At 49.9% G+C, this 55,530-nt stretch carries 61 protein-coding genes (1 of these 61 only partly in view); 35 read left to right on the top strand and 26 right to left on the bottom strand.

The window, feature by feature from the left end; all coding sequences use genetic code 11:
* Window positions 1-140 carry the end of a GGDEF domain-containing protein gene (locus H8L47_RS16970; protein WP_186954782.1) on the top strand. It extends 829 nt beyond the left edge of the window, so only the last 140 of its 969 coding nucleotides appear in the window; the start codon falls outside the window, past its left edge; it ends in the stop codon at window positions 138-140.
* Between the two features lie 7 nt (window positions 141-147).
* Here the strand turns inward: H8L47_RS16970 and H8L47_RS16965 are convergent, their stop codons facing one another.
* The 6 genes from H8L47_RS16965 to H8L47_RS16940 all read right to left on the bottom strand — a co-directional run bounded on the left by H8L47_RS16965 (window position 148) and on the right by H8L47_RS16940 (window position 5,378).
* Complete coding sequence (locus H8L47_RS16965; RefSeq protein WP_222616576.1) at window positions 148-768, bottom strand: hypothetical protein; 621 nt, start codon at window positions 766-768, stop codon at window positions 148-150.
* Between the two features lie 63 nt (window positions 769-831).
* Window positions 832-2,085 (bottom strand): hypothetical protein, encoded by a 1,254-nt coding sequence (locus H8L47_RS16960; RefSeq protein ID WP_186954781.1) that lies wholly within the window; start codon window positions 2,083-2,085, stop codon window positions 832-834.
* Window positions 2,086-2,087: 2 nt separating this feature from the next.
* On the bottom strand, window positions 2,088-2,828 hold the full coding sequence (locus H8L47_RS16955; protein WP_186954780.1) for an outer membrane lipoprotein-sorting protein: 741 nt from the start codon (window positions 2,826-2,828) through the stop codon (window positions 2,088-2,090).
* Between the two features lie 14 nt (window positions 2,829-2,842).
* On the bottom strand, window positions 2,843-4,060 hold the full coding sequence (locus tag H8L47_RS16950; RefSeq protein ID WP_186954779.1) for an ABC transporter permease: 1,218 nt from the start codon (window positions 4,058-4,060) through the stop codon (window positions 2,843-2,845).
* A complete protein-coding gene (locus H8L47_RS16945; protein WP_186954778.1) occupies window positions 4,057-4,734 on the bottom strand; it encodes an ABC transporter ATP-binding protein in 678 nt (225 codons plus the stop codon). Before H8L47_RS16945 ends, H8L47_RS16950 begins: the two co-directional genes overlap by 4 nt.
* Complete coding sequence (locus H8L47_RS16940; RefSeq protein WP_186954777.1) at window positions 4,731-5,378, bottom strand: hypothetical protein; 648 nt, start codon at window positions 5,376-5,378, stop codon at window positions 4,731-4,733. The genes H8L47_RS16945 and H8L47_RS16940 overlap by 4 nt, the downstream gene beginning before the upstream one ends.
* A gap of 256 nt (window positions 5,379-5,634) precedes the next feature.
* Between H8L47_RS16940 and H8L47_RS16935 the strand changes: the two genes are divergently transcribed.
* Entirely contained in the window at window positions 5,635-6,759 is a 1,125-nt protein-coding gene (locus tag H8L47_RS16935; protein ID WP_186954776.1) for a DUF2855 family protein, read from the top strand.
* Here H8L47_RS16935 and H8L47_RS16930 read toward each other — a convergent pair.
* Window positions 6,756-7,553, bottom strand: coding sequence for a substrate-binding periplasmic protein (locus H8L47_RS16930; RefSeq protein ID WP_186954775.1), 798 nt, complete (start codon window positions 7,551-7,553; stop codon window positions 6,756-6,758). The two genes, H8L47_RS16935 and H8L47_RS16930, sit on opposite strands and share 4 nt — an antisense overlap.
* 226 nt (window positions 7,554-7,779) lie before the next feature.
* Here H8L47_RS16930 and H8L47_RS16925 point away from each other — a divergent pair, with 226 nt between their 5' ends.
* The 5 genes from H8L47_RS16925 (at window position 7,780) to H8L47_RS16905 (ending at window position 10,957) form a co-directional block, all read left to right on the top strand.
* The gene (locus H8L47_RS16925; protein ID WP_186954774.1) at window positions 7,780-8,160 is read left to right on the top strand and encodes a tautomerase family protein; all 381 of its coding nucleotides are present in this window, start codon (window positions 7,780-7,782) and stop codon (window positions 8,158-8,160) included.
* A 9-nt stretch (window positions 8,161-8,169) separates the two neighbouring features.
* On the top strand, window positions 8,170-8,460 hold the full coding sequence (locus tag H8L47_RS16920; protein ID WP_186954773.1) for a TfoX/Sxy family protein: 291 nt from the start codon (window positions 8,170-8,172) through the stop codon (window positions 8,458-8,460).
* Between the two features lie 16 nt (window positions 8,461-8,476).
* A complete protein-coding gene (locus H8L47_RS16915; protein WP_186954888.1) occupies window positions 8,477-9,061 on the top strand; it encodes a TMEM175 family protein in 585 nt (194 codons plus the stop codon).
* Window positions 9,062-9,065: 4 nt separating this feature from the next.
* Window positions 9,066-10,043 (top strand): alpha/beta hydrolase family protein, encoded by a 978-nt coding sequence (locus H8L47_RS16910; RefSeq protein ID WP_222616575.1) that lies wholly within the window; start codon window positions 9,066-9,068, stop codon window positions 10,041-10,043.
* Between the two features lie 92 nt (window positions 10,044-10,135).
* Complete coding sequence (locus tag H8L47_RS16905) at window positions 10,136-10,957, top strand: DUF2189 domain-containing protein (RefSeq protein WP_186954772.1); 822 nt, start codon at window positions 10,136-10,138, stop codon at window positions 10,955-10,957.
* Between the two features lie 59 nt (window positions 10,958-11,016).
* Here H8L47_RS16905 and H8L47_RS16900 read toward each other — a convergent pair whose 3' ends face one another.
* On the bottom strand, window positions 11,017-11,445 hold the full coding sequence (locus H8L47_RS16900; protein ID WP_186954771.1) for an NINE protein: 429 nt from the start codon (window positions 11,443-11,445) through the stop codon (window positions 11,017-11,019).
* A 184-nt stretch (window positions 11,446-11,629) separates the two neighbouring features.
* Between H8L47_RS16900 and rpsP the strand changes: the two genes are divergently transcribed.
* The 11 genes from rpsP to H8L47_RS16845 all read left to right on the top strand — a co-directional run bounded on the left by rpsP (window position 11,630) and on the right by H8L47_RS16845 (window position 20,216).
* Complete coding sequence (gene rpsP / locus H8L47_RS16895; protein WP_110255824.1) at window positions 11,630-11,881, top strand: 30S ribosomal protein S16; 252 nt, start codon at window positions 11,630-11,632, stop codon at window positions 11,879-11,881.
* Window positions 11,882-11,898: 17 nt separating this feature from the next.
* Window positions 11,899-12,441, top strand: coding sequence for a ribosome maturation factor RimM (gene rimM, locus H8L47_RS16890; RefSeq protein WP_186954770.1), 543 nt, complete (start codon window positions 11,899-11,901; stop codon window positions 12,439-12,441).
* 169 nt (window positions 12,442-12,610) lie between these two features.
* Window positions 12,611-13,357 (top strand): tRNA (guanosine(37)-N1)-methyltransferase TrmD, encoded by a 747-nt coding sequence (gene trmD, locus H8L47_RS16885; RefSeq protein ID WP_186954769.1) that lies wholly within the window; start codon window positions 12,611-12,613, stop codon window positions 13,355-13,357.
* A gap of 132 nt (window positions 13,358-13,489) precedes the next feature.
* Window positions 13,490-13,873 (top strand): 50S ribosomal protein L19, encoded by a 384-nt coding sequence (gene rplS, locus H8L47_RS16880; RefSeq protein WP_186954768.1) that lies wholly within the window; start codon window positions 13,490-13,492, stop codon window positions 13,871-13,873.
* Between the two features lie 101 nt (window positions 13,874-13,974).
* The gene (locus H8L47_RS16875) at window positions 13,975-14,643 is read left to right on the top strand and encodes a CoA pyrophosphatase (RefSeq protein ID WP_186954767.1); all 669 of its coding nucleotides are present in this window, start codon (window positions 13,975-13,977) and stop codon (window positions 14,641-14,643) included.
* Between the two features lie 277 nt (window positions 14,644-14,920).
* The gene (locus H8L47_RS16870) at window positions 14,921-15,871 is read left to right on the top strand and encodes a CobD/CbiB family protein (RefSeq protein WP_186954766.1); all 951 of its coding nucleotides are present in this window, start codon (window positions 14,921-14,923) and stop codon (window positions 15,869-15,871) included.
* 92 nt (window positions 15,872-15,963) lie between these two features.
* A complete protein-coding gene (locus H8L47_RS16865; protein WP_186954765.1) occupies window positions 15,964-16,422 on the top strand; it encodes a GFA family protein in 459 nt (152 codons plus the stop codon).
* Between the two features lie 12 nt (window positions 16,423-16,434).
* Entirely contained in the window at window positions 16,435-17,004 is a 570-nt protein-coding gene (locus H8L47_RS16860) for a GNAT family N-acetyltransferase (protein ID WP_186954764.1), read from the top strand.
* 58 nt (window positions 17,005-17,062) lie between these two features.
* Window positions 17,063-18,136, top strand: a complete 1,074-nt coding sequence (locus tag H8L47_RS16855) for an acyltransferase family protein (RefSeq protein WP_186954763.1) — start codon at window positions 17,063-17,065, stop codon at window positions 18,134-18,136.
* A gap of 358 nt (window positions 18,137-18,494) precedes the next feature.
* Window positions 18,495-19,454 (top strand): hypothetical protein, encoded by a 960-nt coding sequence (locus tag H8L47_RS16850; RefSeq protein ID WP_186954762.1) that lies wholly within the window; start codon window positions 18,495-18,497, stop codon window positions 19,452-19,454.
* A 426-nt stretch (window positions 19,455-19,880) separates the two neighbouring features.
* Window positions 19,881-20,216: a DUF3579 domain-containing protein gene (locus H8L47_RS16845; RefSeq protein WP_186954761.1), complete on the top strand. Its 336-nt coding sequence runs from the start codon at window positions 19,881-19,883 to the stop codon at window positions 20,214-20,216.
* Window positions 20,217-20,266: 50 nt separating this feature from the next.
* On the opposite strand, the gene H8L47_RS16840 is transcribed toward H8L47_RS16845, so the two are convergent.
* Window positions 20,267-21,178 carry a LysR family transcriptional regulator gene (locus H8L47_RS16840; protein WP_186954760.1) on the bottom strand — a complete coding sequence of 304 codons (912 nt, stop codon included), beginning with the start codon at window positions 21,176-21,178 and terminating at the stop codon, window positions 20,267-20,269.
* A gap of 100 nt (window positions 21,179-21,278) precedes the next feature.
* Here H8L47_RS16840 and H8L47_RS16835 point away from each other — a divergent pair, with 100 nt between their 5' ends.
* The 5 genes from H8L47_RS16835 to H8L47_RS16815 all read left to right on the top strand — a co-directional run bounded on the left by H8L47_RS16835 (window position 21,279) and on the right by H8L47_RS16815 (window position 26,391).
* Window positions 21,279-22,010: a histidine phosphatase family protein gene (locus tag H8L47_RS16835; protein ID WP_186954759.1), complete on the top strand. Its 732-nt coding sequence runs from the start codon at window positions 21,279-21,281 to the stop codon at window positions 22,008-22,010.
* A gap of 28 nt (window positions 22,011-22,038) precedes the next feature.
* Entirely contained in the window at window positions 22,039-22,803 is a 765-nt protein-coding gene (locus H8L47_RS16830; RefSeq protein WP_186954758.1) for an SDR family oxidoreductase, read from the top strand.
* Between the two features lie 24 nt (window positions 22,804-22,827).
* The gene (locus tag H8L47_RS16825; RefSeq protein ID WP_186954757.1) at window positions 22,828-23,277 is read left to right on the top strand and encodes a PaaI family thioesterase; all 450 of its coding nucleotides are present in this window, start codon (window positions 22,828-22,830) and stop codon (window positions 23,275-23,277) included.
* A gap of 49 nt (window positions 23,278-23,326) precedes the next feature.
* Entirely contained in the window at window positions 23,327-24,553 is a 1,227-nt protein-coding gene (locus H8L47_RS16820; protein ID WP_186954756.1) for an acyl-CoA dehydrogenase, read from the top strand.
* 134 nt (window positions 24,554-24,687) lie between these two features.
* Window positions 24,688-26,391, top strand: a complete 1,704-nt coding sequence (locus H8L47_RS16815; protein ID WP_186954755.1) for a long-chain-fatty-acid--CoA ligase — start codon at window positions 24,688-24,690, stop codon at window positions 26,389-26,391.
* Between the two features lie 94 nt (window positions 26,392-26,485).
* On the opposite strand, the gene H8L47_RS16810 is transcribed toward H8L47_RS16815, so the two are convergent.
* The 5 genes from H8L47_RS16810 to H8L47_RS16790 form a co-directional block, all read right to left on the bottom strand.
* Window positions 26,486-26,653, bottom strand: coding sequence for a hypothetical protein (locus H8L47_RS16810; protein WP_186954754.1), 168 nt, complete (start codon window positions 26,651-26,653; stop codon window positions 26,486-26,488).
* A 74-nt stretch (window positions 26,654-26,727) separates the two neighbouring features.
* Window positions 26,728-27,180, bottom strand: a complete 453-nt coding sequence (locus H8L47_RS16805) for a hypothetical protein (protein WP_186954753.1) — start codon at window positions 27,178-27,180, stop codon at window positions 26,728-26,730.
* A gap of 28 nt (window positions 27,181-27,208) precedes the next feature.
* Window positions 27,209-28,669 (bottom strand): TIGR01777 family oxidoreductase, encoded by a 1,461-nt coding sequence (locus tag H8L47_RS16800; protein WP_186954752.1) that lies wholly within the window; start codon window positions 28,667-28,669, stop codon window positions 27,209-27,211.
* Window positions 28,666-29,313, bottom strand: coding sequence for a DUF4166 domain-containing protein (locus H8L47_RS16795; RefSeq protein WP_186954751.1), 648 nt, complete (start codon window positions 29,311-29,313; stop codon window positions 28,666-28,668). The genes H8L47_RS16800 and H8L47_RS16795 overlap by 4 nt, the downstream gene beginning before the upstream one ends.
* Window positions 29,310-29,780 carry a cell division protein gene (locus H8L47_RS16790; protein WP_186954750.1) on the bottom strand — a complete coding sequence of 157 codons (471 nt, stop codon included), beginning with the start codon at window positions 29,778-29,780 and terminating at the stop codon, window positions 29,310-29,312. Before H8L47_RS16790 ends, H8L47_RS16795 begins: the two co-directional genes overlap by 4 nt.
* A gap of 153 nt (window positions 29,781-29,933) precedes the next feature.
* Between H8L47_RS16790 and H8L47_RS16785 the strand changes: the two genes are divergently transcribed.
* The 5 genes from H8L47_RS16785 (at window position 29,934) to H8L47_RS16765 (ending at window position 34,103) form a co-directional block, all read left to right on the top strand.
* The gene (locus H8L47_RS16785) at window positions 29,934-30,611 is read left to right on the top strand and encodes a response regulator (RefSeq protein WP_186954749.1); all 678 of its coding nucleotides are present in this window, start codon (window positions 29,934-29,936) and stop codon (window positions 30,609-30,611) included.
* A complete protein-coding gene (locus H8L47_RS16780; RefSeq protein ID WP_186954748.1) occupies window positions 30,608-31,933 on the top strand; it encodes an ATP-binding protein in 1,326 nt (441 codons plus the stop codon). The genes H8L47_RS16785 and H8L47_RS16780 overlap by 4 nt, the downstream gene beginning before the upstream one ends.
* 179 nt (window positions 31,934-32,112) lie before the next feature.
* Window positions 32,113-32,649, top strand: coding sequence for a peptidoglycan-associated lipoprotein Pal (pal, locus tag H8L47_RS16775; protein WP_186954747.1), 537 nt, complete (start codon window positions 32,113-32,115; stop codon window positions 32,647-32,649).
* 176 nt (window positions 32,650-32,825) lie between these two features.
* Window positions 32,826-33,662, top strand: coding sequence for a serine hydrolase (locus tag H8L47_RS16770; protein ID WP_186954746.1), 837 nt, complete (start codon window positions 32,826-32,828; stop codon window positions 33,660-33,662).
* 99 nt (window positions 33,663-33,761) lie between these two features.
* Window positions 33,762-34,103, top strand: a complete 342-nt coding sequence (locus H8L47_RS16765) for an NIPSNAP family protein (RefSeq protein ID WP_186954745.1) — start codon at window positions 33,762-33,764, stop codon at window positions 34,101-34,103.
* 114 nt (window positions 34,104-34,217) lie between these two features.
* On the opposite strand, the gene H8L47_RS16760 is transcribed toward H8L47_RS16765, so the two are convergent.
* From H8L47_RS16760 to H8L47_RS16720, 9 genes are all read right to left on the bottom strand, one after another.
* Window positions 34,218-34,697, bottom strand: a complete 480-nt coding sequence (locus tag H8L47_RS16760) for a NuoB/complex I 20 kDa subunit family protein (RefSeq protein WP_186954744.1) — start codon at window positions 34,695-34,697, stop codon at window positions 34,218-34,220.
* Window positions 34,698-34,735: 38 nt separating this feature from the next.
* Window positions 34,736-35,617 carry a helix-turn-helix domain-containing protein gene (locus H8L47_RS16755; protein WP_186954743.1) on the bottom strand — a complete coding sequence of 294 codons (882 nt, stop codon included), beginning with the start codon at window positions 35,615-35,617 and terminating at the stop codon, window positions 34,736-34,738.
* A gap of 78 nt (window positions 35,618-35,695) precedes the next feature.
* Window positions 35,696-36,202 (bottom strand): hypothetical protein, encoded by a 507-nt coding sequence (locus tag H8L47_RS16750; RefSeq protein ID WP_186954742.1) that lies wholly within the window; start codon window positions 36,200-36,202, stop codon window positions 35,696-35,698.
* A 151-nt stretch (window positions 36,203-36,353) separates the two neighbouring features.
* Window positions 36,354-36,959: a response regulator transcription factor gene (locus H8L47_RS16745; RefSeq protein ID WP_186954741.1), complete on the bottom strand. Its 606-nt coding sequence runs from the start codon at window positions 36,957-36,959 to the stop codon at window positions 36,354-36,356.
* A complete protein-coding gene (locus H8L47_RS30290) occupies window positions 36,956-38,071 on the bottom strand; it encodes a sensor histidine kinase (protein ID WP_329605460.1) in 1,116 nt (371 codons plus the stop codon). Before H8L47_RS30290 ends, H8L47_RS16745 begins: the two co-directional genes overlap by 4 nt.
* Before the next feature lie 37 nt (window positions 38,072-38,108).
* Window positions 38,109-39,929 carry a CIA30 family protein gene (locus H8L47_RS16735; protein ID WP_186954740.1) on the bottom strand — a complete coding sequence of 607 codons (1,821 nt, stop codon included), beginning with the start codon at window positions 39,927-39,929 and terminating at the stop codon, window positions 38,109-38,111.
* Between the two features lie 171 nt (window positions 39,930-40,100).
* Window positions 40,101-41,957, bottom strand: coding sequence for a signal peptide peptidase SppA (sppA, locus tag H8L47_RS16730; protein ID WP_186954739.1), 1,857 nt, complete (start codon window positions 41,955-41,957; stop codon window positions 40,101-40,103).
* 33 nt (window positions 41,958-41,990) lie between these two features.
* Window positions 41,991-43,004, bottom strand: a complete 1,014-nt coding sequence (locus H8L47_RS16725) for a S1/P1 nuclease (RefSeq protein ID WP_186954738.1) — start codon at window positions 43,002-43,004, stop codon at window positions 41,991-41,993.
* A 90-nt stretch (window positions 43,005-43,094) separates the two neighbouring features.
* Complete coding sequence (locus H8L47_RS16720; protein WP_186954737.1) at window positions 43,095-43,841, bottom strand: hypothetical protein; 747 nt, start codon at window positions 43,839-43,841, stop codon at window positions 43,095-43,097.
* Window positions 43,842-44,063: 222 nt separating this feature from the next.
* On the opposite strand from H8L47_RS16720, the gene H8L47_RS16715 reads away from it, so the two are divergent.
* The 4 genes from H8L47_RS16715 (at window position 44,064) to H8L47_RS16700 (ending at window position 48,181) form a co-directional block, all read left to right on the top strand.
* A complete protein-coding gene (locus tag H8L47_RS16715; RefSeq protein WP_186954736.1) occupies window positions 44,064-45,740 on the top strand; it encodes a peptide chain release factor 3 in 1,677 nt (558 codons plus the stop codon).
* 307 nt (window positions 45,741-46,047) lie between these two features.
* A complete protein-coding gene (locus H8L47_RS16710; protein WP_186954735.1) occupies window positions 46,048-46,362 on the top strand; it encodes a hypothetical protein in 315 nt (104 codons plus the stop codon).
* A 229-nt stretch (window positions 46,363-46,591) separates the two neighbouring features.
* Window positions 46,592-47,398, top strand: coding sequence for a cystine ABC transporter substrate-binding protein (locus tag H8L47_RS16705; protein WP_186954734.1), 807 nt, complete (start codon window positions 46,592-46,594; stop codon window positions 47,396-47,398).
* 123 nt (window positions 47,399-47,521) lie between these two features.
* A complete protein-coding gene (locus H8L47_RS16700; protein WP_186954733.1) occupies window positions 47,522-48,181 on the top strand; it encodes an amino acid ABC transporter permease in 660 nt (219 codons plus the stop codon).
* A 55-nt stretch (window positions 48,182-48,236) separates the two neighbouring features.
* On the opposite strand, the gene H8L47_RS16695 is transcribed toward H8L47_RS16700, so the two are convergent.
* On the bottom strand, window positions 48,237-48,974 hold the full coding sequence (locus H8L47_RS16695; protein WP_186954732.1) for a YoaK family protein: 738 nt from the start codon (window positions 48,972-48,974) through the stop codon (window positions 48,237-48,239).
* A gap of 645 nt (window positions 48,975-49,619) precedes the next feature.
* On the opposite strand from H8L47_RS16695, the gene H8L47_RS30090 reads away from it, so the two are divergent.
* The 3 genes from H8L47_RS30090 (at window position 49,620) to H8L47_RS16685 (ending at window position 52,777) form a co-directional block, all read left to right on the top strand.
* Window positions 49,620-49,748, top strand: a complete 129-nt coding sequence (locus H8L47_RS30090; protein WP_268978070.1) for a hypothetical protein — start codon at window positions 49,620-49,622, stop codon at window positions 49,746-49,748.
* A 78-nt stretch (window positions 49,749-49,826) separates the two neighbouring features.
* The gene (locus tag H8L47_RS16690; RefSeq protein WP_186954731.1) at window positions 49,827-52,439 is read left to right on the top strand and encodes a TonB-dependent receptor; all 2,613 of its coding nucleotides are present in this window, start codon (window positions 49,827-49,829) and stop codon (window positions 52,437-52,439) included.
* Window positions 52,440-52,582: 143 nt separating this feature from the next.
* Entirely contained in the window at window positions 52,583-52,777 is a 195-nt protein-coding gene (locus tag H8L47_RS16685) for a hypothetical protein (RefSeq protein ID WP_186954730.1), read from the top strand.
* A 155-nt stretch (window positions 52,778-52,932) separates the two neighbouring features.
* On the opposite strand, the gene H8L47_RS16680 is transcribed toward H8L47_RS16685, so the two are convergent.
* Together H8L47_RS16680 and H8L47_RS16675 are read right to left on the bottom strand one after the other, a co-directional pair.
* On the bottom strand, window positions 52,933-53,652 hold the full coding sequence (locus tag H8L47_RS16680) for a DUF6445 family protein (RefSeq protein ID WP_222616574.1): 720 nt from the start codon (window positions 53,650-53,652) through the stop codon (window positions 52,933-52,935).
* A 1-nt stretch (window position 53,653) separates the two neighbouring features.
* Window positions 53,654-55,186 carry a tryptophan halogenase family protein gene (locus tag H8L47_RS16675; protein ID WP_186954729.1) on the bottom strand — a complete coding sequence of 511 codons (1,533 nt, stop codon included), beginning with the start codon at window positions 55,184-55,186 and terminating at the stop codon, window positions 53,654-53,656.
* Between the last annotated feature and the right edge of the window lie 344 nt (window positions 55,187-55,530).

The following is a 55,530-nucleotide window of genomic DNA, read 5'->3' as shown; positions in this document are numbered from 1 at the left end:
ATTATCCTGTCACGGTATCAATCGGCGTGGCAAAGAAAATTGCTGACGAAGAAGGTGAAGCATGGTTCCAGCGCGCTGATGCCAAGCTCTATGAAGCCAAACTATCCGGGCGCAACGCTGTGCGCGTGGCCATGGAATAGAGGGGAACTAGTTTTTTTGGTCTGGACTATTGTTAACGTCCTTCGCGTCTTCCTCCACAATTATTTGCTTTTCCAGCTCACGGTCAGGGCGATAACTCCAGGCTGGCATGACAAGCAAAACAAATAAAGATGCCAGTGCTGTGATGGCGCTGATCCAGAGGACAAACTGGTTGGCGGCGATACGCTCAGGGTAGATATGGGTAACTGCACCCAGACCAATGGCGTTGGCAGCGGCTACCAGTACTGCGCAGGCGTAATCCTGAAAGCGCCTGGCCTTGTTGGCACTCTTGGCCCAGCGTGGGTCAGTGTTATAGCTGGGCAGGTGCAAGTGGGCATCTTCCAGCCTTTCCAGCGTGGCCAGAAAATGGCGCAAATTTGTGATCGAGCGTTCTGCCTTGTAATTCAAAAATGTCAGGCAGATGGATGCCACGGGAAAACCCATGACCAGCCACTCGATGGGCAGTTTGCTGCTAGGCTCGCCGGGCTTCAAGGCCACCAGTGCGGCCAGCAGGCTGACCACCAGGGTCACATACAAGGCCAGCGCCTGATGTCTTTGCGCGATGCGGGTATTGACTTCCTGGCTGGCAGCGATGAAACGGTAATTCGCATCAACATGGGATTTCGACATAGGGCAGCTTTCGGTGAACTTGGAACAAGCCGCTATTATCGCTGAATCCAGGCACCCCAACACTCAAAATGCCCAGGTGGCAGAAATGTAAGCTGTTCTGCTGTCCGGCAATTGCGCCAGTATTGCCTTGCTGGGACCGCCATAAAAACGCACACCGCCATTGATGCTGATGCGGTCACCCTGCCAGCCCAGGGCCGCTGTGACGATGCGGCCATTGTCTTCTGGGGTCCACAGTAAATCCAGCGAAGGTTGCCAGCCATTTTCTTGCCAGCTCCAGCGTGCAAACACATTCTTGCGGCGAATATTGCCAGAGGCTGACAATGCCTGGTTTTGCCAGGCCAGGTTATGGCCAATCACTTGCTGCATTTGCGGCAAATAATTGACGCTACCCTGCAAAGCCAGATTGCGCTTGTTCCAGTTTTGCCATTCACGGTCAGACAAGGCCGTGCCATCCCACCAGGCTTCGATGAAAAAGCTGTGCTGTGACTCTGTCGTATAGTTGGCACCCAGCATGGCCTGTACGACATTATTTTGGGTATTATTTTGCCATGGGCTGTTGCGCTGTAACAGCGCGGTATCTGCATTCATGCGCAAGCCTGTGTTTCTTTGCATGAAGCGCAAAGAGCCGTGTACCTCCATTTCATCTGTCGCGACCCAGGATGCAGCAGCACCCAGGCTGCCACCGCTCTTTTGGCCATAACGGCCAAAGCCATGTAGGTCCACACCGCCAGTATGATGATAAACCCGTGCTGCCAGGGCTTGCTCGTCCGCCACATCGGTGGTTGTTGCATGGCCGGGATTGACCCAGACCATGGACACAGATGTATTTGAATTGAAATACTCCAGACTAGCCAAAGGCTTGCCTATCACCGTGGTGCTGATCAGCGAACGACGTTTTTCCTGTGCCACCACATCATTCGGGCGAAAACCATAACCAACATCCCAGGCGATGGTTTTTTTACCAGCACTGAACTGCCATGCACCATCACCCAGGCTGCCATAGAGTTCATTTAGCCAGGCTGTGGCCTGGGTGCGTCCGCCATCATTCATTTGCCCCTGCAAGGTGGCGACAGCAGTAATGCCTTTGCCACTGGCGCGCAACTCGGTTTCCACTACACCCAGTAGTGTATTCTTGTTGCTCAAGCCAGGGGCGAGTTGATTGGCAATTGCCAACGGACTGGCGCTATTGCTTGTATAGTTATTGAGCAGAGCACGTACCTGACCACTGAAGTCTGCATCCTCAGCCAAGGCAAAAACAGGCGTGCAGAGTAGGGCAGCCAGCAGGGCGCCTATGGCAGAGGTTTTCAAATCAGGCATGTCTACTCCAGGCTAGGGTTCTTGGCCAAAAACATGGGGTTCAGCCATTGTTCAGGCACGGTCTTTTGCTTGCGGCTGAGATAGCGCACGCGCGTTTCTTTGTGGCTGCTCAATTGATCCAGCAAGATCATTTCAGACACCGCAGTTGGTGCTTGCGGTTTGTCGAGGACAAAGCTGGCCTGCTTGGCGAGTTTTTCTGATTGCACATATAAGTCTGCCTTGATCGGCTCATGGCGGGTCTTGCCCAGCCACAGTTCTATGCGCTGGTAGGCGACGGACTTACGGACGGCATTCAGGCTCAGGTGTATGCAGGGCTTGTCATTGCATTTTTCTTCACCAACTATCTTGCCTGTGTAATCTTGCGACCAGCTCATGGTGGCGATATCGCCGATAGAGGCATCCCCCAGCAATTTTTGCATAGGTGTGATGCGCAAAGGCCGCTGGCTGCCGGGCAAAAGCATCCAGAAATCATCACCCAGCATCAAGACTTTTTGTCCTTTTTCTGCCGGGCTTTTCATCAAGACCAGAGATTGATGATTGGCTTGCGAAAACACCAGGTAGTTTCTTTCCTTTTCCTTGCTGCCATCTTTGGCAAAGGTTGTGATCTCTGTTTCTACCTGCATGTTTTCTGTACCGACTCTGAATTGATCTGCCGTTTTCAGGTAGTCACTGACTTCATCTGCCCTGGCAAGGCCTGTGGTAGCTGCCAGCAGCAAGGTGGCGATGTGTATAGCTGTTTTCATTTTTTGTTCCTGTCTTAGTTATGTGCCAGTGCATCGACGATAGGTTGGCGCAGGGTTTTGCGGGCGATTAAGGCTGACGACAGCATGGACAAAGCAATCATCATGAATACCGTGATGGCATACATGGCGGCATCAATCGTGATCAGTAATGGGTAGCCGCTGGATCGTCCCGGTGGTGGTGGCATCTGTACCGGGAATATGGTCAGCAGCAGGGCAACCGTGATCGCCAGGGCCGCGCCCACTAAGGCACCTGTGCCACCCAGTATCATTCCTTCAAATGAAAAACTGCGTATCAGTTGACCTGGTAGAGTGCCCATGGCGCGCAGTGTACCGACTTCACGGGTACGTTCTATGATGGCCATGGCCATGGCATTGGCAACCACGAACACCACGATGACACTGATGATGGCACCCAGTGCACCAAATATACGGTTATACAAATCGCGTACAGATTTATAGAAGAAAGCTTGTTCCAGCCAGTTTTGTACTGTCAGCTCAGGAAAGGTTTTTTCCAGCCTGGCTTGCGCTGGCAGGGTCGCATCCATGGAGTTCAGGAACACTCCCAGGCTGGAAATGCGCTGGGTATTCAACAGTTTTTGTGCGGTCTTGATATTTGAATACACCAGACGTTTATCCAGGTCTGGTACACCGGTGGATACCAGGCCCTTGACGGTGACATCAACTGCATTCAAGGCGCCATCTGTGGTGCTGGCCATCAGTGTCAGGCTGCTGCCGGGTTTGGCTTTCAGGCTGCGTGCCAGTGCTTCACCCAATACGATTTCAGCTTCTGCAGACTCGGTTTGCAGGAGTTCACCTTCTTTCAATGTCAGAGTAGGACCTTTGACCGAAAACTCAGCATCTGGGTCTATTCCTACTGCCATCATGATGGTGGACTTGTCGCCGTTGCTGATCAGGCCGCTATATTCTATACGCGGCAAGACGTAACGCACGGCCGGGTCTGCCAGCAGCTTGCTTTGCAGCGCTGCCGCATTTTCCAGGCCATATTGCAGGGGAACATCCTGGTCACTGGTGAAGTGCTGGGGTTTGCCTATGATGAGGTGACCAGTGCTGCGTGCTGATATTTGCGCCAGACCTTCATAAGTCGAATAGGCAAAACCACCGGCCAGCAAGATCGCGGCCGTGCCCAGCGCAGCGATGACCACGGTGATGCCAGAACGACGGCGGTTGCGCAGGGTGTTGTAAAAGGCAAATTTGAGCCAGCTGAGTTTCATTGCAATCTCCCATCCAGCAATGACACAATGCGGTCACTGCGACTAGTAAGGCGGTTATCATGGCTGGCGATGATGAAGGCCACGCCTTCGGCATGACCGCGTTCACGCATCAGGTCCAGCACTTGGTCGGCGGTGTGTGAATCCAGGCTGGCTGTGGGTTCATCGGCAATCACCAGACTGGGGCGTTTGATCAGGGCGCGCGCAATTGCCACCCTTTGACGCTGGCCACCAGACAAGGCATCTGGCAAATGCTGGGCATGTTCATGCAGACCAACAGCCTTCAATTGGGCGGCCACCCGTTCGCGACGTTCTGCTGCTGGCACGCCCGTCAGGAAGAGCGGATAATCCACATTTTCTGCCACCGTCATGACGGGAACCAGATTAAAGCTTTGAAAAATAAAACCTATGGTGTCGCGTCTTTGTAGTGTCTTTTGCGTTTCATTGTATAGCTTGATGTTGACGCCATTCAGCAAGATATCGCCAGCATCAGCATGGTCTATCAAGCCGCACAGATTCAGTATCGTGCTCTTGCCGCTGCCGGAGGGGCCGGTCAGGGCCAGCAATTCACCGCGCTGCAGTGTCAGGTCTACACCTTGCAATGCCTTGACGACGTGAGCACCCAATTTGTAGGTTTTATGAACCGCATGCAGTTCTATGGCCGGTGCCGGGCTCATGATGGGATGCCTTTCAGCATGGCTTTGGCGGCTTCTGCCTGAGGTGCATTTTGTTTGACCACTTCATTCAGGTAACGCTTTGCATCCTCCGGGCGTTTTTGTTCATTCGCTAGGCTGGCTGCACGCATCAGCACAGAACCACGAAAGCCAGTTTCTGCCATGTCGAATTGTTTGTGTTCCAGCACTTCATTCAAGAGCTTGGCACCACGCGGACCACGGTTCATAAAGGCGGGTACTGCCAGGAAAGTGCTGGCGGCGACAAATTTGACTTCCAGTATCACTGGCGTGCTGCCATGACCCTGGGCATTTTCATTGGCTGCCGCCAGTTGCAGGGCTTTTTCCAGCATGGCCATGCCATCTTCTGCATACGACATTTTCTTCCAGGGGAACATGGTGGTGACTGCCAGTTTGCCTGTGCTGGCACCTGCATAGGCCATGATCAAGGGGCTGGTGGGATCTTGCTTGAGCAATTCATTGAAGGCATTGGCAGTGGCTTCTTCACCACCTTTGCCAGACTGCGTGAATTGCTGGAAGGCAGTCTTAAACTCTGGCTCAGAAAATGCCATGGCCTGACTGCTGACCAGCAATGCCAGGCTAGTTGTCAAAAGAAATTTTTTTCCAATTGTAAAGTGGCGGGTGCGCATATGAATCTCCTGTAAGTATCAAACGTGTTTGGTGTTGCGACAGGAAGGAGATTAAAGAGCGCACGCTTTACTCTCAACGCAGATGCGACGAGGCTAGGAAGTTTGCCGTGAACGGTAGGGAAAGTGGCGCGAATGGCTGGATCCGTGCGCGAGGAGTTTTGTTTTTATGGAAATATTGGCAAGGCAGGAAAAATTTCCTGAATCATGTAATACTAGATTTTGAGTATAAATTCCTTAACAAAAAAACGACGAGACCATGAAAAACCCAGCCAAAGAATTTATTGTTAATAAAAGCAATTTACTGGAATCCAGATTCAAACCCCTGCATGTGCCTGCAGAGGCGGAGTTGCAAGAAGGACAAGTGGTGTTGCAAGTGGAGCGTTTTGCTTTTACATCAAATAACGTGACTTATGCGGCCTTTGGCACAGCTATGCATTACTGGAATTTTTTTCCTACAGACGAAGGCTGGGGCAATATCCCGGTCTGGGGTTTTGGCGACGTGCTGGCATCGAAAGCCGAAGGCGTTGAGGTCGGTGAACGCTTCTATGGTTACTATCCCATGGCTACCCACCTGACAGTGCAGGCAACGCGGGTTTCGCCTGGCGGTTTTGTTGATGGAGCAGAGCACAGGCAAGCCATGCATGGTTTATACAATCACTATGTCAGAACCAGTACTGACCCTGGCTACACCAAGGAATCTGAAGATGTACAAGTCTTGCTGCGACCCTTGTTTATCACTTCTTTCATGATTGACGATTTTCTCGATGACAATCAGTTCTTTGGCGCGCAGACAGTGCTGATCTCCAGTGCATCCAGCAAAACCGCTTATGGTCTGGCGTTCATGCTCTCGTTGCGCAAGGATAAAGCTTGCAAGATCATCGGCCTGACTTCCGCAGGCAATCTGGAATTTGTGCGGAATATGGCGATCTATGATGAAGTCATCAGCTACGGGCAAGTGACTGAATTAAGTGCTGATCAAGCCGTGGTATATGTTGATATGGCAGGTAACGGCCAATTGCGCAGCCAGTTGCATCATCATTTTAAAGACAACATGAAGTATAGCTGTGCTGTTGGTGGCACACACTGGGAAGAGTTGAGCGGTGCATCCAACCTGCCCGGTGCCAAACCCACGCTGTTCTTTGCGCCGGCACAAATCAAAAAGCGCATGACAGACTGGGGGGCGAATGGCGTGCAGTCCCGTCTGGCGCTGGCCTGGCAATCCTTCATGCAGCCGGTGATGAGCGCAGAAAAGCCATGGATGCAAGTTATCCATGGACAGGGTGAGGCGGCAGTGCGGCAAGTCTATGATGATATGCTGAGTGGAGCCGCCCGGCCGGATCAGGGCAATGTGCTGACTTTGCTCAGCGGTGATCCTGCTTAATTTTTCCAGAGAGCGGGCAAATCACCAGATTTCCTGCCTCTGATGATGGCTGCGTTGATCTTGTTGATGACTTCTGCCCTGGTATTGATGCCGGCAGTGAAATGGATGGGGTCAACCAGCAAAGGCTTGGCAAACACCTTGACGCCAAAATTCATCTGGGTGTCGCTACGCAAGTTTTTCTCATCCAGATAAAGATTGAGTTCTGCCTCCAGATCCCTGGCATTGGGCAGGCGTGAATTCACCAGCATGACATCCATGCGCCCGGACAAGAGCTTCTTCAGGCGCGAACTGGTTTGTGGCTGATCTTCTTCTACCTTGAAGATGACATTGCGCATTTTATCTATTTCGTCGCCAAAGCGTATGCCTCTGACGATGCCCACGGATTTCCCTTGCAAGTCTTGTATGCCTGAATATTGCATTGTGGCGTCGTCCCTGACGACGACCCAGACAAAGTCTGAGAAAACCGGCTCTGAATAACGCATGGTTTTCAGTCGTTCACTGCTTTTTGATAAGCCAAAACCCAGGCCCTCACCCTTGCCTATGTTTTCTATGACACGCGGCAGGGGATAGCGGCGCACATCAAACTGCACATCCATGCTGCGCTCAAAATAGGCGATGATTTTTTGATTTTCTGGCCGTATGGGGGCAATTTCACCATTTTCAGTGCGAGTTTCTGCCAGCAATAAAGGCAGCACGGTCTTGGCATGAACTGCTGATGGCAGAGAGCAAAAACAAAGCGCGATTGCTGTAACGCGAGCATAAGCATGGAAAATGGCGGGATACTTAACTGGCATGCAATCTTTTTGTCCGGGAACGATTTGTCGATGATACCTTTGCCATGGCAGGCTTGTATAGTTGCTTAAAGTAAGGATTTGTTAAGCAAGACGAAACTTTGGCAATCGATGCAGAAAGATCGAAAATAACAGGCTGGAAGCTTGGCAGATTTTAAAAAGAGCTAATTAATTTGCTAAGATAGCGCCAGGATTTTCAATGTTACTTTTTGCGTAAAAAGGAGACATCATGCCCCTGGTTACTATCACTGTTTGCAAGCCCAAGTCCCTGCTTTTTAAAGAGACTGTCTTGAATGCAGTGCATGCCGCCTTGGTAGAGGCGGGAGTTCCTGAGAAAGACAAATTTCAGCGCATACTGGAACTGGATGCGGAAAATTTCCGTTTTGATACGCATTATCCTGATCTGCACAAAGGCAGAAATCAGGATTTCGTCTTGATAGAAATCCTCTGGTCGGTTGGGCGCAGTGTACAGGTCAAGAAACAATTATTGGACAGCCTGATGAAGCGACTTATTGACAAGAGCATGAACCCAGAGAACATCATGGTCTGTTTCAAGGAAACGTCATGGGAAAACTGGTCATTCGCGGGCGGTCGACTGATCCACGTATGAGCTTACTGCATGTTTGAGAATGGTGCTATCGCAGCACAGAAGGGCTTAGGGCCCAAGTCGGCAATGATGCTTGCCAAAGTCGGTATTACGACGGTGGAACAATTGCAGGAACTTGGATCGGTAGGTGCTTTTTTACTTGTGCGCCAAAACGATAGTCGCGCCAGCCTGAATTTGCTGTGGGGACTGGAGTCGGCGCTGACGGGGATACCCTGGCAAGAGATATCGCGCTTTCATCGCAGTAGTTTGCTGTTGGCACTAGACAGTCAGGCCAATCAGAATAAATCATCGGACATTAAATAAAGAGAGGTAAATAATGATGGGAAAAACCAGGCTGGAAGCCTTTAGCGACGGTGTTATTGCGATATTGATCACCATCATGGTGCTGGAGATGAAAGTACCGCATGGCGGGACGCTGGACGCGCTGCTGCCTGTATGGCCGGTATTTCTGAGCTACATCCTGAGCTTTGTCTACGTTGGCATCTACTGGAATAATCATCATCACATGCTGCATACCTGCCGCAAGGTGACGGGCGGCATTTTGTGGGCCAATCTGCATTTATTGTTCTGGCTTTCGCTCATCCCGTTTGCTTCTGGTTGGGTAGGTGAAAATCATTTTGCTTCTGCACCAGCAGCCTTGTATGGTGTGGTTTTGCTGATGGCAGCGATTGCTTATTTCATTTTGCAGCAACAGATCATCGCCACCCAGGGTGAAGATTCTTTATTGAAAAAAGCCGTAGGTACAGACTGGAAGGGCAAGCTCTCGCCTATCACGTACGCAACCGCCATCCCTCTGGCTTTCTGGTATCCCTTGCTATCGATGGCCCTGTATGTAGCGATGGCCTTGATATGGCTGATACCTGACCGTCGTATAGAAAAAGCTTTGAAGAATCACGAGGAATAAGCGCATGCGTCTTATCGTATTTGCCAACATCGTGTTGGCTGGCCTGTTTACTTGCATGCCCTGCCTGGCGACCGATCAGTCAGGCAATGATCAGAATATCGTACTTGTCAGCGCTACCGGGAAAATCGACGGTAGCCTGCAATTGCCAGCCAGTAAAGGCAAATTGCCCGTGGTCTTGATCATCGCCGGGTCAGGCCCCACAGACAGGGATGGCAATTCAGCTGGCTTGAAAGGCAAGAATAACTCTCTGAAAATGCTGGCAGAAAGCATGGCACAAGCAGGGATTGCCTCAGTACGCTTTGACAAGCGTGGCGTTGCCGCCAGCAAAGCCGCTGCAACATCTGAAGCCGAACTGCGTTTTGAAACCTATGTGCAGGATGCAGTGGCCTGGCTAAAACTGTTGAAGGCAGATGCACGTTTTTCTGATGTCGCGATTCTGGGGCATAGCGAGGGTTCCTTGATTGCCATGCTGGCTGCGCAGCAAGAGCCTGTCAAAGCACTTATCTCAATTGCTGGCCCGGCAAAAAATGCAGCTGATGTATTGCGTCAGCAATTGCAGGGTAAATTGCCACCGGCATTAGCGGCAAAAAATGACGAGATTCTTACGTCTTTGCAAGCGGGAAAAATCTACAAAGAAGTTCCGCCAGAGTTAAATTCTTTATACCGCGAAAGTGTGCAGCCCTATCTTGTTTCCTGGTTTCATTACACGCCTGAAAAAGAAATAGGCAAGCTGACTTGCCCCATTCTCTTGATTCAGGGCGCAAAGGATATACAGGTGGATACCCAGCAACTGTCAGCCTTGAAACTAGCCAGTCCAGATGCCAGCATTTTGCTGGTGCAGGATATGAATCATGTATTAAAAACTATCAACGGGGACATGGCACAGCAAATGGCGTCTTATAGTGACCCAGCCTTGCCTCTGGCATCTGAGTTGGTGGTCAAGCTTAATGATTTTTTGCGTGAAAAGCTAATGAAGAAGTAATAATCATGAGATAGATTGCCATTCATGCCAGACTGACTTAGGATGGATATTGATCCGCATCAAAGAAGCGGACATAGACAAATGGGGACAGAATGGCAAATCAATCGCAAGGCAGGGGCGGGGATAGTGCGCCGCCCGATATCAAGACCGTTATCGACAATGAAGCGGCATTTCCACCGCTGCGAAGGGTGGGCATGTTCCGGCCTTTTGTTTGGTTAAAACTGGGTTGGCAAGACTTTCGTGCATCTGGTGGCTCCAGCATCTTTTATGGCGTCTGTTTTGCTGCCATGGGTCTGTTGTTGCAACTGGTGTTGAACAATGCGCCTGAATATTTGTCTGCCCTGACTTGCGGCTTTCTGCTGGTCGGCCCCTTGCTGGCTCTTGGGCTGTACGACATCAGCCGCCGGCTTGAAAATGTACGTTCCGGCTTGTTGGGCAGTGTCTTTTCCATGCGTGGGCGCTGGAGTAATATCGGCGTGCTGGCGCTGGTGCTGGCAGTTATCATGATGGTCTGGGCACGTGCTTCGCTGGTGATTTTTGCCCTGTTCTATAACAAGGGCATGCCAACCATGCAGCATTTCCTGTCGCAGCTATTCTCTCTGAATAATCTTGAATTCCTGGCTGTCTATCTCTGCATAGGTTTTGTCTTTGCCAGCCTGGTATTTGCCATTAGCTGGGTATCCATACCTTTAATGCTGGATCGCGATACCGATGCGATCACCGCCATGATCATCAGTTGTGTAGCCTTGTTCATCAATGTGCCTGTCACTCTGGTCTGGTCTTCCATCATTATCGCCAGTGTCGTTGTGGGATTTATGAGCTGGAATATTGGTTTTCTTGTCATCATGCCCATCATCGGTCACGCCACCTGGCATGCCTATAAAGATGTGGTGGGGACGGAGGCAGACCGTTAATCTGTTTGAGAATAAAAAAGCCACGAAGTATCGTGGCTTGTTAACTTGAGATGATCTTTTCAACCGTAAGCGCCACCAGTATACAAAAGGTCAAAAGTACGGGCGATGGCTGCAATCAGTGAAAAAGCACCCACACCCAATGTCAATACCAGCAAAACTGCCAGCGGCCAGTTGGATTCGCTGGTTTTGCCGGATTTGCCATTATGACGGGCATCCCATTTCTCATCCGGTGTTAAACCGATCACCAGCGCTTCCAGAATGGCGATCAGGAAAGACAGCAACAAGAAACCATATTGCAGAATTTCTGGTTTGCCAAAATAGAAATAATGGATAGTCATGCTGAGCGGCAATGTGATGAAATGCAGCCAGCCCCATTTGTCTTTTTTACCGCACAGGTAAAATCGGTGCAAACCTATTGCGCCGAATACGGCCGCCAGAAGAGTTGCCAGGGTTTTATTTTTATGCGGTGTTTTATCGGTGAGTGTCATTGCTAAAACCATCAAAGTCGAAGCTGTGATTGTATGCTATGCCTGTGAAGTGTGTCGCATTTGTCACGCAGATAGATAAAAACAGGGCGCAGGATGGGAAAAGTGGGATAGTTCTTGCGACTTACTCAAGAAGCGGGCTATAATCTACAGCTTTTTCCGCGTTCAGACATTTTTTGGAAATATTATGGTCGTTATTCGTTTAGCTCGTGGTGGCGCAAAAAAGCGCCCTTTTTACAACATCGTTGCAACTGATTCCCGTAATCGTCGCGATGGTCGCTTTATCGAGCGCATCGGTTTCTACAATCCAGTAGCTACTGGCAATGCAGAAACAGTACGCGTTGCAGCTGATCGCCTGGCTTACTGGCAAGGTGTTGGTGCTCAATTGTCTCCAGCAGTTGCTCGCCTGGTAGCTCAGTCCGGTAAAGCAGCAGCTTAATCGCTGCAAGCTGTATCATGACTGCTGCAGTCCATGCTCCTGATGATCTGGTCCTGGTTGGCTATATCTCGGGAGCATTTGGTATTCACGGCTGGGTAAGGATACGTCCTTATTCTGCTGACGCTGACGCATTGATGTCAGTAAAAACCTGGTGGTTGGATAAGCCTGAGTTGCGTGATGTTGACCGTCTGGAAGTTAAAATCCAGGGGGAAGATGTAGTTGCGCGGCTGGTGGGTGTGCCTGATAGAAATGCCGCAGAAGCACTGAAAGGTGCGACTGTACAAATTTCTCGCAAGCATTTTCCTGCTTTGGCGTCCGGTGAATTCTATTGGCTCGATCTGATAGGTTTGCAGGTAGATAATCTTCAGGGTGAGAATTTAGGTGTGGTCAGGGATTTGATGGACAATGGTGCGCATCCGATTTTACGGGTGGCGGCAGCGGATGTGCCTGAAAATGAACTGGCGAAACACGAACGCCTGATCCCTTTTGTAGAAGCTTTCGTCAAGGAAGTCGATCAAAAAGCAGGCAAAATCCAGGTCGACTGGGGTAGTGATTATTAAGGTGATGAATTCAGAACCTGTTTACGATCTGTAGCGAGCGTGCGTCAGCGGGGTGAAGAGCAGCGCAAAAAGCGGAGTGTACTTTAGTACATGAGCATTTTGAGCAGCACATGAGCCCCGATCACGCACGCGCAGTAAGATCGTAAACAGGTTCTCAGAAGGCATAATCATGCAGTTCGATGTCATTACGCTGTTCCCCGAAATGTTCGCTGCCATTACACAATCAGGTGTAACGAGGCGGGCTTTCGAGCAACAAAAATGCGAATTAAAGCTGTGGAATCCGCGTGATTTTACGACTGACAGGCATCGTACCGTGGATGACCGGCCTTATGGCGGTGGCCCGGGTATGGTGATGCTGGCAAAACCCTTGCAGGCCGCAATCGAGTCTGCCAAGGCGCGCCAGACTGCTTTGTCTGCAGCGACACCCAAAGTGATTTATATGTCACCGCAGGGCAAGCCACTGACGCATGAAAAGGTCATGCAACTGGCGGCAACGCCAGGTCTGGTCTTATTGTGTGGCAGGTATGAGGCAGTTGATCAGCGTCTGCTGGACAATTACGTCGATGAAGAAATCAGCCTCGGCGATTTTGTCTTGTCTGGCGGTGAATTGCCAGCCATGGCCCTGATGGATGCTGTCATACGGCAAATTCCTGGCGTCTTGCATGATGACGCCTCGGCAGTGCAGGACAGTTTTGTCAATGGTTTGCTGGATTGTCCGCATTACACCAGGCCAGAAGTCTTTGAAGATCAGGCTGTACCGCCCGTCTTAATGGGTGGCAATCATGCTGAAATCGAAAAGTGGCGACGTCAGCGTGCACTGGAAGCCAGTCAGGTAAAGCGCCCGGATTTAATCATCGCAGCGCGTGCGGCAGGCTTGTTAAGTCGTGCCGACGAAAAGTTTTTAAGTAGTTTGTAGTAATTTTCGGCTCTTGAGCTGAAATATTTAAGCGTGAATCTTCAATGATTCACATGTTAAACCCCATCCTCTACCGGGCATCAGTCAGAACCAGATTCTGCAGCGTCGGCAAGATGGTCATAGGAGTAAAAAATGGATCTGATCCAAAAATTAGAGCAAGAAGAAATTGCTCGCCTCGGCAAGAGCATCCCTGACTTTGCGCCAGGTGATACAGTAGTTGTGAGCGTCAACGTTGTTGAAGGTACTCGCAAACGTGCACAGGCTTACGAAGGTGTAGTTATCTCCCGTCGTAACCGTGGTTTGAATTCCAACTTCATCGTCCGCAAGATTTCTTCCGGCGAAGGCGTTGAGCGTACATTCCAGTTGTACTCCCCACTGATCGCTTCTATCGAAGTGAAACGTCGCGGTGATGTACGTCGTGCAAAACTGTACTATCTGCGTGAACGCTCTGGTAAATCTGCTCGTATCAAAGAGAAATTGCCAGCACGTAAAGTTGTTGCAGCAAAAGCAGAGTAATATCTGGTCTTGCCGTATTGAAAAAGGATGCTTAGGCATCCTTTTTTTATTGCCCGGCAAAAGGCAAAATATGTCCAACAACAAGAAAATTACACTGTATCGTGAGCAAACCAGTTTTTGATCCTCAGGCTTTCCCTATACACTCAGTTGGTGATGAGCTTGCCGTGCCTGTCGAAAATTTGTCGCCAGCGTGGCTGCGCCAGCGCTTCCTGCAGCAATATGAATGGTCGCCAGAAGTTGTTGATGAGAGTTTTTTCTCCAAAAACCTGCCGTTCCGGCCAGCCTCGGTACTGATACCCATCGTCATGCGTGATGAAGGCCTGACAGTGCTCCTGACCGAAAGAGCGGCGCATCTGCATCACCATCCTGGGCAAATCAGCTTTCCAGGCGGGCGTTTTGAGGAAGAAGACATTGAACCGGTGACCACGGCACTGCGCGAGGCAGAAGAAGAAATAGGCCTGCAACGCGAGTATGTTGAAATACTGGGGAGCCTGCCAGAATATAAAACTGGTACAGGTTACCAGGTAAGCCCCATAGTCTCATTGGTCATGCCCGGTTTTCCCATACGTACCGATCCCTCGGAAGTGGCCTCGATTTTTGAAGTGCCTCTGAGTTTCCTGATGGATGGTAAAAATCACCAGCGCCGCAGCTTTGATTTGCCCGACAACGCAGGCAAACGACATTTTTACGCCATGCCTTACGAGCAGCATTTTATCTGGGGTGCAACGGCGGGCATGCTGCGCAATCTGTTTCATTTCCTGCGTGCATGACCCCCTAAACTCTTGCCTATAGTGCCCTGAGTTACTAATTCATACAACAAATTCGGCGAAAATCGCCACGATACTGCGTCTCAAATGCGCGCAAGGCACCAGCCTTGCTGTGCTTTGCTCCTTGCCTCGTAACGATTTCTCCAGATTTGTTATTGAATGAATTAATAACTCAGAGCACTAGAACAAAGCTTCATAATCTGGGCAAATCGGTTTACACTTGCCGCATTTGCAAATTGATTGTTTGCAGCATTGCGCTGCAACATAAGCCCAGTCTACCATGACCTTTATTTCTATCCTGTTGGCGCTGTTAATTGAGCAGCTTAAGCCCTTGCGGGCAGATAACCCTATCTATACGCAAATCCAGACGCTGGCTAACAAAATCGAAGCGTCCTTTAATGCAGGCAAGGTCAAGCATGGTCGCCTGGGCTGGTGGATAGTCATTGTCTCGCTGACACTACCAACGGCCCTGATTTATTGGCTATGCCTGCGCCTGAACCCGATTGCAGCCTTGCTGTGGAATGTGCTCATCGTTTACCTGACACTGGGTTTTCGCCGCTATAGCCATTATTTCACCTCGATACAACTGGCATTAAGCTCTGGCGACGAAGATGCTGCCAGGCGCTATCTGGCTGAGTGGACGCATTTGGACACCACCGGCATGGAAGTGTCAGAGATATCCCGTCTTGCCGTAGAACGTTCATTGATCGCTACCCACCGCAATGTGTTTGGTGTGTTCTTCTGGTTTCTCATGCCAGTTGGTCCGGCTTGTGCCGTCATGTATCGCGCAGCAGAATACCTGTCGCGCGCCTGGAACGAGCCTGAGCATATGAAAAATGAAGAATTTGGTATCTATGCAGCCAAAGTCTTTTACTGGATAGACTGGTTACCTGCCCGCCTGACTGCTGTCGCTTTTGCTGTGGTCGGCAATTTTGAAGATGCGGTTTACTCCTGGCGCAACTATGCCGATCGCTGGTCGGATGAGCTGGTAGGCATCATCCTCTCTGCTGGTGGTGGTGCCCTTGGTGTGCGCCTGGGTGAGCCAGAAGAAAAAGCCATGGTCTTGCAAGCGGATGCAACAGCGGTTGACGTTGACAGCCTGGATCTGGAAAGCCAGCCGGGGGCAGAAGCCTCACCGCGTGCATTACAAAGCGCCGTTGGCCTGGTATGGCGTGCCTTGCTGTTATGGATGCTACTGCTCCTGCTCTTGTCTTTCGCAGTCTGGATATAATTTAGAGGCTGGCCCTGTCAATACAGTGCCAGCCTTTTTGTTGTGATGAATCTGAAAGTTATGGCAATATCCAGCATGCAAGGAACATCATCATGTCTGAAATCTTTGAAGGCCAGTGCCAATGTGGTGAGGTGCAGTACCGCGTTAGTGGCGAGTCTCTGACCTTATTTGCTTGCCACTGCCATGATTGCCAGCGCCAATCTTCAAGTGCTTTTGGCATGGCACTCTGGATACGCCTGCAGCAGATGCAGCTAAAGACCGGTCAGCCCAAATTATGGGTGCGAAAAATGCCTTCGGGACGTGAGATGGAATGCAGCTTTTGCCCAACTTGTGGCACACGCCTGTTTCATCGCTTGCTAGGCCAGACAGAAATCATCAGTATTAAACCGGGTACACTGAACGATACCAGCAGTTTGCAACCTGTCGCCCATATCTGGACTAGCAGCGTCCAGCCCTGGTTGCATCTGGATGAAGATTGCTTGCACTATACGGGCAACCCGGACGATTTCCAGACTCTGTTTGAAGCTTGGAAAAAAAATTTTGCTGAATAAAACGAAAGAACAATGAAGAAAATCATTGCCCCCGGCATGTGCCTGCGCGCCTATGAACTTGATGATGCGGATCTGTTTGCTGCAGTAGTTCGTGAATCGGTAGAAACCGTTGGACGCTGGATGGGCTGGTGTCATGCAGACTTCAATAGCGACCATGCGCGCGACTGGTTTGCAGCTTGTGACAAGGCACGTGAAGAAGGTAGCGCCTACGAGTTTGGCATCTTCAGCGAAGATGGCAAAGACTTGCTGGGTGGCGCAGGCTTGAATATGATCAGCAAATTGCATAATTATTGCAATCTCGGTTATTGGGTCAGGCAGTCATGCCAGGGACAGGGAATTGCCAGCAAGTCAGCAGGGTTGCTGGTGGATGCCGGGTTCAGGGAACTGGGTTTTAATCGCATGGAAATCGTGGTGGCTGAAGGCAATCTGGCTAGTATTGCGGTGGCGAAGAAACTCAATGCACAACTGGAATGCATGGCCCGCAATCGCCTCATGGTCGGTGGCGTGCCAGTGGCGGCGGCGGTACATTCTTTGTTGCCGCAAGACTGGCAGGCCAGTCTGACTTATGATGTACAAAAATAGCATTAATAGAATGTGTAGCACCAGATTGAATTCAGCAGCATTGCCTTAATGGAGGTTTATGTCTGAGCGAAATACCAGTATTGATATTGCTAAAGGCCTGGGTATCATCCTGGTGGTCTTTGGGCATAACTGGATCATCGCTCACAATCATGGTGAGTTGTTTCGTATCATCTTTTCCTTCCACATGCCCCTGTTCTTCTTTTTGTCAGGGGCCGTCCTGCATCAGGATACTGCCTTCAGAGATTTTCTGGTCTTTAAGGCCGATGCCTTACTGAAGCCGTTCTTTGTTGTATTGTCAGCCTGGGGGCTGGCGCGTATAGTCTTGTCTGGAGTGGATGCCCATACTTATGTGCTGGGCATGCTGTATGCGACGGGCAATACCATAGAGTGGGTGCCGCTCTGGTATTTGCCACACTTGTTCCTGGCCATGCTATTGGCCTGGTCAGTCTTGCACCTGGCAAATCGCGTGCATGCAGGCTTATTGCTGCCGGTAGTTTGTATAAGTATTCTGCTTGCCGCCGGGATCGTTGTGACGCGCATTTGCAGTCAATTGGATGTTCAACAATTCGCCAGCTTGCATCTCTGGCTGGGCAACCGTCAACATGATTTCCCTGGCTTGCCATGGAGCCTGGACCTGATTGGCATCAGCACAGCTTTCATCTTGCTCGGTTATGTGATGCATGACTATGTCATGCGCTTTCGCTTCCAGTCATGGGTGTTTATCGTGGCACTCCTTTTGTTTGCGGCCCTGCACTTCTTTTTTGATGAAACCATAGATTTGAATATGCGCCAGTATGGCACCTGGTGGATAGCGACTGCCCAGGCCATGCTCGGCATCTACCTGCTCTTGTCAGTCTCGACTTGCCTGCAATACGCTGGCAAGCTGGGCATGCTACTGGCTTATCTGGGCAACAGCAGTCTATTCATCATGATTTTTCATTCATGGATAGAGTGGAAGGTATTTGCTCTTCTGGCACGCTGGAGCTCATATGACTACCTGAATGCCAGTCTGGCATTGCTGGCTGGATTGCTAATACCCTTGCTCTTATTAAGCCTGGTCAAAAAACACAAGTTCTTGTACATCTTGCTTTTGCCGAAAGCCCATACGCCCAGATTGCGTGCCGAGACATAGCAGCAAAACCGAGAGCATGATTGCGCTTGCTGACGTCGTCCATGATAGTACGCAAGGCACTGCACTTGATTGAGTCTGTGTTTCACTTTTCAGGATTCGATGTAATAAAATGGGTGAGGCGTCAAATTTATACCAAGCTTTTTAAATGCGACATAAGGACATAAGCATTGTGAATTTTCATGGAACAGGATTGCCACTACCAGGCATATCCCAGCCGGAATGCTCGCATCTTATTTGAACTACACTCTTGCTACTGGTTATTATGCAGGCATGGCTATTGGGATTGCGCACATATGTGCGTTATTACCTGGATCTACTTCGCGGCTCAGAATTGGTCATCACTCGATTTTCAGGCAGCTTGATTCATACAGATCAAGCGTTGAATGTGATTTTCTATGGCTCCAGCAATTTACTGGCAGACGCTTTTTTGAATCCAGGTTACCAGCAAGAAGTACTAGGAAGTTTCCAGCCTCTACGCTTGCGTGCAGCAATCCAGCGGTATGGTTCAGCCGATGTCGTTTTGTATCCGCATTTGCCCTGGCAAGCCCGGCCAGAAATAGTAATACCCGATTACCTTGAGGCCATCTTGCCGCTGCCTGCCGCTATGGAAGGATTCATGAAGCAATTGCGGGGCAATGTGCGGCGCAGTGTGCAACAGGCATTGAAAGGCAATGTCAGCTTTGAAGAAGGCCATAGCCTGGACGACTATCGTGAATTTCATGAGCAGATGTTGATACCTTATCTGCGCACACGACATGGCGAACATGCGTATCTGGATACTGCCGAAAACATGTATGCGCAGGCCGGTCGCTCGCACCTGGTCTTTGTATCGGAGAATGGTCAGAGACTGGGCGGATTTCTATTGCTCAAACCGCGCATCTCTGGTGTCGCTTATTTCAATAAACTAGGCCTGCACCCTGCTGTGTATGCGGACAAGGAGCGCATGCGCCAATTGAATGCGCTTCTGTATTACAAAATGTTCAGCATGAGTATGGAGCAAGGATACCCTGCCATCAATCTGGGCATCACGCCACCCGTTTTTGGCAATGGCATACTGTGGTACAAATCCAGTTGGGGGGCGCAAATCATACCGAATACGAGCTTGCATCGTTATGCGCTCAGTATTGCTGGCCCCAATCGCGCATCCGTGCTGGCACATATGCAGGCCGTGGTAGAAATGGATGCAGACAAGTTGCGCGTCAACCTGGCTATGCGCGATGGAATAGAGGATGACCTAAAACGTCATCGCTTCAATGGCTTGGCACATATTGCGTTGGTGAATGAGAATAGACAGATAATAAAGCATCTTACAGATTGATGAGGCTGCACAGTTGCGAACATGCCGTTTAATGTGGCACTAAACTTCTGGGTAAGAATCATCTGATCAAGCTTGCTTCTCAGTTGGGAAAATTCATTTATTTCTGCATGAAGGACATTTTTTAGAATTGTGTTTTGTTCATTGATAACGGCAATTCATACTTGTCAATTTAAACATGTCGCACGCAATATGATAATCAATCAATAAATCCTGGCCCGCTCTTTTCTTTACTACACGACAAAATGAACTATATTGGCTCAATGAGTTGCTGGGTAAGATTGCCTGCTTTACATCAAAGCCAGATATATCAGTAATGCCGGTTTTGATTCAAGTCTTCTATAAGATATAATATGGAAGTATATTGAAAGCTTGGTGTCACATAATGATGTTAAGCTTAATTCACTCTTGCTTCAGCAAGCCGAGCACATGGCCGATTCCACAAAAACGCAACAAGTCCGCGAGTTTTTCATCCAGGGTTTAACCAGTGATGGCAAACAATTTCGCCCCAGTGATTGGGCAGAGCGCCTGTGCGGAGCCATGTCTTGTTTCAGCCCTGACGGTGGCAGGCACTCACACCTGCAATATTCACCCTATGTACGCCCGATATTGTTGAACGGCGTGCGTTCTGTTGTGGTCAATGAAGCCATACGCGATATAGAGCCTCTGGCTTATCATTTTGTCGTCAGCTTTGCCAAAGATAATGATTTGCAAATTATCGATGCCTGCCTGTTGCCAGACGAGCCCAAGGCTGCTGGCAAGTAAAGTTCCACGCTTGATACTGGATTAATCCAGTGCATGTCTTCTTTGCACCATCACACTGTCTGGTTTTGAAACGCCTCTATCACTTGCTGTCGTAGCCAGCGATTAGCAGGATCATTTTCCACATTTTGATGCCAGTACAAATAAACATCCCATGAAGGCATGGAGCTCGGCAATGGCAAGATCTGATTGTTAAATTGTTCATTTGCAATGCGCGCATAACCTTCCGGCATGGTCAGCAGTAAATCAGTCTGGCTGACCACCCTGCAAGCCGCAAAATAATGCTGACAGCGCAGGCGTATGCGTCTTTGCAAGCCGAGGCGGCTCAGTTCAAAATCTTCCAATCCCATGCCCTTACGTCTTGAGCTGGCCAGTATGTGTTCGGCATGTATATAGGTGTCCAGATCCAGCTTGCCCTGTATGACGGGATGATCGCGTCTAGCCAGTACAACGGTATTGCCTTGCACCACCTTTTGGCGACGTATCTCATTTGGCAGAGGCAAGAGCATGTCAATCGCCAGATCAAGGCTGCCAGCCGCCAGTTCACTCACGAGTTCCCTCCTTTCCACCTGTATCGCTGCCAGATCGATTTGCGGCGCTTGCCGGGTGATGCTTTCCATCAGCGGCGGCAGGGCGGTGGATTCCAATACGTCACGCAAGGCCAGGTTGAATTGCTTGCTGGCCATTGCGGGGTCAAACTTGTCATTCTCGGTCAGCGTCACTTCCAGCCCGCGCAAGGCGTGCCGCACCGGTTCTATGATGCTGCGCGCAAGTGGCGTCGAAACCATCATCTGCCCCTGACGTACAAACAGTGGGTCATTGAACAATTGCCGCAGGCGGTTCAGTGCATGGCTGATGGCTGGCTGGGTCAAGTTCAGTTGCTGGCTGGCACGGGTCACGCTGCCTTCGGTATAGATGGCAACAAAGACGGTGAACAGGTTTAAATCAACTCGGGATAAATGCATGAGATTAATTAATATCGATAATAACTATTCATTTGATCAATTATAGGCATGGATTTACACTTTGCTCATGGTTTTATTGATTTTCTTTACTGAGGAAATAATGGCAGCTTTATATCTGGTCAGGCACGGGCAGGCCTCATTCGGCAACCAGAACTATGACCAATTATCTGAACTGGGCGAACAGCAGGCGCGGCATCTTGGACGCTGGTGGGCAGAGCGTGATATGCAGGTGTCAAGAGTGGTCACTGGCGCGCTTAAACGGCACCAGCAAACTGCGCGAGCCTGTCTGTCTGAAATGCTGCAACAGGATGTTGATGCATTGGATACCTCTGCCTGGCATTGCGATGCAGGTTTTAATGAGTACAACCACCATGAAGTGCTGGCGCGGCATGTGCCAGCTTTTGATGACCCGGCAGCCGTCAAGCATTTCCTGATGAATACGCCGAACGGCAAACAAGCCTTCCAGGATATTTTTGCCCAGGCGATCAGCCGCTGGATGTCTGGTGAGCATGATGCTGAATATGTAGAAAGCTGGAATGCATTCCGCCAGCGTTGCATCATCGCCATGCACAAGCAACTGGAAGTTGCTGATGATGCCAAGAACATCGTCGTGTTCACTTCCGGCGGCACTATCTCGGCGCTATGCCAGCATGTACTGGGTTTCCCTGATCCACGCTTTGCCGAACTCAACTGGTCGCTGGTGAATAGTGCGGTCACCCGTTTTCATCTACAGCCAACCGTAGAGGGCGTATTGCGCCCGGCACTGGCTTACCTGAATAATTTTTCGCACCTTGAAGTGCTGAACAATCCCAAAGCAATCACATACGTTTGAAAAATGAGAGAAATAGGAGATGCAGGAGATGACAGCAATGTTTGATTTGACGGGCAAGGTTGCACTGGTCACAGGGGCCAGCCGTGGCATAGGTGAAGCCGTTGCCAAGACCCTGGCAGCCAACGGTGCCTATGTCATCGTGAGCAGCCGCAAGGCAGAAGCCTGTGAATCGGTGGTGGCAGCAATCGTCGCTGCTGGTGGCAGGGCAGAAGCACGCGCTTGCCATATCGGTGAAATGGCGCAGATTGATGCTCTGTTTGCCGACATCATGGCCGCTCATGGCAGGCTCGATATTCTGGTCAATAATGCCGCCACTAACCCGCACTTCGGGCATATCACCGAAACCGATGTCAGTGCCTTCCAAAAAACGGTGGATGTCAATATACGCGGCTATTTCTTCATGTCTTCAGCCGGTGCCAAACTGATGGCAAAACATGGCGGTGGCAGCATCATCAATGTGGCTTCCGTCAATGGTGTGGTGCCAGGTGCCATGCAAGGGATTTATTCCATCACCAAGGCAGCCGTCATCGCCATGACCAAATCCTTTGCGCAAGAGTGTGCGCCCATGGGGGTGCGCGTGAATGCCTTGCTGCCAGGCGCGACCGATACCAAGTTTGCCTCGGCCCTGTTCCACAATCCTGTCATCCTAGAAAAAGCACTGACCCGCATACCCATGAAACGCATTGCCGAACCAGATGAAATGGCGGGCACGGTCTTGTACCTGGCATCGAATGCAGCTAGCTATACCACGGGTGCCTGCATCAATGTTGATGGTGGTTATCTGGTTAGCTAATACAGCAAAGAATAAGGCGCGATCATGAAACCGACATACGTGGCTAGCAATCCAGATTACGCAGCACAATTAATGAGTCTGGTGCTGGCCATGCCGATGGCGAAATGGCTGGGCATAGAGTTTGTGAAGGTGGAACCAGGCGAGGTGGAACTGGATATCGCCTACCGGGAAGAACTCAGTTTCGTACCAGGAAAAATGCAAGCTACCGCCATCTTTGCCGCCGCTGATTTTGCTGGAGTTTCTGCCGCCGGCACTTTGTTGCCAGCAGGCTGGATCAATGCCAGCATTGATTGTAATTTGAAGATAGTCGCGCCTGCCGATGGTGAAAAACTGAGGGCACGCGGGCGAGTGGTTTCACACGGCAAATTGCTGACAGTCAGCGCCGCAGAGGTTTTTTCTGTTCGCAATGGCGAAGAAGTTTTATGCGCAACAGCATTGCTGACGGCGCGCAATATCGAACTGCAAAGAAAGTAAATCGGACATATACATGTCCAGCCGGACCAACCAGGAAAAAGGAAATACAATGGATTTTCAATACAGCCCCAAAGTCAAAGATTTGCAGGCACGCCTGATCGCCTTCATGGATGAGCACATCTATCCAAATGAAAAAACTTTCTTTGGTGAGATAGCTGCCAACCGCAAGGCAGGCAATGCATGGATACCGACCAAGGTAGTTGAACAGCTTAAGGCCAAGGCACGCGATGCCGGTTTGTGGAATCTCTTCCTGCCAGAATCTGGCCACGGCGCAGGTTTGAGCAATCTGGAATATGCGCCCTTGTGCGAAATCATGGGACGTGCTGTCTGGGCACCAGAGGTATTCAATTGCTCGGCTCCTGATACCGGCAATATGGAAGTGTTTGCCCGCTATGGCACACCAGAACATCAGGAACAATGGCTGAAGCCCTTGCTCCGTGGTGAAATCCGTTCCTGCTTTGCCATGACAGAGCCGGCAGTGGCGTCATCTGATGCCACCAATATCGAATCATCCATCGTTCGTGATGGCGACGAGTATGTCATCAATGGTCGTAAATGGTGGTCGTCTGGTGCCAATGATCCGCGTTGCAAAGTGTTCATTTTCATGGGCAAGAGTGACCCAAGCAATGCTGACCGCCACAAGCAACAATCAATGATCATCGTGCCGCGTGATACACCGGGCGTGACTATCTTGCGCGCCTTGCCGGTCTTTGGTTATGACGATGCACCACATGGTCATGGTGAAGTCCTGTTTGAAAACGTGCGGGTACCCGCATCCAATATCTTGCTGGGCGAAGGTCGTGGCTTTGAAATTGCCCAGGGCCGCCTCGGGCCTGGCCGCATTCACCACTGCATGCGTTTGATTGGTCTGGCAGAGCGCGCACTGGAAGACATGTGCAAACGCTCTCTGACACGTGTGGCCTTTGGCAAACGGGTAGCAGACCAGGGCGTGACCCTGGAACGTATCGCCAGTGCCCGTATCCTGATCGACCAGGCGCGTTTCCTGGTCTTGAATGCTGCACAGATGATGGACACCGTCGGCAACAAGGCTGCAGCTAAAGAAATCGCCATGATCAAGGTAGCAGCGCCAACCATGGCTTGCCAGGTCATCGACTGGGCAATACAGGCGCATGGCGGTGGTGGCGTGTCTGACGATTTTGGTCTTGCATACTCGTATGCGCAAGCCCGTACCTTGCGCTTGGCCGATGGCCCGGATGAAGTACACAGGAATCAGATCGGCAAGATGGAGTTGAAGAAATATACGGAGAAAAAATAATTACTTGTAGTTTCATAAGTGCGATTTACGGGTAGTTCCGGATTGGCTCTTCCTCTTTCCGAGGCAGGGCTTTTCCGACGTTAACTTCCCAGTTGGCTGACATTTTCAAATTATTCTTATAAAGAGAGACAAAAATGCGCGACTTACAACCCTGGATCAAATCTTACCCCGCAGGTGTACACTGGGACGCTGACCTGCCGATCAGCAGCGTGCCACAATTGCTACATGATGCCGTTGCCAAATGGGCGGACTTGCCAGCCTTGGAATTCATGGGCAAGAAGACCAGTTATGCTGAATTGCAAAAACTGGTGAATCAGGCCACCAAAGGTTTCCAGCAACTCGGTGTCAAACCCGGTGTGCATGTGGGCTTGTATCTGCCCAACACACCACATTATGTCATCAGTTTTTTCGCCATCCTCCAGGCCGGTGGCACGGTGGTGAACTACTCACCTCTTGATGCCGAGAAAGTGCTGGAGCATAAAATTTCCGACAGTCATACCGACTTACTTGTGACGCTCGATATGGTGATGCTCTATCCGCAAATGGCCAAGATGCTGGGACATACCCGCTTGCAAAAACTCATCATCGGCAATATTCCTGAGATGACGCCTTATCCTGATGCCGTCAAGGCGAACCTCGACAAGGCAGGGCAGCTCAGCGCCATTCCTGATGATACCCAGCATTTGCTGTTTGCCAAGTTGCTGGACAATGATGGTGACTACACACCCACCCCGGCAATCGACCCCAGGGAAACCGTCGCCACCCTGCAATATACAGGTGGCACTACCGGCTTGCCCAAAGGGGCAATGCTGACCCATGGCAACCTGACCACGGCTTGCAGCCAGATCATGGAAACCACCAATATCGAGCCGCGAGTGCTGCAAGAAGGCAAAGAAAAACTTCTTGCTGTGCTGCCACTGTTCCACATCTACGCCCTGACAGTCGACATGCTGTTTGGCATACGCATGGGAGCAGAAATTGTCTTGCATACCCGTTTTGATGCTGATGCCGTTGTGAAGGATCTGGCGAACAAGAAGATCACGGTATTCCCAGGCGTGCCTACCATGTACACCGCCATCATCAACCATCCGCAAATCAAGGAATATGATCTCAGCGCGCTGAAGTTTTGCAACTCCGGCGGTGCGCCCTTACCGACAGAAGTGCTGCAACAATTCCAGGCCCTGACAGGTTGTACGTTGCTCGAAGGCTGGGGCATGACCGAGACCTCACCCACTGGCACCTTCACTCCTCTGGGCGGCGTGCGCAAGGCTGGTTCCTGTGGTTTGCCGACACCAGGCATACGTTTTAAATTTGCCAGCATTGATGACATACGCCAGGAAGTGGCCTTGGGTGAGCGCGGAGAAATTTGTGTGGCTGGTGCGAATATCATGAAAGGCTACTGGAACAAACCAGATGCCAACCGCGACGCTTTTACGCCTGACGGTTACTTCCGCACTGGCGATGTAGGCTATATGGATGCGGACGGCTTTGTGTACATCGTCGACCGTACCAAGGACATGATCTTGTCTGGTGGCTACAACGTCTATCCACGCAATATCGAAGAGGCGATTTATGAACACCCGGCAGTCGCCGAAGTCAGCGTCATCGGCATCCCCGATGCGTATCGCGGTCAGGCGGCCAAGGCTTTTATCAAACTCAAGACAGGGCAGACAGCCTTCAGTTTTGAAGACTTGAAGGACTTTTTGAAAGATAGACTGGGCAAGCATGAAATGCCGCAAGCGATGGATATTCGTGCAGAATTACCGAAAACCCCGGTAGGAAAATTGTCCAAAAAAGAATTGTATGAAGAAGAAGCGAAGAAAAGGGCTGCAGCCTGATCAATGTCGACTAAGCCTGTCCGAGTCAGGCTAAAACAGTTTTGCGCGTTTATGCGGCTTTCTGGTTGTTTTTCGGAAAGCCGCATTTTTTTTCTTATCTTGATATTTTTTCCTTGAGTTGCACTTGTAAAGACTGCAAATCTTTAACGCTACGCTCGACAACAATAGTTTTGGTATCTATCGCCTGACTCTGGCTGCTGACCTGTAGTTCAGGAACGGCTTTTCTTGGCCTCACGGGCTGGGGATGGTGCAGGAAGAACATGGCTTGCTCCTTGAATTTGCAACACCAGATTGAGACTTAATTTCAGATTTCAAGTGAGGCATCTTGCACGATAGTTAAGCGCTTCGCCTGCTTTCCGTTAGTGAATCATGAGGCTTGCAATTACCGCCAGTCTGGATATTGTATTGCTTCCCCAAGTCTGCAATGAAAGTGGCAGTCACAGTATAAGGATTACCCCAACCGGAACGAAAGTAGTGCAAATGCGCTCTATATTCAGGCTGAAAATCAATTTGTATTTTGGCTGCCGCTAGCCAGTCTGCTGGAATTCCCTGCTTATTCAAGATTGCAAGCAGCTTCACTTTGTAGTCATGCATGATGGCATTGAACTCGGTGCTGTCCGGCGTGCAGGTGATATTCAGTAAATCTAGCGTGACGGTAGAAATAGCGTGTTCATGCGCAAACCGGCAAAGCTTGCCTATGGCCCAATAGCCTTCGAGATCATTATTTCGGCTATTAAAACTGTCAATAATTCCTGCTGCTACCGATTTGATTTGTCTTCTGCGCGGCATAGGCGTTCTTTACATGGCAATCAGCCTGCTAGGTTAAATTGATCAGCGCACTACGCAAATCCGGATAATCAAATACAAAGCCTTCACTTAATAATCTGGCTGGCATTACACGCTGGCCTTCCAGTAATAAATCAGCTTGCTCACCCAGCATCAAGCGCATAGGCCAGCCTGGGGTAGGGAAGAAGCTGGGGCGATGCAAGACACTGGCGGCGATGGTGCTGAACTGCTTTTGCGTCACTACTTCAGGTGCGGTGAAATTATAAGCACTATCCAGCCGCAGGCTGGCTTCATGCTGCCACAGGTGGGCAATGCCACGCAGCACATCATGCACATGTATCCACGATTGCCATTGCTTGCCTCTACCCAGCGCACCACCCAGGCCCAGCTTGATGGGCAGGAGCATCATGCCCAGTGCACCTTGCTGGCCCAGGACAACGCCGAAACGCATCTTGGCAACCTTGACGCCGTAAGTACTGGCAAGCTGGTTGGCTTGTTCCCATTCCTGGCACAGTTCAGACATGAAGATGGGTTGTGGTGCTGCGCTTTCAGTCAATTCCCTGTCATCACCCGGTGCCTGTATGCCGTAATAGCCTATGGCTGAGGCTGCCAGCAATAGCCTGGGTTTGCTTTCTGCTCTACTGATCCACGCAGTGATTTCTTTGGTCAGGCCAGTGCGGCTGCTGCGCAATTCTGCCTTGCGTTTTTCCGACCAGCGCCAGCCAAGTATGCGTGCGCCAGCCAGGTTGATGATGACATCGATGCGCTGATTTGCGGGCAAATCCTGCATGGAGGCGATAACCCTGGCCTTGCCATCAAATTTCCAGCTTGCCTGTTTTGGATTGCGGCTGAGTATCGTCACTTGCTGCCCATCAGCCAGTAAAGCCTTGACCAGCAAGCTGCCGATAAAGCCAGTGGCGCCGGTGACCAAAACCTGCTCTGATTTGTCGCTGAAATGGTTCATGCTTGCCTGCCTTTCTTTGATTGCGATTTTACCGAGATGGAGTGCAGCCAGCCCATCACGTATGCCCGACATACCCACGCCCACACCACATAATGCCAAAAAAACACTGAGCCAGCCCTGTGGTTGCCACAACATCTGTGTAGGGGCGGCAAACCACTCTGGCGTATTCAAGACCAACAAGGTGATAAAGGCGCCGCCATTAATCGCAAGTACGGTATGGGTCACGCGTTCAGTGGCTGGCAAAAGGCGGGTCTGGTCTTCGATCACGAAGTCCCACAAGGTCAGGACGATCTCCACGCCAAACACCAGCAATAATACAATAGCCCAGGCGCCATGCCAGGCCCATGCCGACAAACCAATAAACAGCGCACTGTAAATGAGGGCGCGGGTCGCATGTATACCCAACTCTGTGCGGGCACTGGCGCGTTGCGGTAAGGCTTCAGTCAATTCATGGTGATACAGTGTATCGAAAGCGCCGAGCAAGCCTTGCGCTGCCATCAATTGCAGGGCGATTAAATGAGTGTTCATGATGCTGCCTCAGTATGAATTTCCTTGAAAATGCCGATCTGGGTAAACGTGCGCCCAAACAAGGCGTGTTTGATTTCTATGCGGATATTGAATTGCTCAGGGTTGTCATTGCGATGGCATAGATAAGTTTTGCCCGGTGTGAAAATGCCGGGTATGGGAATGCGATAACCAAGCACATCCCAGAAATAACCATCGCTGGTGAAGTAAAGATTACCTTCATGTACGCGCAGGATCAGTTTCATGCCTAGGCCCATGCCCACATATTCGAGCACTTCGCCTTTTTCACTTTCCCGCATATACGATGTAAACTGTATCGGCGGCCTGTCATGCAGGCGGTATATTCTTTGCTTGAAGATGGCAGGGCAATCTGGCTTGGAATACACCATGATATCGACAGGAAAGTCATGATCGGTATAAGGGATCAAAGCCCCGGCTATCATAGGTTTGGTCAGATGACCCAGGAGTTTGCCTATCCTTGAACAGCTCAATTCGCTGAGTACACCTGTGTAATACAAAGGCTTGTCAGGTTCAGGATTTTTGGCAAACCTGGCCTGGATATCCGGGTGCAGTTTCAGCCATTCCTTGCCCAGGATTTTCCTGAACAATTCACCTTCAGACGGGATGGATTTGCTATCTGGGTTCATGCACTTCCCTCAGTATGTTCAGTGTTCAGTGCATCCATTTTCCACAAAATGAACAAGGGAGGGATCATGCTCAGGACAGCAACGACATCTATCCATACATTGATCAGCATATTCGCCTGCATGGAAATCAGCATGTCTTGCGGTGCCCATACCAATATGCCTATCATCAGCCAAAGCCAGGCAATGCGGCTGCGATGCTGGTTGCCCAGATAGATCAGCGCACCCATCCACAAGCCCACAGTTTGTACGGTGGCGCCAAAAAGACTCATCCACCACACCTGCATGTTTCGCGCCGCATCTGGTGCAGCCTGTGGCCAGAAATGGCTCTCAATGAGCTGGTGATAGACTTCGACCAGGCCAGTGGCACTGATCCAGGGCAGCAAGAGGCCGATGATGAAATGGGCAAAAGCAGCTGCATAAAGCCAGCATATCAGCCATTTGCGTAATGATGATTGCCTTTGTTGCATGTATTTTCCTTTATTTCTTTAATTTCTGTCGTTACAGAAATTAAAGATTAAATGTGAGGGCCTGTCAAGCGATTTGCAGCATATCTTTCAGGTCGGCCCATGGCGTACAATCCACGCTGCAACCCTATTTCAAACCTAAAACATACAAAAACCATGAAAGTCCTGCTCGTCGAAGACGACCCCATGATTGGTGAAAACATACAGATTGCTCTCGAAAGTGAAGCCAATCTGGTTGATTGGCTGAGCAACGGCGAAGCTGCAGAGACAGCCTTGCAATTCCATAGCTATGATGTCTTGTTGCTGGACTTGAGCTTGCCACAGCGCGATGGCATGGAAATACTAAAAGCCCTGCGCAAACGCGGTGATACCTTGCCAGTGCTGGTCATGACGGCACGCGATGCCGTGCCTGATAGAGTCCGTGGCCTGCATGCCGGTGCGGACGATTACCTGGTCAAACCTTTTGACCTTGATGAGTTGCTTGCCCGCATGCATGCGCTGGTACGCAGGTCCCGTGGCCGTGCCGATACTTCATATATTTGCGGGGAAGTGGTTGTCAACACCACCACCCGGCAAGTGTTTGTTGGTGAAGAGCAGGTCATACTCTCTTCGCGTGAATGGACCATCCTTGACGCTCTGGTAGCACGCCCCGGCGCCATACTCTCGCGCAGCCGTCTGGAAGACCAGTTGTTTGGTGCCACCTCAGAAATCGAAAGCAATGCAGTCGAAGTGTATATCCACGGCTTGAGAAAAAAACTGGGCCAAAAATTCATCGTCAATGTGCGTGGCGTTGGCTATATGGTTGAGAAAAGCGTGGTTGAGAAAAGCACATGAAGTCTTTGCGCCTGCAAATGATGCTCTTGTTTGGCATCGCCATTCTGGCTGCTGCTGCCCTGCAGTTTGCCAGTTCACTACATGCCGCCATTGGTGAAGCGAACAAGCTGTTTGATTACCACATGCAGCAAATGGCACTTGCCTTGCAGGACGGTGATTTTGATCAGGTAGACTGGCACAACCTGCCAGGTACAGAACTTGATGATTTTGATTTTGTCGTACAAGTCTGGTCAGAAGATGGGGCCAGGGTTTACCAGTCACGCCAGCACCGCAGCCTGCCCAAGCAGGCTGCGCTAGGCTATTCAACGGTGACGCTGGAAAACGGTGACTGGCGCGTGTATGCCGCAGAAGAGAACAAGCGGGTCATCCAGGTGGCTCAAAAAATGGGTTCGCGCAGGGACAGGGCTATATCGTTTGCGCTGAGCACCTTGTGGCCGGTTATACCTGTGTCCCTACTCTTGTTTTGCGCCGTCTGGTGGGGTATCAATTCTGTCCTTGCACCTCTGAATCGCATAGGTAGCGAGCTGGCCAACCGTAATGCCAATTCCACTGATCCGGTTTCATCCGACGGTGTCCCCAGGGAAGTGTCATTGCTGGTGACGGAACTGAATTCCCTGTTGAGTCGCATGGGCCTGGCAATACAGTCGCAACAGCGTTTTGTCGCCGATGCCGCGCATGAGCTCAGGTCACCCATCACCGCCTTGCGCCTGCAGGTGCAAAATCTTGGCAGGGTTAAGGATGAAAAAAATCACGAGCAAGCCATCAATCGCTTACTCGGCGGTGTCGACAGGGCTTCGCGCCTGGTCGAGCAATTGCTGGCGCTGGCCAGGCAAGATCCAACTTCACAAGCCAGCCTGAGCTTCCAGAGCATCACACTGAATACCTGCATAGAGCAGGCTGTCAGCGATGTCATGCCCTTTGCGCAATCCAGGAAAATCACCATCAATGCAGAAATGGATACGCCTGTTGAACTGCAAGGCGACAGCGAAAGCCTGCGCATCATGATACGCAATCTGCTAGACAATGCCGTGCGCTATATACAGGATGAGGGCAGGGTACAGATCAGTCTCAGCCATGACAAGGATGGATTGCGGCTGGGTATACAGGACACTGGCGACGGCATCCCCGTAGAAGAACGTGCACGTATCTTTGACCGTTTTTATCGTGTCGCAGGTACAAATAAGAGTGGCAGCGGTCTGGGGCTGGCAATCGCCAAAGCCATTGCAGACCGACATCATGCGACGATCAATCTGGCCGATGCAGCACTCGGTGGGCTAGAGGTAATTATCCTGTTTGCTGCTGCAAATAATCAGTCAAATTGACTGTTTATGGTAATAAAATTATTTTTTTGAAAAAATTCTCCGCTTAACCGGAATAAATGGGAAATTTTAAGATTCACCTAAGTTTCTTGGGGCAACATGGCGAAGTTTCATAATACCTGATACCTGAAATGTTCTGTGCAGGTTTGAATCGACCAATCAAAAATTTAGAGAGTATTTACATGCGTGCAATCAACACATTCAAAAACGCTGCTGGTTTGGCAGCAATTGCTACTTTATTAGCAGCTTGCAGTTCACCAGTTAAAGTAGCCGAACAGCCAGCACAACAGCCTACAACTACGACTAAGCCTGTAGTTACAGACACTCGTAACGTAACTCCAGTAAAAGCAGAAATGGACCCATTGAATGATCCAAACAGCCCGCTGGCAAAACGTAGCGTCTATTTTGACTTTGACCAATACGTAGTTAAAACTGAATACAGTGGCACAGTCAACGCTCACTCTAAATATTTGGGTACTAACAAAGGAAAGAAAGTTCTGATCCAGGGTAATACCGATGAACGCGGTGGCAGTGAATACAACCTGGCGTTGGGTCAAAAACGTGCAGAAGCCGTGCGTAAATCCTTGTCCCTGTTAGGCGTGCCTGAATCTCAAATGGAAGCAGTTTCCCTGGGTAAAGAAAAACCAAAAGCAACAGGTAGTGATGAAGCTTCCTGGGCAGAAAATCGTCGTGCAGATATTATCTACTCAGGTAAATAATTCTTGACATGACTAAAACCAGTTTGTATTCGGTGTCATGAAATGACGCCAGTATGCAAACTGGTTTTTTACTATAATATTGACGCAAAATTGTTAGATCTGTTGCGATGTCATCGCCTTAGCAATTTTGCGTCAGCCTTATTTGTTTAATCCCGTGACAGAATTGATGTGCCCAGATGTTGAAGCCGAAGTTGCTTGTAGTCCTGATGTTTTATTGCGGCAGCCTGTCTGCCATGCAATTGAATTCGCAAAATGTCATTGTTGTCGATGAGCGCAGTGGCCAGGTTTTACTGGAAAAAAATGCCGATGTGGTCGTGCCCATTGCCTCGCTGACCAAGCTTATGACAGCCATGGTGCTGCTCGACAGCAAAGCCAATATGGGTGAGAAAATCTCCATAGAAGAAGAGGACAAAGACCAGCTCAAGCATAGCCGTTCCCATGTCCCCATAGGTTCAAGTATGACCCGCAGAGAGGCCTTGCAACTGGCTCTGATGTCTTCCGATAACCGTGCTGCCGCCGCACTGTCCCGTACTTACCCTGGTGGTCAGGGTGCATTCATGGTGGCTGTCAAATCCAAATTGATTGCCTTGGGTATGGGGCATACCGTCATACGTGAAGCGACTGGCTTGTCGCCAGAAAATACCTCAACGGCGGCTGATCTGGTGAAGATGACGCAAGCTGCATCCCGCTATCCGGAAATTGCCGACATCACCACTGCCAGTGAAGACAGCGTCACACTGAAGAATGGTCGCAGCCGTGAATTCCATAATACCAATCGCCTGATTGGTAAAAAAGGCTGGGACATACTGCTGTCCAAGACCGGATTCACCAACGAAGCCGGGGCCTGTCTCATCATGCGTGTGAAGCTGGCAGGCAAAAAAGCCACCATGATTTTGCTGAATGCGCGAGCCGGTTCTGCACGGTGGACGGATGCCTTGAATATAGGAAAACTGCTGGGGTATAAAGAAGAAATCACGGCCAAGATAGTCAGGCGGCATAAACGCCATCGTTGAATTGCCTCGCCTGTGTCAGCGTCCTGCATTGATGGTCAATAGAAAGTTGACAGCTATGCTAGCATGCCGGTTCATATTTGAACTCTGACAGGAACCGCCATGCCCCGCTTAATCGAAATTCGCACTTATCGCCTGAAACCCGGCGTTGCAGAGGCGTTTCATCACACAGTGCATACGATCACTGTCCCCATGCTGAGAAGCAGCAATATGGACGTGGTCGCCTATGGCCACTCAGACCATGAAGAGGCAAGCTACTACATGATACGTGCTTATGCCAGCCGTGATGCTCTGGAAGCCGAACAAAATGCCTTCTATGGTTCCAGCGAATGGAAAAACGGTCCCAGGTCAGAATTGGTCGATTGCATCGATACCTATATGAACACCCTGGTCTGGTTGTCTGACGAGGGTGTCAATAGTATGCGCCAACTCAACGCGCCCTAGTCAGCCAGCAGGGCATTGACCTTGCTCACACATCTCGCTAAATAAATGGAGCAGGACTGCGAATGGAGACAGCATATGCCCGGATGTGCGACGTGATGCAACTACAGTGTTTTTTTAGCGCGCTATACTATTGCTGCGCTTGATCTTGTTCTGTAATTGCAGCAGCCCATAGATCAGGGCTTCCGCAGTCGGTGGGCAGCCGGGTATATAGATGTCGACAGGTACGATACGGTCGCAGCCGCGAACCACGGAATACGAATAGTGGTAGTAGCCACCACCATTGGCGCAAGAGCCCATGGAGATCACATAGCGTGGCTCGGCCATCTGGTCATACACTTTGCGCAGAGCTGGGGCCATTTTATTAGTGAGGGTGCCAGCGACTATCATCAGGTCAGCGTGGCGGGGACTGGCGCGTGGCATGAAACCGAAGCGATCCATGTCATAGCGGGCGCTGGCGGCCTGCATCATTTCCACAGCGCAGCAAGCAAGACCAAAAGACAGATACCACATGCTATTGCTTTGCACCTTGTTCATCAAGTCGTTGACGTTGGTCAGGATGTAGGAATCCTGAAACAAACCTGATTGCTCTTCCATGGATGGTGCTCCTTCTATGAGAAGCCCCGATTATGCATTCAAGCGATGATTCGGTCTTGTACCGAAACGACATCGATCTCATCAGAGGGAATAAACAACTCCCCCAATTCAGCTTCATTAAAGCTGAATGCCCAAAGTGCAGGATCTTGTCCTGCAATGCCACGCATGAGCTGGGCTGGTGTATGGCCGGTAAAACGCACAAAGTCGTGGTTCATGTGTGCCTGGTCGGCATAGCCAAAATTCATGGCGCATTCTGCCCAGGTCTTCGCTGGCAGTCTACCCAGCATGACTTGCATCAGGGATGTGCCGTAGCGTAAATGCTGTTTGTAGCTGCGCAAACTGAGGCCAAAACTGGCCAGAAAGCGTCTTTCAAATTGGCGTGTGCCTAAACCCAGGCTGTCAGCTAGTTCCTGTGCTGGTTTATTGATCCAGTGATAGGGAATAACCAGCGGAGCAATGCGAGGTTTTTCAAGCAAGCGCAAGCGTAACAGCATACTTTGTACTACATCCAATTGGGCTGCAGTGCCATTGGCGGCGTCCAGTTTTTCATTCACTTCCGTGTAGTGGGATAGCGGCAACACATCGGCCAGATTGATAACGGCGTCGCTAAATTCGTCTACAGGGTAACCTAGTATATTGCTGAGTTTGCCAGGGCGAAAAGTCGTTGACATGAAGCGTGAGCCAGGCTGGGCCTTGCCCCGCGAACGGTGCCTGTTGGGGCCGATGATGGCGAAGCGGGACAAGGTCTGCCCGTCTTCCATTTCCATCGCACCGTTTAAAACGACGATCAACATCGGTAGTGGACTGGCTGGCACGGTGTACCAGCACGATGGTACTTCCTTGACCAGAAAATGCATGCAGATATCCGCCAACAAGGGATGTGGGGCAAGGCTGGCATGTGGTAAAGAAGGATCTTGCAATTGACGCTAGCTCTTATTGCGGAAGAAATTGTCGCTATTGTAGCCTCTTTGCTTAAAACGCTTTATTCACTAAAGGCCTTATTCACTCTTGACCGCTTGCTCCTTGGCCTGGTCTGGCTGGATATAACATGTAGCGGGTAGTGCATCGGGCTTTATTTTGTAAAGATAAGCTGCAGTCGGAGTCTGGGTACCCGGTTTTAGTTTTATGGTCTTGAAATAGCGTTTTCTCAAATCAGCATTGGCGCGCAGATTAAAGGCGATATCGCTCAGGAGTATCAGGGGATTGGCGGCAATGGGGGCGAAATCCTGGCCTGGCCGATACTTTGAAAAAGCAAAACCCAAACGTTTTACATAAACTGGAAACATGGCTTTGCTGTCTTCCATGCCGCAAGCCAGCAGTACTGCAATTGCCTGGTGCTGGGCTGATGCTTTCCATTTACCGCTCTCGTAATAATACAAACCGGCATCATCATAATTTTCTATGGTGCGCCAGCTGGTTTCCGGCAAATGCCGGGTCACTTTAAGTGCTGCAGCATTGAGCTGTAAGGCCTTCTTCTGATCCTGACTTTTTTCGAATGCGCTCATGGCATCATTTCGTAACTTGTCTGCTTTTGCTTCAAGCAGAGTTTGTCCCGCGTAAGAGAGCGATGGGAGGCTGAATATCAGAAGAATGGTGAGTTTTCTCATGGCATACATCCTTTTTTGTAAACTGCCTCATTATAGGCTAGCTGCTTCCTTACAACCAACCTTGATCCCGCGCCAGGCGGTAGGCATCCACGCGGTTTTTTGCGCGCAGTTTGCTGATTGCTTCTGACAGATAATTGCGCACGGTTCCTTCTGATAAATGCATGAGCTTGGCAATTTCGGTGCTGCTGGAACCAGTGCCTGCCAGGCGCAATACCTGACGTTCGCGTTCGCTCAGAGGGTCTTGCTCGCCACCCCAGCTTTCCATGGCCAGTTCAGGCGCTATGGCGCGTCCACCAGCGTGTACTGTGCGTATGGCTGTGGCCAGCGTGTTTGCAGGTGCATCCTTGAGCATATAGCCGCGCACGCTACTTGCCATGGCGCGGCGCAGATAACCGCTACGTGCAAAAGTGGTCAGGACGATGACCTTGCTGTTCAATTTTTTCTCTGCTACGGCAGCGGCCAGTTCCAGTCCTGTCATGATGGGCATTTCTATATCGGTGACGAGTATGTCTGGTTGTTCTTTTTCGCACAGTGTCAGGGCTTCCTGACCATTCTTCGCCAGGCCTATGACTTGTAAATCATCTTCCATTCCTAGCAAGGCGGCCAGCGCACCAGATACCAGGGCCTGATCTTCGGCGATGACGATGCGTATCATGTTTCTTCTTTCATGGGCAGAGATAACTCCAAATGTAGTCCTGTTATGTCAGGTTTTGTGCTTACTTGCAAGCTGCCACCAAGTGCATGCACACGTTCACTCATACCGTTGAGCCCGCTGCCTTTGTGCACAACACCAGTTTTTCCGGCGATGCCATTGTCACTTATTTTTAGGACGATGTGCGAGCCTTGCCGCTGTAGCTGTATATGACACTGGCTGGCCTGGGCATGTCGTATGATATTGGTGATCGCTTCCCGTACAGCCAGTGCCAGCACATTTTCCAGGTTCTGGGGCATGGTGAACTGTTCTACATCACAGAGCAAGGCGACTTGTGCTGCATCCAGCGTGTTTTTGGCGGACTGCAATTCATGACCAAGGCCGGTAGCACGATAGCCAATGACGGCAGCGCGGACTTCAGCCAGTGCCTGTCGTGCTGTGTGCTCGATATCATGGATTTCTTTCTTGCAAGCTTCTGGATTTCTATCCAGGAGTTTGCCTGCTAATTCGGCTTTCAGAGTAATCACCGAAAGGGTGTGACCCAGCAAGTCGTGCAAATCTCTGGCGATGCGTTCACGCTCACTCAGTGCTGCCAGATATTCGACTTCTTGCTGTTTGGCGATCAGGTTTTCATTGCTGCGCGACAGGCGCTCGCCCATGATGGCACCAATGCCACTGGGTATGCTGAAGATGATTGCCGGTACCCAGAAAAAAGTTTCCAGTTTCATGAGAATGCTGGCGATCATGATGGCCATGCCGACGGCGAGCAAAGTCAAATATGCCTTGCGTGTATCTGGCAAGCGCGCAGTCATGGTGGCTGCAAAGATGCAGAAAGTGGAACCGCCAAAATTGTAGGGTGCCCAGATGATGCCCATGGCGCAAACGGTTACGATGCATGCGTAAATGCGCCATCCAGAACACCAGAAACTATAAAAGTAAACCGGCAAAAAGAATAACAGGCTCAAGGTCAGGGCGATCAATTCCTGACTGTTGGGAGCGACATATAGATATTTCCAGCCAAAAATGGCAAATGAGAAAAGCCAGAAATAGGGTGCTTTGCCATAGCGCACTGGCACCCAGGGGAAAGATAGTGTCGATAATATTGATTTGCTCACGGCTAGCCCCTGGGTACTTACTGATGAATATCCAGCATTATTCCTTTAAAAGACGAATGTCAGCAATTTCAAAATGATATTCGCCGATTTGCGGCCCGGCATTGAATGCGATTACGGTGATGATGCTGGCATCCAGTCCCTTGAACTTGCTAAATGGGATCACTACCTCCTGCCATTCTGATGTGGTGTTGAAGCGTACGGATAAAGGTATATAGCTACCTTGAACACTGATTGCCACACTATAGTCTTTACCATCACCTTTTACGCGGAATTTCAGCGTGTTGGCAGCACTTAAGTTGGCGGCTTCCATGGGCTGCCTGCCAGGAAAGAAGGCCAGTCCGGCCCAGGGGTAGGCAAAACCAGGATTAATGGTGGCAGCAATCGAGATGGCGTCTGCTGGCGCGTCTGTTTCTTTGGCGGTATCGAGCATCTTGATGTTGACGCTTGATTTTCCAGCCATGGGAGCATCCGTAGAAGGGTGCCAGCCAATACCAAATGGACTGGCTAGTTTTTCTTTGCTAAACAAGCTGATACGGCCGTCGGCAGGGATTTCCACCAGCAGATTTTTTTGCGCATTTTGCCTGGACACTTCTTGCTGTTTTTGTTCGCGTTGCGCTGTGACGCGTTCACCGTCTTTCCAGATATCGACGATATTGCGTGTATTGCTAATATCCTTGTCCGGTTCGCCATCAACCAGCAAGAGATCGGCTTTGTAACCATTGGCGACACGGCCTCTGTCCTTTAACCGGAAGGCAGAGGCTGGCACCGAAGTGGCTGATGCCAGCGCTGCAGTGGGGCTCAAGCCCGCATCTACCAGTGAGGCGAGTTCATGATGCAGGCTGATGCCATATTGTGTACCTGGGTTGCCCGCATCAGTGCCAGCCAGGATGGGTACGCCAGCCGCATGCATGGCTGCCGTCATCATTTTTGGTACGTTCAGCAAATCCGGGTCAGGCCTGGCACCAAAGGGCGTGTTCAGTGCTTGCATTTGTACCTTGCCCAGCAAATTAGTCATGCGTTTGTCAGCCAATACATCTTGTTCTTTTATGCCAGCCATACTTTCCAGTACAGAAAAAGTGGGAATAATAAAAGCATGTTTGCGTTTTGCGCTATTGACCAGATCGCGCATGTCTTTATCACTGATTTGCTTGTCATTGAATAAATGGACCAGGCCATCTGCGCCAGCGGCTAAGGCATCTTGCGCTTCTTTAAGATTGCCTATATGGACTACTGCCAGCTTGTTGCGCACATGGGCGGCTTTGATCAAGGCCTTGACTGTCGTGGTATCCAGGCTATTGAAAGGGCGTTTGTCACTGCCGTGTTCAATCACGATCTTGATAAAGTGAGAGCCTTCTGCCAGACGGGCATCAACCCAGGCTTGTGCTTCTTCCGGTTTGTTCAGGGTAGGGATGGACATGCCATATTCCGTACCATGTCCACCAGGGGCAGTTGCCAGTACGCCAGCAGAAATCAGATCAGGGCGTTCGCGGTTGTCACCCTTGCGCATTTTTTCATTGATCTCTTTCATTTGCGTTACGTTGGTGAACATATCGATTTGCGTGGTAATTCCATACAACAATGGTAGTTCGTGGTCCTTATAGGCGTGCACATGGGCATCGATCAAGCCAGGCAACAGGGTGCGGCCTTTACCATTGATGATGGTGACATCTGCAGCAGGTTTGCCTTTGAAATTGCTGTCCTGGATTTTGCCATCGACGATAAGAACATTCTTATCTGCTTGAATTTTTTTGCCATCAAATACACGTACACGTTCAATCAAAAAGCTTGCCGCAGTTGCAGGAAAATGAAAGCAGCCAGCGCAAACAGCCAGGGCCAGGGCGAGAGTGGTTTTTTTCATCTTGTTACTCCTTGTTGAGATATGTCGCTATCTTGCCTTTCCCGATATTGATAAAACAGAAGCAAATGCCATCAGTTTGAGATGACATTTGTCATACCGACTGTGAAACCACTGTGCAAATAAAAAATCCCGCGAAAAGACGCGGGACTTTTTATTCAAGACGCCTCAGTCTTATGGGGCAGTACAAAGGCAATGCGTCAATGCGGTAAAGCCTTTACCTTCTTTATTGACTTCCGCCAACCAGCTCAGGTCTTTCAGTACCTGGCTTGCAGCCGCTGGTGGCATGCCCGTTGGTACGACGGCGAGTTTGAAATTGTCATGCAATACCCTGGCCGCAGTGGCATCAAAGATACTTAAAATACGGTCTATCTTTGAAGGTTCACGTTCGATATAGCTGATGCGGTAATCCGCGCCCAGCTTGGCGCGGGTAGATGCCGATTTCAATGCATCACCAAAATTGCCTATGGTATCAACCAGGCCGCGCTCCTTGGCTTGTGTGCCAGTCCAGACGCGGCCCTGGGCAACTTCATTGATTTTTTCAGGCGTGGTTTTACGTGCTGCCGCAGCCTTGGAAGTGAAGTCGGCATATGTGTGGTCTATACTGCTTTGCAAAACCTGGGCAAAACGTGCGTTGAACGGACGCAAAGGATTGAAAGGATCGGCCAGCCAGGTGGTCGGTGAACCAGCAGTGTGCACACCCAGTTTGTCAGCAGCCTTGTCGGCGGATGGCAATATGGCGATGACACCGATAGAGCCTGTAATCGTGGCCTCATCTGCAATCACTTCGTCAGCCGCCATGGAAATCCAGTAACCACCGGATGCAGCGACATCCCCCATCGAGACCACCACGGGTTTGCCAGCCTTGCGTGTCAGTTCCAGTTCCCTGCGTATCAGTTCAGAACCAAAAGCACTACCGCCAGGCGAATCAACGCGCAGGACCAGGGCTTTGATGCTGTCATCTTCCCGTGCCTTGCGTATCATTTGCGCTGTCGACAATCCACCGATAGAGCCCGGAGGTGCCATGCCTTCGCTGATTTCACCTGCTGCGACGATAACACCAACTGCATCACCAAAGGCCTTGGTTTTAACTCTGGCCAGGTAGTCGTCAAAAGGGATCTGGCGGAAGCTTTTGATTTGCTCATCCTTGATGCCGCGCTTGAGCATGATTTCACGCAGTTCATCACGGGTTTTCAGTCCATCAACCAGTTTGGCATTGAGTGACAGTTTGGCGATATCACCGCCAGCAGCGACCAGCAGTTTGCTGAGGTCGTTGATGCCGCGCATGATGTCGCCTTCAGGCAATTTGCGGGCTTTTTCAACGTCGGTGGTATAGGTTTTCCACAAGCCATTGAATAAATAGCTTTCTGCTTCAGCGGCTTCTTTCGATGGGCCGTTGGCAACATAAGGTTCGCCAAAACTTTTAAAGTTACCAGCCTTGAGCACGTTCACGGTGACACCAAGCTTGTCGAGGGCATCGCGGTAATAATTACGGTATTTGCCAAAACCGGTAATCATTACAGTGCCCATGGGGTGCAGGTATACCTCATTCGCACGGGAAGCCAGATAGTATTGACGCTGGTCATAGCTGGAACCCCAGGCCACCACGGTTTTGCCACTGGCCTTGAACCTGTCGATTGCGGTCGCTACTTCACGCAGGGTAGCCAGGCCAGCGCCGTCCATTTCGTCCAGCATTAATACTGCACTGCTGATTTGCGGGTCTTTGGCTGCCTGATCCAGCACAGCCAGAACATCGCGCAATTGCGTGGTTTTCTTGGCTTCGCCTCTGGCTTCTGCCAGCAAAGCTTCCCTTGGGTTGCTGTCGTGTTGTTCAACCAGCGTACCCTTAATATTTAGTATCAGGGCAGTTTTGTTTTCTATCTTTTTCACCCCGCTACTGAGAATATTAACGATGATCATGATAAGGATAGCCAGGATCAACAGGTTGAAAAATACCCGGCGGCTGAAATCCAGCGCATTCCAGAGGTATTTGAAGCCCGTTCCTATCCAGCGTAGTGGGGTAAAAGCCATAGCAAATTTTCCTAATGTGACGTTAGAACTGAATTATTCAGGCCAGATGGATTTTAACAACTGAGCCAGATGAGCACCCGCACGTGCCAGCGCATCTTCTTTCATGTTCAGCATGGTTTTTTCATATTCGAGTGGCAAGGCAATAGACCAGCTATTTCCTCTTTGGTTCGGTGTACTTTTACTGAATTGGGTACCGGCAAACAGTTGTTTGGCATCGCGAATGGCATCGTTGGCCCACAATGCCGGCAATTCTTCTATGGTGGCATTGGCAGGCGCTATTGCCCTGGCTTTTTTAGTCAGTGCTTCATTCATGCGGCCACGCTTGAATTGCTGAGGCAGATCATCCCACAATGCGTGAAGGTTGCCACATGGGCATTGCAATGCATTGCCACCAACGGTAGTGCTGCCACGGTCATACTGGCCTTCATCCGGGTTGACGATCTTCCCATCGGCGTTCAAAAAGATGGAGCCTACATGCAGAGGCTGATGCAAGTCGCCTACATAGTGGGTCAGCAGTGTCAGTGCTTCTTGCTTATCTTTGAAGTTGAATGGTTTTGGTTGTGGTTTGTCTTGCAACACCGCAACGGCTGCACGAATGGCATTGACGATATCATGATCGCTGGTGCCTACATAACCAGATTTATAGTGTTCATGTTGCAGCGCTACGTTGACATAGTGATATTGCTTGTGGCAGTTTTCTTCATCAAAGGCCGGATTACAATTGGTATTGTTGCGTTTCACATAATCTGCCATGGCATCGATGCCTGCGGCCGTCTCAAAGGATGCACACTCCGGGTAACGGCCAGTGGAGGTATAGGTAAAGTCTTTTTCGGGCGCTATGCCTTTGACGCAATCGCCCCATACGGCGACTTTTTCCAGGGTATTTGTACCCAGCAGTGCTCTGACCTGGATACCCGCTTTGCTACCTGCCAACAGGTTTTCAGCAATTGCCCCCACAGTCTGGTGACCATCGGCACCCCAGGCAAAACTCAGTTGTGGCAAGCTGGCCAGTGCCAGCATAAAAGCAGAGATCAGTAACTTTTTCATAGGAAGATCAGATAGATAGTAAAAAAACACCAAAGATGATAACAAGCAAAGATGATGAGGATATAGCAAACTGGAGAGATTGTGTTCGGATCAGAATGCGTATTGCAGGCGCATGCTGAATACGCCTGCGTGGCGGGTATTGAGTTTGCCGACTACATATGATGCTTCATACCTGATGGCTTGCTTGTTGTCTGCCGCGTTCCCCAACTTGAAACTCCCGGATACCATCGGGCCAGCCCGGTGTGATTGCTGAGCCAGTGCCGACCAGTTATCCCAATCACCCAGTTCTCCAAAGCCCTGCAAGCCAAACTCCAGCTCAGGTCGGTAGCGGTATTTGGTCTGCCACTGGTATTTCATTTGCATGCGCGTCGCCGGACTGGTGCGGTAGGTGCGTTCCAGGAACAGGTTGGTATTTATCTGTACGCGGCCAAACCCGGTTTGCATGGCAGGGCCAAATTCAAAATCCACTCCCCGGCTGCTGTCAGTGTTCTTGTTCAGACTTGTATGCAAGGCAACGTCAACATCATATTGGCCATGGGTAAGCAAGAAATCGTTTTGCCAGGTCCATGCACTGTTTGCCAGTGAACCAACCCCGCGCCGGAACCAGGTTGCATATAATTCGGTGTACCAGGTCTTGTTGGGCATGTAGCTGAAACCCAGGTCAGGCGCAGTCGAAGTAGGGCGATTATCAACGAAAGAAGACCAGGTCTTGAAGTCTATGGTCTTTTCACCCTCATTTTCATAGATGCTAACGAGATAATAGCCAGAACCCGCTTGCGCAGGCATGGCTAACAATATACAGAGAGAGAATGTTGCCTTAAGAGCAAATTTCTTCATGATTATCTACATTGATCTATCGTGAACGAAGGTATTTGCATATCATGGCATCGCTACAGGAAAGTGCAAGAAAATCCATGATGGAATTGTTATTTCTTTTATTTCCTGATCATGGAAATGTCAAATTGCCTTGCCTTGCAAATCCTTGCATTCGACTTCGACCTCAATACCAGCTAAACTTGCGTGTTTTTCTTCCATTTTTGCGGCATCAGCATGAACACCATGAATACATCCCCAGACGATAGCGCTGAATCCGGCCACGAGTCAGTCGCAGAGACGACTACGTCCAGCGCGGCATCGAAAGACCTGATCAGCCGCGAAGTGGCACGCCGCCGCACCTTCGGCATTATTTCCCATCCGGATGCGGGTAAAACCACATTGACAGAAAAGCTGCTGATGTTCTCAGGCGCGATTCAACTGGCGGGTACGGTCAAGGCGCGCAAGAGCGGTCGCCATGCGACTTCGGACTGGATGGAGATAGAAAAGCAGCGCGGCATCTCGGTGGCATCCTCCGTCATGCAGTTTGAATACCGCGACCACGTGGTCAACCTGCTCGACACCCCCGGTCACCAGGACTTTTCTGAAGATACTTATCGTGTGTTGACGGCGGTGGATTCTGCCCTGATGGTGATCGACGCCGCCAAGGGTGTGGAAGAACAGACCATCAAGCTGCTCAATGTTTGCCGCATGCGCAATACGCCCATCATCACCTTTGTCAACAAGATGGATCGCGAAACCCGCGACCCGCTGGAATTGCTCGATGAGCTGGAGTCGGTACTGAAGATACAGTGTGCACCAGTGACCTGGCCTATTGGTATGGGTAAGACTTTCCGCGGTGTGTACCATATCCTGAAAGATGAGATTTTGTTGTTCACGCCAGGTAGCGAACGTGCGGATCAGGAATTTGAAGTCATCAAGGGCATCAATAATCCTCGTCTGGTAGAAATGTTCCCACTGGAAATCGAACAACTGAAGATGGAAGTTGAGCTGGTGCATGGCGCATCCCATCCATTTAGCCTGGAAGACTTTTTAGCTGGCGTGCAAACGCCAGTATTCTTTGGTTCTGCCATCAATAACTTTGGTGTGCGTGAAATCCTGAACGCCTTGCTGGATTGGGCGCCGGCACCGCGTGAACGTGATGCCACCATCCGTTCAGTCGAACCAAAAGAAACGCCATTCTCTGGTTTCATTTTCAAAATCCAGGCGAATATGGACCCGGCTCACCGCGACCGTATCGCCTTCCTGCGCGTATGCTCTGGACGTTTTGAACGCGGCATGAAGCTCAAGCACTTGCGCCTGAACCGCGAGATCAAGGTATCGTCCGTTGTGACCTTCATGGCTTCTTCACGCGAACAGGTGGAAGAGGCTTATCCTGGTGACATCATCGGTTTGCCCAACCACGGCAACATGCAGATAGGTGACAGTTTTTCTGAAGGTGAATTGCTGCAATTTACCGGCATCCCTTACTTCGCTCCAGACTTTTTCCGTACAGCACGTATTTTGAACCCGCTGAAAATCAAGCAATTGCAAAAAGGCTTGCAGCAATTGGGTGAAGAGGGTGCGGTACAGGTATTCAAGCCTGTCGTCAGCAGTGATCTGGTGCTGGGGGCGGTCGGTGTCTTGCAGTTTGAAGTGGTGGCCAGCCGTCTTAAAAATGAATACGGCGTTGATGCCGTGTTTGAAGGCACCAGTATCAGCAGCGCCCGCTGGATCAGTTGTGACGACAAGAAAATGCTGGCTGACTTTGAGCGCTCAAGCGCAGGCGGCAACATCGCTTATGATGCTGCAGGCAATATGGCTTATCTGGCGACGTCAGGTGTGAACCTCAAGTTGACTCAAGAACGTTGGCCTGGTGTAACCTTTCACGCGACGCGGGAACATGCGGCAAAGCTTGGGTAAAGAATTCCGCTAAATTAGTCAAAGCTAGCAAGCAAGCGGCTGACAGAGCGAAAAGCTTCTGTCAGCCGCTTTGCCATTGGGGGCAATAAAATTTACTTGAATGCAGATTTTAATTTGCTAACATGTTGATTTAAGGTGCTTTTTTTGCACGACATCATGACATATAGCTGTCATACTGAAGGCGCAAGATGAGGTGTCAGGCAAGCGTGCAGAGTATTCGTAATCCCAAAAATTAGCGTTGGCCGTTTGTATGAGCTAAAGCATTTCCTTCCCGATTTTCTTTGCAACTTTGATGAGGAGCGTGATCATGGCATTATTTTTTATAGAAGCCGTACGTTTTGATGACAGTGGTCAGCGTATCGCCAAGGTGCGCTGGGGCAAGAGCAAGGGTGGGCAAGTCATGCCGCCAGCCATGGTGGAGGACCCTCAGGAGGCAGATGTGCAAGCAGTCCTGGATACCATCGCCAATGGCGACGAAGTCTTGCCCAAATTTCAAAGCGCAAACGGCATCATCCTTGGACCAAAAGTGGTCGGAGTACAGTATGAGGATGGTGTGCGTGGTCTGAGCACCGCCAGCAATGAGGTACCTGGCAATAGCCTCAACGACCTGCCGTCTTTCTGAACTGTGTGACACGTCTCTGTCATCAGGGACGTGTTTTCACCATTTGCACATCTTCCTTGTTTTTCGCATATAGAACCACTTGGTATATGCAAATAAGAAATACTTCGTTGTCCTTATCCAGCCTGACTCCATATCATACCCAGGTCGCCGGATAATTTTTCCATCTGGCATGTTTCAATGAATCCGCTTCCTCCCGTGAGTTGGGGGCAGAAAACTTCCTGGGAATACAATGAAAATCTCTACAAGAAAAACAATCTCCGCCTTATTCGCTGGGCTGGTGCTGGCAGGTGCTTCTCTGACTGCAAGTGCTGCTGATTTGCTGGATACTGTCAAAACACGCGGCACCCTTAAAATTGCACTGGAAGGGACTTATCCACCCTTCAATTTCAAAGATACCAAAACCAATGAACTGGCCGGCTTTGATGTGGATGTCGCCAAATTGCTGGCCGCCAAATTGGGCGTCAAGCCAGAATTCGTGACTTCTGAATGGAGCGGCATACTCGCTGGCCTTTCTGCGGGCAAGTTCGATGTGATCGTCAATCAGGTTGGTGTCACAGCCAAGCGTCAGGAAACTTTTGATTTTTCTGACCCATACACCCTGTCCAGTGCCCAGCTTATCGTCAAAAAGGATGACAAGCGCGAATTCAAAAGCCTGGATGACCTGAAAGGCAAAAAACTGGGTGTGGGGCAGGGCAGCAATTATGAAGAACGGGCAAAGGCCGTGGCTGGTATTGAAGTGAAGAGCTATCCCGGCGCACCTGAGTACCTGCAAGACCTGGCCGCAGGCCGTGTTGACGCCGCCTTGAATGATAGCCTGATGGTTGCTTATTTGTTGAAAGCGACCAACCTGCCAGTCAAAGCGGGCGCACCTATCGGTGAAATTGCCAAAAATGGTATTCCCTTTCAAAAGGGCAATCCCAAGTTTGCCGCAGCGTTGAATGTGGCGCTGGCCGAGATCATCAAGGACGGCAGCTTCGCCAAAATATCCAATAAATGGTTTGGCAAGGATGTCAGCAAGGCACCTACTGCGCAATAAGCTGCAATCAGGCCGACATTGCCCTGCAATGTCGGCTGCTTAAGCTGTATGATTAAGTGGATTGATTCCACTTAGTCACAATTCTATCCCCGTCCCGCGGGGATATTTCTTTTTAAAGTCGCCATGGAAATTCTGGAATTGCTGCAGATGGCAGCCCCTGTCATGCTTAAGGGCGTGGCCTATACCTTGCTTTTTGCCATTGGTGCCATGGTGGGGGGATTGATATTGGGATTCCTGCTGGCAGTGGCGCGCATTTTGCCATTTGCCGCCATCAGTGCGCCAGCAGCGGTCTATGTCAGCCTGATACGCGGTACACCCTTGCTGGTGCAGATATTCGTCATCTATTACGGGCTGCCCAGCCTGGGCGTCGAGTTCTCGGCGACATCGGCTGGCATATTGGCACTCAGTCTTAACTCTGGTGCTTATCTGTCGGAAAGCATACGCGGTGCGATACTTGGTGTCAGCCGTGGACAGTGGGCCGCGAGTTCCAGCCTGGGCCTGAACTATGCGCAGACGCTGCGCTATATCGTGGTGCCGCAGGCCATGCGCGTCGCTGTACCTTCCATGAGCAATACCCTTATCAGTCTGATCAAGGATACCTCGCTGGTATCTGTCATCACCGTGACAGAATTGATGCTGGCGACCAAGGAAGTCATCGCCACCAGTTTTCGGCCCTTACCGCTGTATATCGCTGCAGCAGCCATATACTGGGCGCTCAGTCTGTGCTTTGAAGTCGTGCAAAGGCGACTGGAAAAGCGCCTGCAAAAAGCCCATCAAGTGTGATTTTCCGGGTTTTCAGGCATGTTGCTTCTTGATGTCTGTAACAGCACCGGCAGACTCACATGTTTTTCAGTCGCGGGGCCAGCGACAGCACCACCAGCGCAGTCGCAATTGGCAGTGTGGAAATGAAGCCGAAGTGCTTGAAGCCAAAAGCACCCAGCAAGCCGCCTGAAAAAAAGGCAAATACCAGCAAGCTGTGCAGGCGCAATTTTTGCAGATTGGCTCCCACTTCATTTTGATGATGGATTTCTTCCTTATTCCTGTTCCAGTAAATCATTTTCCCGACTTCTATGCCTATGTCTGTCACCAGGCCGGTGACATGGGTCGTGCGTATTTCTGCCTTGGAAATTTTGGTGATCAGCGCATTCTGCAAGCCCATCACATAGCAGAGTAAGACCGTCGTGAAAGAGACGGTGATGACGGCATGTTCCTGCAATTCGGTACCAACCAGACCAAACACGAGCAGTAACAATGCTTCCAGCAGCAAGACCGGGGTGTAGATATAGCGAAAATGATTGCGCTTGGCGAAATTGACCATGATAGCCGTACAGGCCGCTCCCCATGCAAAGGCGATCAACATAAACAGTGCGGCAAAGGCGGGCAGTATCTTCCCCAAAATCAAATCATCAGCCGCAGACGACAGCATGCCTGTCATATGGGAAGTGTATTGGCCAACTGCCAAAAAACCACCGGCATTCAACGCCCCTGCCACGCAAGCCAGTGTGACACCCAGATGGAGATTCGCTTGTGGCGTGCGTTTGGGTGAGGTAAGAGCGGACAGATAATGTAAGGGCATGCGTCAGGATTCAGAAGGGGCGGTTGCCGTTGTGCCTGATAGTGTAATCCAGATTGTGCGGCAAAAGCAGATCGCGGCCATGCCAGCAGAAACTTGCGCGGAATGAAGAATGAAAAAAACCGGATTCACCTCCGATGGACTCTGTTTGAAGTCTTCGAAGATCGCAAATTCGGTGCCAATCTAATACCAGTTGGATTTTATCTGGTCAGCTTCGCAATAATCAAGTTTCGGAACAGCTAAACAGTTTTTCTCATTACCTTGAAACGCAGCATTCCAACTTGCGAAACGCTGCTTTCCTTCAAAGCGAAACTTTGGCTTTTGCTTTTGCCCATGCATATTGTTTAATTATATTGTGTTGGCTGTTGGATACAGTCCACTTAAGTGTGAATTTTCACCCTAAATATAAATTATTCATAAAAAACATAAGCTTATGCATGTTTGCTAACGCTTTACGATAATACCAATAATGGTAGCGATGATACCACGTAGATACCGCTTGACAACCACTTTTACGCTCCTTAAAGTGAGCCTCATTCGCTGTTAAGTATTTTCCACAAGCCGATATCTGCATGTGAATTTGCTAAATAGGGGATGGCTTCAGAGTACGCCTGTCGTGGCCACAGTTGATACTGTGGCGTGAGATCCATGGCCAATACCGCAGTCGCCGCGAGAAAAAAAACACAGCCAGGTTGCGATATCCTTGCATTCCTGGGAAAAGTAAAACTGGATGAGAGGGATGGTTTTGCTTGTGGTATTGAAGTGGGTTTTATGTAAGCGTGCAGGTCTAATTGTTGGAATTTTCAGTTTTCATGTGAAGCTGAAACTTTGATTAGGAATTTCTTGGGGGAGTATATGAAACGTAATTCAGCAAATAATTTGACACCTATCGCAGCGGCAGTTGCTGTGATGGTGATGAGCGTAGCGATGACTGCGCAAGCACAGGAAGCCGATTCAAAAAAAGGCGCAAAAGATGAAGTTCAGCAGGTAACTGTCACTGGTATTCGCTCAGCACTGCAAAATGCAGTCAATATCAAGCGCAATGCCAATGGGGTGGTCGATGCCGTGTCCGCAGAAGATGTGGGCAAGTTGCCTGACAATGACGTGGGTGAATCGCTGGGCCGTATTCCAGGCGTGACCGTTGGTCGTGCTTTCGGTCAGGGCGCTTCGGTTTCAGTCCGTGGTTCTGATCCACAAATGACTTATACCACCTTGAACGGCCAGACTGTGGCCTCGACAGGCTGGTATGATCAGCAAGCAATTGACCGTTCCTTCAATTACTCCCTGCTGCCTTCCGAATTGATTGGCGGCATGGAAGTGTACAAATCTTCCCAGGCAGATTTGACTGAAGGCGGTATTGGTGGAACGGTGATCGTCAAGACACGCAAACCACTCGACATGGCTGCTAATTCGGCTTACGTCGGCGTGAAAGCCAGCAAAGGCAGTTTGACAGATAAAATCGGTACTGATGTTTCAGGCATGTTCGCCTGGAAAAATGATGCCAACTCTTTTGGTGTACTGGTTGCTGGTGCCAGAGAGAAGAGTGACTATATCCGTCGCGGTGTTGAAGCAGATGCACGCTGGTCTGACGACGTAACGCCATCCACTTTTGTTCAGGAACGTGAGCGCAAGGCATTTAATATCAGCTTGCAAGCCAAGCCAGCACAAGGTTTCGATCTTGGCCTGAACTATATGAAACTGGAGCTGGACGCCAATAACTCCAATAGCAGCCACTATATTTTCCAGGGCAAAAGCTGTACAGCCCGGAATGCAGCAGGTGCCTGCCTGAGCAGCAACACAACGCTGGCAAACACCACTGCGCCTTTCGTTCAAACCTGGGCGCGTGCAGGTAAAATGACGTCAGACAGTTTTACCGTGAATGGTAGCTACAAAACCAATGACTTCAAACTTGAAGCCGTCGCTGGCACCACCAAGGCAGATGGTGGTACATCACTGACGACCAACTACGGTTACAGTGGTGGCAATCTGCCTAAATGGACAGGTACTATCGATGCAACGGGCACACTGATCAAGGTTAATCCATCTTCCAATCAGTCCGTTGGCCTGGCAAACCTGCCAGCCAATTCCGATGTGTCGACCTGGGCACTGGCACGTGGACCAAACTCTGATAAAGAGAATTTTGCGCAAGCTGATCTGACATTGAAACTGAACTGGGGTTCGATTTCTTCCTTCAAAACAGGTTTCCGTACCACAGAGCATACTTTCGAGAAGCATACAGATCGCGCCATCTCCAATAATCCACCGTCAGTTTCTACAGCCAGCCTGTACGACGGTACGATACAAATGGGCACGCCAGGCTGGTCTTACCCACGTCCTAACACCAGCGCCATGCTGGCCAGTTCACTCGGTGCAGTTACTCGCTGGGTTGAAGACAGGTCTGGTCTGGGTATCCTGAAAGAAGACAATACCGCTGCTTATGGTATGTTCAACTTTGAAGAAGACAAGCTGCATGGTAATTTTGGTCTGCGCTATATCAAAACCAAAGTGAACAGCACGGGTTACAAGCTTGATGGTACGCCACTGGCAGCAGGTGATGTAGGTCAAAATGATGGTTGGGGCCGTACTCTGGTCACAAATAGTGCCAGCTATAGCGATGTACTACCAAGTTTGAATATCGCTTATGATTTGCAGAAAAATGTGATCCTGCGTGCGACGGCCTCTCAAGCCGTGACACGTCCTAACTATGAAAACATGTTCCTGTCCACGCAAATCGGTTACCGGGATACTGTGGCAGGTAATGAAACCGTGAACTTTGGTTCTGCTGGTTTGAAACCGATGAAATCAACCCAGTTTGATTTGGGTGTGGAGTATTACTATGGTAAAGGCAATCTGATTTCCTTGATGTACTTCCATAAAGACATCAACAATTTCATCACCAGTGATACCCAGGTCAATCAAAGCATCGGTGTGGTCAGCCCTGATACAGGCAAAGACAGCTGGACAGTCAACCGTTATGTCAATGCTGGCGGCGGCAAGATTGATGGTCTGGAAGCGCAGATCAATCACTCTTTCGACAATGGCTTTGGTGTTGTTGCCAACTACACACTGGCAAATGCGAAAGCGCCTGCGATCAGCTATCAGGACAGGCTCAATGTCTTCACCTTGTCATCCAAGCATAACCTCAATCTGGTCGGCTATTGGGAAAATGCTGATTACTCTGCACGCCTGGCTTACAACTGGCGTTCCAAGTATATGGTTCGTGAAACAGGTTACTACGGCAACCGTATGCATGATCCATATGGCACACTGGATGCGAGCTTTGGCTGGAACATCAACAAGCAATTCAGATTGCAGTTTGAAGCCATCAACTTGCTCAAACAAGATGATGTCCAGTACGGTGCAGCAGGGTACGATACAACTGTAAAAACACCATTGAAAGGCGGCTACCCAGCCTGGTCTTTCCTGGGTGAAACCACTTACAGACTGAGCCTCTCGGCGAAGTTCTGATGTAAAAAAAGCCTGGCTTCTGCCAGGCTTTTTTTATTGCATGACAATTTCCATCACCAATTTTGTTGAGTATTTTTCCAGGTTTAACGACCAGGAAAATTTGTAGTCCCTATCAGTGCTTCATAAAACATACGGAGAATTTCATGAAAAAAATGCTTGTATCCTTGTTGATGTTGTGTGCTGTTGCAGGAAACGCTACTGCTGCCGAAATTCGCTATTTTGCTGTCACCGGCAATGTGGATGGCGCGAGCTATTGCCAGGCAGTCTGGCCAGGTTCTCAGTACGCAGGAGTGAGAATGGGCAATGCATCGTATTACTTCATTGCATGCCAACAATAATCTGGATGCGGTCATAGCTTGATGCAAGAAAATCTGCCGGGTTTTTTTGAAAATTTGGCAGATTAAAATGCTTTAACTATCTCATGGGGGCGATCATTCCATCATTCAATGCTTGTGAATTTCTAACTAATCGTCAAGCAAGCAAAAAACTCTATTCAAAAATCGTAAAAAGTATTTACGGTCAGGCGACCACTGCGCGGGTTGTCGTTAATGCTCAATGCTGGATTAATGCAGGCCGTATGCAATAAGCTGCCGCGATAAATCACCAGTCGGTTGAATTTGGCAGGTATCATGCCCAAAAAACTGAAATGCTCGTTGCTATCATCAAAGTACCTGGTTGGTGGCCGTACGGCATTGATTTCCTCGTAGTACACATCCAGATAATGCTCGCGCGTGGCTTCCGTGATTTGTTGCAAACCTGTTGCTTTATGCCGATAAAAACCAGTGCCACCATGTCTTTCATCGCAGAGGTAGAGCAGCACCGCCATGTGATGAGGGCTGCTTGCATCAAAATGCGGTGTCCTTTGCAAGGGGCTAAGGTCATTTGCATGCATGGTCGTCAAAGAAAACGCGCACATGCTTTTGCGTAAGGCCAATTCTTCTGGTACACCAAAATTTAACTTGATGAGCGGTTCAAGAAATTCAGTGATCGTGTTTGAATACTCGGCAGGGGCCTGGGCGCGTATGCCTGGATAGCCTTTCTTTTTATCGAAATTTGGATAAGGATGAAAGCTGCTACTGATCCCTATCGCTTTCATCTCTTCAGGATTCTGAAGAAAATTATCAATGATAATTGCCTGGTGATCACCTATCGTCACGCTTTGGATATCAGGTGGCATGCGCAGAGAAAATGCGGCATCTATAGCATTGCCCATCTCAGTTCCTTAATGATTGAGCGTAAGCTGCCAGGAATTTTTCCAGCCATTCCCTATGCCCTAATAGTTCACCAGATAATTTCCGGCTACTTATTTTTATGTTTTCAATTTCGCGCTTGAAGTAATCCTCTTCATAATTCGTCATATTCCTGGGCCTGGTTTGATATTTCATGCCGTAGAGCACAAAGAGAAAATTATCTACATCAAATAAATCAAAGCGGCTGAAGAAATCGGATTTCTTGGGTGGATTGATTTTCCACATGGCGAGCCTCTCGCTCAGGATATCCGAGCGTTTTGCTTCATTGGTATTCGCGCGCCAGAAGTCGGAGTCCTGGCGGTCTGAAATGCAGTAATGCATTTGCACAAAATCCATGACACGCTCCCAGGTATAGGAGACGACTTTGTTGCAATAATCCGCAGCCACAGACATGGTTTCTTTTTCGACTGAAAAATTGCGTGCAAACAGTTCGGCAGAAAAATCGGTGACAAAGATGGATGTTGCTTCCAGCGGCTCGACGAAACCTTGTGCCAGGCCCAGCGCCACCACGTTCTTGCACCAGAATTTCTCCCTGTAGCCCATGCGCATGGGGATCTTGCGAGGCGAGAATTTATCTGTATCCAGTTGCAGATATTTTGACAGGTTTTGAATTGCCACATCCTCTGTCATATGCGCGCTTGAATAAACAAAACCAACGCCGCGCCGGTTGGTCAGTGGTATGTCCCACATCCATCCTGCGGTGTGCGCTTTGGCTAAAGTATAAGGCGGGATTTCAGTTTCGGCTGCGGTAGGTATTTGCACAGCCAGAGCAGTGTCCGTCAGGATTTGTGCAGATTTATCGATAAAAGGGATATTAAGTACTTTCCCCATGATCAGTGAATGAAATCCTGAGCAATCCACATAAAAATCATAATGCAGTTGCTCACCTTCTCTGGTGATCAGATAAGCGACCTCACCCCGGTCGTTCAACTTTGCGTCGACTATCGTTGCAGATTTATGCTTGACCCGCAATTTTTCTTTGGCATTTGTTGCTAATAGCTGTCCAAATTTAACGGCATTAAAATGATAGGCATAATTGACCACGCCTTCATATTGTGCTGACGACACCTTCTTGGGTGATTTCATTGCATCGGCAAGAACAGGAGTCTCTGCTACATCTGAAAAATGCATGCTGCCAGAGTTTTTCAGGTAGAGCGCCGTGACATCTGTGCCGCCGGGATAGGGCGAAGAAAATGGGTGGTAATAACTATTTCCGGGATTTGAAGCAGACGGCGTCATCCAGTCCACAAACTTGATCCCTTTCTTGAAGGTGGTATCGCAAGTGGCAAGCAACTCAGCTTCAGGAATGCCAAATTTCATCAAGGATTTCCTGATATGAGGGACAGTGCCTTCACCGACGCCGATAATACCAATTTCTGGCGATTCGATGACCGTAATCGTGACATCTGTCTCTGCCCTGAGTTCCACCGCCAGGTGATTTGCAGTGAGCCAGCCAGCTGTGCCGCCACCAATAATCGCAATACTTTTTACTCTCATTTTTTTGCCAGATTTAAACTTGCTAAGAAAAAAGTCCGGCACAAGCGGGACTTGCTGGAGGGCGTGAAATTGAATTTTTAGCCTTGAAAATTTCACTTATTCTCAGCTAAGTATTTCACATATTTTCTGCTACTACAAGCTTGATTCCTTTCGGTATTTGATCAAATTTTGATTTTATTTTTTTATAGAATCAGTTTTATATCAACTTTGAATGTACTTCACTAGTGTCCCAACGTTTCTCATAGGAGAGACATCTGTTTTGGTTGATTATCGTCATTGAGATTTCCCGATGACGGCGTAAGTAGTTGATTTATTGGCGTTGTTTCAAACATGGTGAGACTCAG

Source organism: Undibacterium umbellatum, assembly GCF_014284125.1.
In the GTDB taxonomy this organism is placed as follows: domain Bacteria; phylum Pseudomonadota; class Gammaproteobacteria; order Burkholderiales; family Burkholderiaceae_D; genus Undibacterium; species Undibacterium umbellatum.
The sequence above is the reverse complement of the archived record's forward strand: the minus strand, read 5'-3'. Positions and strand labels throughout refer to the sequence as shown.

What these genes read in the sequence shown, in the direction of transcription:
- H8L47_RS16965 (WP_222616576.1), bottom strand. Translation starts at nt 768, where the DNA reads ATGTCGAAATCCCATGTTGATGCGAATTACCGTTTCATCGCTGCCAGC.
- H8L47_RS16960 (WP_186954781.1), bottom strand. Translation starts at nt 2,085, where the DNA reads ATGCCTGATTTGAAAACCTCTGCCATAGGCGCCCTGCTGGCTGCCCTA.
- H8L47_RS16955 (WP_186954780.1), bottom strand. Translation starts at nt 2,828, where the DNA reads ATGAAAACAGCTATACACATCGCCACCTTGCTGCTGGCAGCTACCACA.
- H8L47_RS16950 (WP_186954779.1), bottom strand. Translation starts at nt 4,060, where the DNA reads ATGAAACTCAGCTGGCTCAAATTTGCCTTTTACAACACCCTGCGCAAC.
- H8L47_RS16945 (WP_186954778.1), bottom strand. Translation starts at nt 4,734, where the DNA reads ATGAGCCCGGCACCGGCCATAGAACTGCATGCGGTTCATAAAACCTAC.
- H8L47_RS16940 (WP_186954777.1), bottom strand. Translation starts at nt 5,378, where the DNA reads ATGCGCACCCGCCACTTTACAATTGGAAAAAAATTTCTTTTGACAACT.
- H8L47_RS16935 (WP_186954776.1), top strand. Translation starts at nt 5,635, where the DNA reads ATGAAAAACCCAGCCAAAGAATTTATTGTTAATAAAAGCAATTTACTG.
- H8L47_RS16930 (WP_186954775.1), bottom strand. Translation starts at nt 7,553, where the DNA reads ATGCCAGTTAAGTATCCCGCCATTTTCCATGCTTATGCTCGCGTTACA.
- H8L47_RS16925 (WP_186954774.1), top strand. Translation starts at nt 7,780, where the DNA reads ATGCCCCTGGTTACTATCACTGTTTGCAAGCCCAAGTCCCTGCTTTTT.
- H8L47_RS16920 (WP_186954773.1), top strand. Translation starts at nt 8,170, where the DNA reads ATGTTTGAGAATGGTGCTATCGCAGCACAGAAGGGCTTAGGGCCCAAG.
- H8L47_RS16915 (WP_186954888.1), top strand. Translation starts at nt 8,477, where the DNA reads ATGGGAAAAACCAGGCTGGAAGCCTTTAGCGACGGTGTTATTGCGATA.
- H8L47_RS16910 (WP_222616575.1), top strand. Translation starts at nt 9,066, where the DNA reads ATGCGTCTTATCGTATTTGCCAACATCGTGTTGGCTGGCCTGTTTACT.
- H8L47_RS16905 (WP_186954772.1), top strand. Translation starts at nt 10,136, where the DNA reads ATGGCAAATCAATCGCAAGGCAGGGGCGGGGATAGTGCGCCGCCCGAT.
- H8L47_RS16900 (WP_186954771.1), bottom strand. Translation starts at nt 11,445, where the DNA reads ATGACACTCACCGATAAAACACCGCATAAAAATAAAACCCTGGCAACT.
- rpsP (WP_110255824.1), top strand. Translation starts at nt 11,630, where the DNA reads ATGGTCGTTATTCGTTTAGCTCGTGGTGGCGCAAAAAAGCGCCCTTTT.
- rimM (WP_186954770.1), top strand. Translation starts at nt 11,899, where the DNA reads ATGACTGCTGCAGTCCATGCTCCTGATGATCTGGTCCTGGTTGGCTAT.
- trmD (WP_186954769.1), top strand. Translation starts at nt 12,611, where the DNA reads ATGCAGTTCGATGTCATTACGCTGTTCCCCGAAATGTTCGCTGCCATT.
- rplS (WP_186954768.1), top strand. Translation starts at nt 13,490, where the DNA reads ATGGATCTGATCCAAAAATTAGAGCAAGAAGAAATTGCTCGCCTCGGC.
- H8L47_RS16870 (WP_186954766.1), top strand. Translation starts at nt 14,921, where the DNA reads ATGACCTTTATTTCTATCCTGTTGGCGCTGTTAATTGAGCAGCTTAAG.
- H8L47_RS16865 (WP_186954765.1), top strand. Translation starts at nt 15,964, where the DNA reads ATGTCTGAAATCTTTGAAGGCCAGTGCCAATGTGGTGAGGTGCAGTAC.
- H8L47_RS16860 (WP_186954764.1), top strand. Translation starts at nt 16,435, where the DNA reads ATGAAGAAAATCATTGCCCCCGGCATGTGCCTGCGCGCCTATGAACTT.
- H8L47_RS16855 (WP_186954763.1), top strand. Translation starts at nt 17,063, where the DNA reads ATGTCTGAGCGAAATACCAGTATTGATATTGCTAAAGGCCTGGGTATC.
- H8L47_RS16845 (WP_186954761.1), top strand. Translation starts at nt 19,881, where the DNA reads ATGGCCGATTCCACAAAAACGCAACAAGTCCGCGAGTTTTTCATCCAG.
- H8L47_RS16840 (WP_186954760.1), bottom strand. Translation starts at nt 21,178, where the DNA reads ATGCATTTATCCCGAGTTGATTTAAACCTGTTCACCGTCTTTGTTGCC.
- H8L47_RS16835 (WP_186954759.1), top strand. Translation starts at nt 21,279, where the DNA reads ATGGCAGCTTTATATCTGGTCAGGCACGGGCAGGCCTCATTCGGCAAC.
- H8L47_RS16830 (WP_186954758.1), top strand. Translation starts at nt 22,039, where the DNA reads ATGACAGCAATGTTTGATTTGACGGGCAAGGTTGCACTGGTCACAGGG.
- H8L47_RS16825 (WP_186954757.1), top strand. Translation starts at nt 22,828, where the DNA reads ATGAAACCGACATACGTGGCTAGCAATCCAGATTACGCAGCACAATTA.
- H8L47_RS16820 (WP_186954756.1), top strand. Translation starts at nt 23,327, where the DNA reads ATGGATTTTCAATACAGCCCCAAAGTCAAAGATTTGCAGGCACGCCTG.
- H8L47_RS16815 (WP_186954755.1), top strand. Translation starts at nt 24,688, where the DNA reads ATGCGCGACTTACAACCCTGGATCAAATCTTACCCCGCAGGTGTACAC.
- H8L47_RS16810 (WP_186954754.1), bottom strand. Translation starts at nt 26,653, where the DNA reads ATGTTCTTCCTGCACCATCCCCAGCCCGTGAGGCCAAGAAAAGCCGTT.
- H8L47_RS16805 (WP_186954753.1), bottom strand. Translation starts at nt 27,180, where the DNA reads ATGCCGCGCAGAAGACAAATCAAATCGGTAGCAGCAGGAATTATTGAC.
- H8L47_RS16800 (WP_186954752.1), bottom strand. Translation starts at nt 28,669, where the DNA reads ATGAACACTCATTTAATCGCCCTGCAATTGATGGCAGCGCAAGGCTTG.
- H8L47_RS16795 (WP_186954751.1), bottom strand. Translation starts at nt 29,313, where the DNA reads ATGAACCCAGATAGCAAATCCATCCCGTCTGAAGGTGAATTGTTCAGG.
- H8L47_RS16790 (WP_186954750.1), bottom strand. Translation starts at nt 29,780, where the DNA reads ATGCAACAAAGGCAATCATCATTACGCAAATGGCTGATATGCTGGCTT.
- H8L47_RS16785 (WP_186954749.1), top strand. Translation starts at nt 29,934, where the DNA reads ATGAAAGTCCTGCTCGTCGAAGACGACCCCATGATTGGTGAAAACATA.
- H8L47_RS16780 (WP_186954748.1), top strand. Translation starts at nt 30,608, where the DNA reads ATGAAGTCTTTGCGCCTGCAAATGATGCTCTTGTTTGGCATCGCCATT.
- pal (WP_186954747.1), top strand. Translation starts at nt 32,113, where the DNA reads ATGCGTGCAATCAACACATTCAAAAACGCTGCTGGTTTGGCAGCAATT.
- H8L47_RS16770 (WP_186954746.1), top strand. Translation starts at nt 32,826, where the DNA reads ATGTTGAAGCCGAAGTTGCTTGTAGTCCTGATGTTTTATTGCGGCAGC.
- H8L47_RS16765 (WP_186954745.1), top strand. Translation starts at nt 33,762, where the DNA reads ATGCCCCGCTTAATCGAAATTCGCACTTATCGCCTGAAACCCGGCGTT.
- H8L47_RS16760 (WP_186954744.1), bottom strand. Translation starts at nt 34,697, where the DNA reads ATGGAAGAGCAATCAGGTTTGTTTCAGGATTCCTACATCCTGACCAAC.
- H8L47_RS16750 (WP_186954742.1), bottom strand. Translation starts at nt 36,202, where the DNA reads ATGAGCGCATTCGAAAAAAGTCAGGATCAGAAGAAGGCCTTACAGCTC.
- H8L47_RS16745 (WP_186954741.1), bottom strand. Translation starts at nt 36,959, where the DNA reads ATGATACGCATCGTCATCGCCGAAGATCAGGCCCTGGTATCTGGTGCG.
- H8L47_RS16735 (WP_186954740.1), bottom strand. Translation starts at nt 39,929, where the DNA reads ATGAAAAAAACCACTCTCGCCCTGGCCCTGGCTGTTTGCGCTGGCTGC.
- sppA (WP_186954739.1), bottom strand. Translation starts at nt 41,957, where the DNA reads ATGGCTTTTACCCCACTACGCTGGATAGGAACGGGCTTCAAATACCTC.
- H8L47_RS16725 (WP_186954738.1), bottom strand. Translation starts at nt 43,004, where the DNA reads ATGAAAAAGTTACTGATCTCTGCTTTTATGCTGGCACTGGCCAGCTTG.
- H8L47_RS16720 (WP_186954737.1), bottom strand. Translation starts at nt 43,841, where the DNA reads ATGAAGAAATTTGCTCTTAAGGCAACATTCTCTCTCTGTATATTGTTA.
- H8L47_RS16715 (WP_186954736.1), top strand. Translation starts at nt 44,064, where the DNA reads ATGAATACATCCCCAGACGATAGCGCTGAATCCGGCCACGAGTCAGTC.
- H8L47_RS16710 (WP_186954735.1), top strand. Translation starts at nt 46,048, where the DNA reads ATGGCATTATTTTTTATAGAAGCCGTACGTTTTGATGACAGTGGTCAG.
- H8L47_RS16705 (WP_186954734.1), top strand. Translation starts at nt 46,592, where the DNA reads ATGAAAATCTCTACAAGAAAAACAATCTCCGCCTTATTCGCTGGGCTG.
- H8L47_RS16700 (WP_186954733.1), top strand. Translation starts at nt 47,522, where the DNA reads ATGGAAATTCTGGAATTGCTGCAGATGGCAGCCCCTGTCATGCTTAAG.
- H8L47_RS16695 (WP_186954732.1), bottom strand. Translation starts at nt 48,974, where the DNA reads ATGCCCTTACATTATCTGTCCGCTCTTACCTCACCCAAACGCACGCCA.
- H8L47_RS30090 (WP_268978070.1), top strand. Translation starts at nt 49,620, where the DNA reads ATGGCCAATACCGCAGTCGCCGCGAGAAAAAAAACACAGCCAGGTTGC.
- H8L47_RS16690 (WP_186954731.1), top strand. Translation starts at nt 49,827, where the DNA reads ATGAAACGTAATTCAGCAAATAATTTGACACCTATCGCAGCGGCAGTT.
- H8L47_RS16685 (WP_186954730.1), top strand. Translation starts at nt 52,583, where the DNA reads ATGAAAAAAATGCTTGTATCCTTGTTGATGTTGTGTGCTGTTGCAGGA.
- H8L47_RS16680 (WP_222616574.1), bottom strand. Translation starts at nt 53,652, where the DNA reads ATGGGCAATGCTATAGATGCCGCATTTTCTCTGCGCATGCCACCTGAT.
- H8L47_RS16675 (WP_186954729.1), bottom strand. Translation starts at nt 55,186, where the DNA reads ATGAGAGTAAAAAGTATTGCGATTATTGGTGGCGGCACAGCTGGCTGG.